At 37.1% G+C, this 47,088-nt stretch carries 48 protein-coding genes (1 of these 48 cut by a window edge); 22 read left to right on the top strand and 26 right to left on the bottom strand.

Annotation, left to right across the window (positions count from 1 at the left end; genetic code table 11):
• Positions 1 to 352 precede the first annotated feature (352 nt).
• A complete protein-coding gene (locus ISP73_03850) occupies positions 353 to 1,393 on the top strand; it encodes an Ig-like domain-containing protein (protein ID MBL6657721.1) in 1,041 nt (346 codons plus the stop codon).
• Here ISP73_03850 and ISP73_03845 read toward each other — a convergent pair.
• The 4 genes from ISP73_03845 to ISP73_03830 are packed head-to-tail and all read right to left on the bottom strand — an operon-like array spanning position 1,383 to position 5,619.
• A complete protein-coding gene (locus ISP73_03845) occupies positions 1,383 to 2,147 on the bottom strand; it encodes an amidohydrolase (GenBank protein MBL6657720.1) in 765 nt (254 codons plus the stop codon). The genes ISP73_03850 and ISP73_03845 overlap by 11 nt on opposite strands.
• 18 nt (positions 2,148 to 2,165) lie before the next feature.
• Positions 2,166 to 2,918 (bottom strand): succinate dehydrogenase/fumarate reductase iron-sulfur subunit, encoded by a 753-nt coding sequence (locus ISP73_03840; GenBank protein MBL6657719.1) that lies wholly within the window; start codon positions 2,916 to 2,918, stop codon positions 2,166 to 2,168.
• A gap of 6 nt (positions 2,919 to 2,924) precedes the next feature.
• Positions 2,925 to 4,928, bottom strand: a complete 2,004-nt coding sequence (locus ISP73_03835; protein MBL6657718.1) for a fumarate reductase/succinate dehydrogenase flavoprotein subunit — start codon at positions 4,926 to 4,928, stop codon at positions 2,925 to 2,927.
• A gap of 10 nt (positions 4,929 to 4,938) precedes the next feature.
• Positions 4,939 to 5,619: a succinate dehydrogenase cytochrome b subunit gene (locus ISP73_03830; GenBank protein ID MBL6657717.1), complete on the bottom strand. Its 681-nt coding sequence runs from the start codon at positions 5,617 to 5,619 to the stop codon at positions 4,939 to 4,941.
• Positions 5,620 to 5,744: 125 nt separating this feature from the next.
• On the opposite strand from ISP73_03830, the gene ISP73_03825 reads away from it, so the two are divergent.
• Complete coding sequence (locus tag ISP73_03825; GenBank protein MBL6657716.1) at positions 5,745 to 7,043, top strand: aminopeptidase P family protein; 1,299 nt, start codon at positions 5,745 to 5,747, stop codon at positions 7,041 to 7,043.
• On the opposite strand, the gene ISP73_03820 is transcribed toward ISP73_03825, so the two are convergent.
• A complete protein-coding gene (locus ISP73_03820; protein MBL6657715.1) occupies positions 7,030 to 7,296 on the bottom strand; it encodes a T9SS type A sorting domain-containing protein in 267 nt (88 codons plus the stop codon). The two genes, ISP73_03825 and ISP73_03820, sit on opposite strands and share 14 nt — an antisense overlap.
• 9 nt (positions 7,297 to 7,305) lie before the next feature.
• A complete protein-coding gene (locus tag ISP73_03815) occupies positions 7,306 to 7,758 on the bottom strand; it encodes a hypothetical protein (GenBank protein MBL6657714.1) in 453 nt (150 codons plus the stop codon).
• A gap of 100 nt (positions 7,759 to 7,858) precedes the next feature.
• Between ISP73_03815 and ISP73_03810 the strand changes: the two genes are divergently transcribed.
• Positions 7,859 to 9,322, top strand: a complete 1,464-nt coding sequence (locus ISP73_03810) for a hypothetical protein (GenBank protein ID MBL6657713.1) — start codon at positions 7,859 to 7,861, stop codon at positions 9,320 to 9,322.
• On the opposite strand, the gene thiL is transcribed toward ISP73_03810, so the two are convergent.
• Positions 9,311 to 10,360 (bottom strand): thiamine-phosphate kinase, encoded by a 1,050-nt coding sequence (gene thiL / locus ISP73_03805; protein MBL6657712.1) that lies wholly within the window; start codon positions 10,358 to 10,360, stop codon positions 9,311 to 9,313. The genes ISP73_03810 and thiL overlap by 12 nt on opposite strands.
• A 108-nt stretch (positions 10,361 to 10,468) precedes the next feature.
• Here thiL and ISP73_03800 point away from each other — a divergent pair, with 108 nt between their 5' ends.
• The 10 genes from ISP73_03800 (at position 10,469) to ISP73_03755 (ending at position 20,096) form a co-directional block, all read left to right on the top strand.
• Positions 10,469 to 10,798 carry an iron-sulfur cluster assembly accessory protein gene (locus ISP73_03800; GenBank protein ID MBL6657711.1) on the top strand — a complete coding sequence of 110 codons (330 nt, stop codon included), beginning with the start codon at positions 10,469 to 10,471 and terminating at the stop codon, positions 10,796 to 10,798.
• A gap of 18 nt (positions 10,799 to 10,816) precedes the next feature.
• Positions 10,817 to 12,259, top strand: coding sequence for a Fe-S cluster assembly protein SufB (sufB, locus tag ISP73_03795; GenBank protein ID MBL6657710.1), 1,443 nt, complete (start codon positions 10,817 to 10,819; stop codon positions 12,257 to 12,259).
• A gap of 10 nt (positions 12,260 to 12,269) precedes the next feature.
• A complete protein-coding gene (gene sufC / locus ISP73_03790) occupies positions 12,270 to 13,025 on the top strand; it encodes a Fe-S cluster assembly ATPase SufC (protein MBL6657709.1) in 756 nt (251 codons plus the stop codon).
• Positions 13,022 to 14,320: a Fe-S cluster assembly protein SufD gene (sufD, locus tag ISP73_03785; GenBank protein ID MBL6657708.1), complete on the top strand. Its 1,299-nt coding sequence runs from the start codon at positions 13,022 to 13,024 to the stop codon at positions 14,318 to 14,320. Before sufC ends, sufD begins: the two co-directional genes overlap by 4 nt.
• A 3-nt stretch (positions 14,321 to 14,323) precedes the next feature.
• Complete coding sequence (locus ISP73_03780; GenBank protein ID MBL6657707.1) at positions 14,324 to 15,538, top strand: cysteine desulfurase; 1,215 nt, start codon at positions 14,324 to 14,326, stop codon at positions 15,536 to 15,538.
• 2 nt (positions 15,539 to 15,540) lie between these two features.
• The gene (locus ISP73_03775; GenBank protein ID MBL6657706.1) at positions 15,541 to 15,963 is read left to right on the top strand and encodes a SufE family protein; all 423 of its coding nucleotides are present in this window, start codon (positions 15,541 to 15,543) and stop codon (positions 15,961 to 15,963) included.
• A gap of 5 nt (positions 15,964 to 15,968) precedes the next feature.
• Positions 15,969 to 16,292, top strand: a complete 324-nt coding sequence (locus ISP73_03770; GenBank protein ID MBL6657705.1) for an SUF system Fe-S cluster assembly protein — start codon at positions 15,969 to 15,971, stop codon at positions 16,290 to 16,292.
• Positions 16,293 to 16,799, top strand: a complete 507-nt coding sequence (locus tag ISP73_03765; GenBank protein ID MBL6657704.1) for a DUF2480 family protein — start codon at positions 16,293 to 16,295, stop codon at positions 16,797 to 16,799.
• Entirely contained in the window at positions 16,796 to 17,590 is a 795-nt protein-coding gene (locus ISP73_03760) for a DUF3050 domain-containing protein (protein ID MBL6657703.1), read from the top strand. Before ISP73_03765 ends, ISP73_03760 begins: the two co-directional genes overlap by 4 nt.
• 118 nt (positions 17,591 to 17,708) lie before the next feature.
• Positions 17,709 to 20,096: a S46 family peptidase gene (locus ISP73_03755; GenBank protein MBL6657702.1), complete on the top strand. Its 2,388-nt coding sequence runs from the start codon at positions 17,709 to 17,711 to the stop codon at positions 20,094 to 20,096.
• Positions 20,097 to 20,159: 63 nt separating this feature from the next.
• Here ISP73_03755 and ISP73_03750 read toward each other — a convergent pair whose 3' ends face one another.
• The gene (locus ISP73_03750; protein ID MBL6657701.1) at positions 20,160 to 20,636 is read right to left on the bottom strand and encodes a hypothetical protein; all 477 of its coding nucleotides are present in this window, start codon (positions 20,634 to 20,636) and stop codon (positions 20,160 to 20,162) included.
• Between the two features lie 97 nt (positions 20,637 to 20,733).
• Between ISP73_03750 and ISP73_03745 the strand changes: the two genes are divergently transcribed.
• Positions 20,734 to 21,711, top strand: a complete 978-nt coding sequence (locus tag ISP73_03745) for a methyltransferase domain-containing protein (protein MBL6657700.1) — start codon at positions 20,734 to 20,736, stop codon at positions 21,709 to 21,711.
• Here ISP73_03745 and ISP73_03740 read toward each other — a convergent pair.
• From ISP73_03740 to ISP73_03730, 3 genes are read right to left on the bottom strand one after another with little or no spacing between them, the layout of a single operon-like run.
• Positions 21,708 to 23,600 (bottom strand): amidophosphoribosyltransferase, encoded by a 1,893-nt coding sequence (locus ISP73_03740; protein MBL6657699.1) that lies wholly within the window; start codon positions 23,598 to 23,600, stop codon positions 21,708 to 21,710. The genes ISP73_03745 and ISP73_03740 overlap by 4 nt on opposite strands.
• 35 nt (positions 23,601 to 23,635) lie before the next feature.
• A complete protein-coding gene (locus tag ISP73_03735; GenBank protein MBL6657698.1) occupies positions 23,636 to 24,679 on the bottom strand; it encodes an amidohydrolase family protein in 1,044 nt (347 codons plus the stop codon).
• Between the two features lie 9 nt (positions 24,680 to 24,688).
• Complete coding sequence (locus tag ISP73_03730; protein ID MBL6657697.1) at positions 24,689 to 25,216, bottom strand: 3-hydroxyanthranilate 3,4-dioxygenase; 528 nt, start codon at positions 25,214 to 25,216, stop codon at positions 24,689 to 24,691.
• A 56-nt stretch (positions 25,217 to 25,272) separates the two neighbouring features.
• On the opposite strand from ISP73_03730, the gene ISP73_03725 reads away from it, so the two are divergent.
• The 3 genes from ISP73_03725 (at position 25,273) to ISP73_03715 (ending at position 28,043) form a co-directional block, all read left to right on the top strand.
• Positions 25,273 to 26,055 (top strand): SDR family oxidoreductase, encoded by a 783-nt coding sequence (locus tag ISP73_03725; GenBank protein ID MBL6657696.1) that lies wholly within the window; start codon positions 25,273 to 25,275, stop codon positions 26,053 to 26,055.
• A gap of 11 nt (positions 26,056 to 26,066) precedes the next feature.
• Positions 26,067 to 27,506 carry an aldehyde dehydrogenase gene (locus ISP73_03720; GenBank protein ID MBL6657695.1) on the top strand — a complete coding sequence of 480 codons (1,440 nt, stop codon included), beginning with the start codon at positions 26,067 to 26,069 and terminating at the stop codon, positions 27,504 to 27,506.
• Between the two features lie 123 nt (positions 27,507 to 27,629).
• Complete coding sequence (locus ISP73_03715; protein ID MBL6657694.1) at positions 27,630 to 28,043, top strand: CBS domain-containing protein; 414 nt, start codon at positions 27,630 to 27,632, stop codon at positions 28,041 to 28,043.
• Between the two features lie 5 nt (positions 28,044 to 28,048).
• On the opposite strand, the gene ISP73_03710 is transcribed toward ISP73_03715, so the two are convergent.
• From ISP73_03710 to ISP73_03680, 7 genes are all read right to left on the bottom strand, one after another.
• Positions 28,049 to 28,294 carry a hypothetical protein gene (locus ISP73_03710; protein MBL6657693.1) on the bottom strand — a complete coding sequence of 82 codons (246 nt, stop codon included), beginning with the start codon at positions 28,292 to 28,294 and terminating at the stop codon, positions 28,049 to 28,051.
• A gap of 74 nt (positions 28,295 to 28,368) precedes the next feature.
• Complete coding sequence (locus ISP73_03705; GenBank protein ID MBL6657692.1) at positions 28,369 to 31,242, bottom strand: GH92 family glycosyl hydrolase; 2,874 nt, start codon at positions 31,240 to 31,242, stop codon at positions 28,369 to 28,371.
• Between the two features lie 2 nt (positions 31,243 to 31,244).
• Positions 31,245 to 32,162 (bottom strand): ROK family protein, encoded by a 918-nt coding sequence (locus ISP73_03700; protein ID MBL6657691.1) that lies wholly within the window; start codon positions 32,160 to 32,162, stop codon positions 31,245 to 31,247.
• 4 nt (positions 32,163 to 32,166) lie between these two features.
• Positions 32,167 to 33,147, bottom strand: coding sequence for a N(4)-(beta-N-acetylglucosaminyl)-L-asparaginase (locus ISP73_03695; protein ID MBL6657690.1), 981 nt, complete (start codon positions 33,145 to 33,147; stop codon positions 32,167 to 32,169).
• A gap of 49 nt (positions 33,148 to 33,196) precedes the next feature.
• Positions 33,197 to 35,674, bottom strand: coding sequence for a TonB-dependent receptor (locus tag ISP73_03690; GenBank protein ID MBL6657689.1), 2,478 nt, complete (start codon positions 35,672 to 35,674; stop codon positions 33,197 to 33,199).
• A gap of 76 nt (positions 35,675 to 35,750) precedes the next feature.
• A complete protein-coding gene (locus tag ISP73_03685; protein ID MBL6657688.1) occupies positions 35,751 to 36,017 on the bottom strand; it encodes a hypothetical protein in 267 nt (88 codons plus the stop codon).
• Between the two features lie 11 nt (positions 36,018 to 36,028).
• A complete protein-coding gene (locus ISP73_03680; GenBank protein MBL6657687.1) occupies positions 36,029 to 38,209 on the bottom strand; it encodes a TonB-dependent receptor in 2,181 nt (726 codons plus the stop codon).
• 52 nt (positions 38,210 to 38,261) lie between these two features.
• On the opposite strand from ISP73_03680, the gene ISP73_03675 reads away from it, so the two are divergent.
• On the top strand, positions 38,262 to 38,642 hold the full coding sequence (locus ISP73_03675; protein ID MBL6657686.1) for a transcriptional repressor: 381 nt from the start codon (positions 38,262 to 38,264) through the stop codon (positions 38,640 to 38,642).
• A gap of 22 nt (positions 38,643 to 38,664) precedes the next feature.
• Here the strand turns inward: ISP73_03675 and ISP73_03670 are convergent, their stop codons facing one another.
• Both ISP73_03670 and ISP73_03665 read right to left on the bottom strand, forming a co-directional pair.
• On the bottom strand, positions 38,665 to 39,081 hold the full coding sequence (locus ISP73_03670) for a glyoxalase (protein ID MBL6657685.1): 417 nt from the start codon (positions 39,079 to 39,081) through the stop codon (positions 38,665 to 38,667).
• A 1-nt stretch (position 39,082) separates the two neighbouring features.
• Positions 39,083 to 39,517, bottom strand: coding sequence for a GNAT family N-acetyltransferase (locus ISP73_03665; protein ID MBL6657684.1), 435 nt, complete (start codon positions 39,515 to 39,517; stop codon positions 39,083 to 39,085).
• A 91-nt stretch (positions 39,518 to 39,608) separates the two neighbouring features.
• Here ISP73_03665 and ISP73_03660 point away from each other — a divergent pair, with 91 nt between their 5' ends.
• A complete protein-coding gene (locus ISP73_03660; protein MBL6657683.1) occupies positions 39,609 to 39,845 on the top strand; it encodes a hypothetical protein in 237 nt (78 codons plus the stop codon).
• Positions 39,846 to 39,848: 3 nt separating this feature from the next.
• Here ISP73_03660 and ISP73_03655 read toward each other — a convergent pair whose 3' ends face one another.
• Together ISP73_03655 and ISP73_03650 are read right to left on the bottom strand one after the other, a co-directional pair.
• Positions 39,849 to 40,745, bottom strand: coding sequence for a Brp/Blh family beta-carotene 15,15'-dioxygenase (locus tag ISP73_03655; protein ID MBL6657682.1), 897 nt, complete (start codon positions 40,743 to 40,745; stop codon positions 39,849 to 39,851).
• A gap of 75 nt (positions 40,746 to 40,820) precedes the next feature.
• Positions 40,821 to 41,543, bottom strand: a complete 723-nt coding sequence (locus tag ISP73_03650) for a bacteriorhodopsin (GenBank protein MBL6657681.1) — start codon at positions 41,541 to 41,543, stop codon at positions 40,821 to 40,823.
• 196 nt (positions 41,544 to 41,739) lie between these two features.
• Between ISP73_03650 and umuD the strand changes: the two genes are divergently transcribed.
• The 3 genes from umuD to ISP73_03635 are packed head-to-tail and all read left to right on the top strand — an operon-like array spanning position 41,740 to position 44,620.
• Complete coding sequence (umuD, locus tag ISP73_03645) at positions 41,740 to 42,210, top strand: translesion error-prone DNA polymerase V autoproteolytic subunit (GenBank protein MBL6657680.1); 471 nt, start codon at positions 41,740 to 41,742, stop codon at positions 42,208 to 42,210.
• Positions 42,188 to 43,441, top strand: a complete 1,254-nt coding sequence (locus tag ISP73_03640; protein ID MBL6657679.1) for a Y-family DNA polymerase — start codon at positions 42,188 to 42,190, stop codon at positions 43,439 to 43,441. The genes umuD and ISP73_03640 overlap by 23 nt, the downstream gene beginning before the upstream one ends.
• Positions 43,442 to 43,498: 57 nt before the next feature.
• Positions 43,499 to 44,620 carry a GNAT family N-acetyltransferase gene (locus tag ISP73_03635; protein MBL6657678.1) on the top strand — a complete coding sequence of 374 codons (1,122 nt, stop codon included), beginning with the start codon at positions 43,499 to 43,501 and terminating at the stop codon, positions 44,618 to 44,620.
• Here the strand turns inward: ISP73_03635 and ISP73_03630 are convergent.
• From ISP73_03630 to pheS, 4 genes are all read right to left on the bottom strand, one after another.
• Positions 44,617 to 45,621: a hypothetical protein gene (locus tag ISP73_03630; protein ID MBL6657677.1), complete on the bottom strand. Its 1,005-nt coding sequence runs from the start codon at positions 45,619 to 45,621 to the stop codon at positions 44,617 to 44,619. The two genes, ISP73_03635 and ISP73_03630, sit on opposite strands and share 4 nt — an antisense overlap.
• Positions 45,622 to 45,630: 9 nt before the next feature.
• Positions 45,631 to 46,374 (bottom strand): T9SS type A sorting domain-containing protein, encoded by a 744-nt coding sequence (locus tag ISP73_03625; protein MBL6657676.1) that lies wholly within the window; start codon positions 46,372 to 46,374, stop codon positions 45,631 to 45,633.
• A gap of 16 nt (positions 46,375 to 46,390) precedes the next feature.
• The gene (locus ISP73_03620) at positions 46,391 to 46,546 is read right to left on the bottom strand and encodes a hypothetical protein (protein ID MBL6657675.1); all 156 of its coding nucleotides are present in this window, start codon (positions 46,544 to 46,546) and stop codon (positions 46,391 to 46,393) included.
• A gap of 108 nt (positions 46,547 to 46,654) precedes the next feature.
• Positions 46,655 to 47,088 carry the 3' portion of a phenylalanine--tRNA ligase subunit alpha gene (pheS, locus tag ISP73_03615; protein MBL6657674.1) on the bottom strand. The gene runs 586 nt beyond the window's last position, so the window shows 434 of its 1,020 coding nt (coding positions 587–1,020); the start codon falls outside the window, past its right edge — the gene reads right to left on this strand; the stop codon is at positions 46,655 to 46,657.

Genomic DNA, 47,088 nt, shown 5'->3' with positions numbered 1-47,088 from the left:
TGAACTTCCCTCAGCATATTCTGAAAAGAATACCTGCGCGTTCAAATTGCCATACGAAAACGCAGACAATATAAAGGCTAACAAGAAACAACAATAAGCACGAAGATTTTGAGTAATTTTTAAACTCATAATACTTGTTTTTGGTTAATATTAAGTTAATTTCTAATTCTTAGCAGAAGTTACCAACAAAAATAAATACACGTAAGTGACTGATAGTCAAAGTATTAATAAGTGGTTAGCGTCTTCTCTAAAGATTTAGAGTTTATAAAGATAGAATTCTTTTTTTAAAAATCAAATACTTAGCCAAAAAAAATAAATATTGAAACAGCTTATAAACAGTATATTTGTTGCTATGAAAATAACATATTTAATTCCTATAATTTTCTTTTTTAGCTGCGCTAATGTTGCTCCATTAAGTGGTGGAGATGTTGATAAGGCACCCCCTCAACAAATCTCAACTTTTCCTGAAAATAACAATACTCTTTTCAATGAAGACAAAATAATAATGGTCTTTGACGAAACGATTCAAATTAATCAAACAGAAAAGTTATTTTTTGCTCCATCCATAAGCAAGAATGTAGAATTAAACACAAAAGGCAATGAACTGTTGATTTCCTTTAAAGAAGATTTAGATGAAAACACTACCTATACTATCATTCTAAATGACATTGTAAAGGATGTTACCGAAGGGAATGTATTGCCTTACTTAGAGTATGCCTTTTCTACAGGCCCTGAAATTGACACATTATATATACAGGGCAAGGTTTTTGACGCCTTAAGCAAAAGCCCTATTGAAAAAATATGTGTGGGTTTATATTCGGATGATGCGTCTTATGACAGTATATTGTATAAACAAGAACCTGAATATTTAGCAATTAGCAATAATGATGGTAATTTTAAATTTTCAAATCTTCCCGACAAGCCCTTTGTGATTTACGCCTTAGAAGATATCGATAACAATAATATATTCAGTCTGCCACATGAAAAGGTCGGCTTCGTTTCTAATACAATAAAACCAAACGCAAACGACTTAACTGTTTTTTTGTTTGACGAAACAGCAATAAATGACTCTGTAAAAAAAACACCTTCAATACAGGGCGATAGCTTCGGCAGGTTAATTATAGACTCTTTGCCAAATACCCCTTTAATTGTTGAGCTAATTTATAAAGAAAGTATTGTATTTCGCACAACTGATTCTGAATCGCTTGAGATTGATTCCTTAAGTCCCGGCACTTATTCTTTACGGATTATACTTGACGATAATAATAATGGCGAATGGGATTCTGGTAATTTATTGCAAAAACAACAGGCTGAAACCGTCGAGTACTATGCTAAAGAAATTACTATTCGATCCGACTGGGATGTAATTGTTGAATGGAATACTAATGAATAGTAAACTTATCGGCGTCTTGCAAAAAAGGAAATTTATTTCGCGCAGACTGTAAGCTGTCTTTGCTGACCACTACTGTTTTAAGGGCTTCTTTTTCACCCCCTATATATATAATGTGTCCGCTGGCGTCAATTACTGCACTTTGGCCGTTGTATTTTATTCCATTGACATCTTCGCCTACTCTATTCACACCAACAACATAAGATTGATTTTCTATGGCCCTTGCGATTAAAAGCTGATTCCAATGTTGAATTCTCGTGACAGGCCAATTAGCAACATAGACTAATATATCGTAAGCGTCTGTATTTCTACTGTACACTGGGAAACGTAAATCGTAACATATTAACGGGCATATTCGCCACCCCTTGTATTCAACGGTTAAACGCCTATCGCCTTTATGGATAAATGATTCCTCCTTCATTAGAGTAAACAAATGTCTTTTATCATAGTGCTGAACACTTCCATCTGGAAAGGCGCAAATTAATCGGTTGTATTTGTAGCCATTGTCTTCGATGAGTAAAGATCCTAAAATAAGGGCATTCTTTTCTTTGGATAAGTTCAGCATCCATTGTACACTTTCACCGTCCATAGATTCGGCTTTAGCACTCAAGGAAAAGGCTGTTGAAAATAATTCTGGTAAAATAATAACGTCTGTCTGCTTAACGGATTGGAGTAACTGTCCAAAATACGAGAGATTTGCTTTTGGCTGTTCCCATATTAGATGACTTTGTACTAATGTTAAGGAAAGTTCAGTCATCTAATCATTTGAAGCAAATTATTTTTTTGAGTTGACCGAAGCTGACAAGTACTCTCTGTTCATTCGAGCAATGTTTTCCAGAGAAATTTCTTTTGGACATTCTACTTCACATGCCCCAGTATTGGTACAGTTTCCAAATCCTTCTAAATCCATTTGATCAACCATATTTAACACACGGTCTTCTCTTTCCACTTGCCCTTGAGGTAATAGTGCAAGTTGAGAAACTTTTGCAGAAACGAATAACATTGCAGAAGAGTTTTTACATGTTGCAACGCAAGCTCCACAGCCTATACAGGTAGCTGCACTAAAGGCATCGTCAGCATCTTCTTTGGGAATTGGAATGGCGTTGGCATCAAGGGTATTTCCGGAAGTGTTTACAGAAACGTATCCTCCTGCTTGAATAACTCTATCAAAAGCAGAGCGGTTAACTACTAGATCTTTGATTACAGGGAAAGCTTTAGCTCTCCATGGTTCAATATAAATGGTTTCACCATCTTTAAACTCACGCATGTGCAACTGGCAAGTGGTAACAGCACGAGCAGGGCCATGTGCTTCTCCATTAATATACATTGAACAGCTACCACAGATACCTTCTCTACAGTCGTGATCAAAAGCGATTGGCTCTTCCCCTTTCTGTATGATATCATTATTCACTACATCCATCATCTCAAGGAAAGACATATCTGGACTTATATTAGTAGCTTTATATTCGACAATTTTGCCTTTTTCGTTGGCGTTTTTTTGTCGCCATACTCTTAACGTTAAATTCATATCGAATTATTTATAACTTCTTTGTTTTACCTCTATGTTCTCAAAAATCAGCTCTTCTTTGTGAAGGGTTGATTCTGAGGGTTTTTCATTGTATTCCCACGCAGAAACAAAAGTGAATTCTTTATCGTTTCGTAATGCTTCTCCTTCCTCTGTTTGCGATTCTTCTCTAAAGTGACCGCCACAAGACTCGGCACGCTCAAGCGCATCTTTACACATTAGCTCACCTAACTCTAAAAAATCAGCTACTCGACCAGCTTTTTCTAACTCCTGGTTAAGTTCATTAGATGAACCTGGGATATTTACTTCTTTCCAAAACTCTTCCCTAAGTGCCGATACTTCATCGATAGCTCTTAGAAGGTCCTCTTTGTTTCTTGACATTCCACACTCATTCCAAATAATCTTTCCGAGCTTTTTGTGGAAATAGTCAACCGTCTTAGTTCCTTTATTACTTACCAGTTTATCTATTCGTTCTTTGGCTTGTTTTTCGGCCTCATCAAATTCTGGTAAATCTGTTGGGATAGAACCCGTTCTAATATCATCAGCTAGGAAATCTCCAATAGTGTATGGTAATACAAAATAACCATCAGCCAACCCTTGCATAAGTGCAGAAGCGCCTAAACGGTTAGCGCCATGATCAGAAAAATTAGCTTCCCCACATGCATATAAGCCAGAAATATTGGTCATTAAATTATAATCAACCCATAGTCCTCCCATTGTGTAATGTACAGCTGGATAAATTTTCATTGGTGTTTCGTATGGGTTATCGTCAGTAATTTTTTCATACATCTGAAACAGGTTTCCATACTTTGCTTTGACAACCTCTTTTCCAAGTTTAGTTACTAATTTAGAGTCAGAATCATCTAGTCCCTTGATGTTTGCCTGCTCTTTACCATAACGCTCAATCGCCGATGCGAAATCTAAAAATACCGCTTCTCCAGTCTCGTTAACACCGTATCCGGCATCGCAACGCTCTTTGGCAGCTCTACTCGCTACATCTCGTGGCACTAGGTTTCCAAAGGCTGGGTATCTTCGTTCTAAGTAATAATCTCTTTCGTCTTCAGTTAATTCTGTTGGTTTCTTTTTGCCTGAACGGATAGCTTCTACGTCCTCAATATTTTTAGGTACCCATATTCTACCATCATTTCTTAAAGATTCAGACATCAATGTAAGTTTAGACTGATATTCTCCTGAAACAGGTATGCATGTTGGGTGTATCTGGGTAAAGCATGGATTAGCAAAGTAAGCCCCTTTCTTGTGGGCTTTCCATGCTGCAGTTACGTTACTTCCCATAGCATTAGTACTTAAGAAGAAAACATTTCCATATCCTCCTGAAGCCAATACTACTGCGTGAGCTGAATGACGTTCTATTTCGCCAGTAATTAAATTTCTTGCTATGATTCCTCTGGCTTTGCCATCAACAATTACAACATCAAGCATCTCATGACGGTTGTACATGCTGATTTTTCCTTTATTGATTTGGCGGGACATTGCTGAATAGGCTCCTAAAAGAAGTTGTTGCCCTGTTTGCCCTTTGGCATAAAATGTTCTTGATACCTGAACGCCACCGAAAGAACGGTTATCTAATAAGCCCCCATATTCTCTAGCAAATGGAACGCCTTGCGCAACACATTGGTCGATAATATTTGTGCTAACCTCAGCTAGTCGATAGACGTTTGCTTCCCTTGATCGGTAGTCTCCACCTTTTACTGTATCGTAAAATAGTCTGTAGACTGAATCGCCATCGTTTTGGTAGTTTTTGGCAGCATTTATTCCACCTTGAGCAGCAATCGAATGCGCACGTCTTGGCGAGTCTTGGAAGCAAAACGACTTAACGTTGTAGCCCATTTCTGCAAGAGATGCAGCCGCCGAGGCCCCTGCTAAACCAGTTCCTACAACAATCACGTCAATGGATCGCTTATTGGCAGGGTTTACTAAATTAATAGAGTTTTTATGCTTAGTCCATTTGTCTTTTAATGGACCTTCGGGAATTTTAGCGTCTAATTTGCTCATATACTTTTTATTATCTGAAATAAAGGGATAAAGGTATTATTGCAAATGCTAGGGGTATAAGTATCCCAAAAGCAAAGCCGATATTTTTAACCAACTGTTTGTACTTAGGGTGGTTGGCTCCTAAGGTCTGAAATGCACTAGAAAAACCATGTGTAAGGTGAAAGGCTATAGCAATCATACACACCACATAAAGGATTACATACCACAACTGCTCAAAAGCTTGGGTAGTAATAATGTACAAATCTTTTACTTCTTCTCCTCCAATTATTGTTTTTGGAACATCGCCAAAATGCATTTCGTACCAAAAACTTCTCATGTGAATGATAAGAAACAACAACAAAATAGTTCCTAAAAAACCCATGTTTCTGGAGGCCCAATTCGAGTTTGCGCTAGGCTTGTTGTAGGCGTAAGCAACTGGGCGGGCCTTCTTATTTTGGATAGTCAAAAGTATTCCGTCAAAAGCATGAAAAAGAATGCCAAAGTAGGTTAAGTAGGATAATATTTTCACTATCGGGTTGGTCGTCATGAAGCGAGCATACAGATTAAATGAATCTGATGCTGCATCAGCAGGTAATAATAATTGCAAATTTCCTAGTAAATGACCAACCAAAAACAGGCATAAAAATAGCCCTGTAATGGCCATCCAGTACTTTTTTACTAGAGAGGATTTAATCAAAATTGAGTTACTCATTGATAAACGATTTAGGAAAGTACAAATTTAACACCCAAAACATTCAAAAACAACTAATAAACCATTTAATATATGGAGTTTAGAATCATTCAAAATACTATATCTTTGAAAAAAATATTTACGTAATGAGATATAAAGCCATTTCTAAAGAATTATTTGAGGTAAATAGAAAGAATTTTTGCTCATCAATGACTGAAAATTCGATTGCTATTTTTTGCTCGAACGACCAAATGCCAACGAACTCTGACGGCACCATGCCCTTCAAACAAAACAGCGATTTGTTCTGGCTAAGCGGCGTAGACCAAGAGGAAAGCAAAGTCGTTTTATTTCCTAATTGTTCTAATCCAAATCATCGAGAGATATTATTTTTAAAAGAAACTAGTGAGCTTATTGCTATTTGGGAAGGGGCTAAATTAACCAAAGAACAAGCCTTCACCACTTCTGGCATAAAAACAGTGTATTGGAACAGCGAATTTGATAAGGTGTTTGAAAGCCTAATGACTGAGGCTGAAACTGTTTTTTACAACTCAAACGAACATTCCAGAGCTACTTCTGAGGTAGAAACTCAAACCGATAGGTTCAACAACTGGTGTAGACAAACCTACAGCGATAAAAATTATGTTAAATCAGCTCCCATTTTGCATGGGCTTCGATCAATAAAACACCCCATTGAAATTGACCTTTTACAAAACGCTTGCAATATCACCGAAAAAGGGTTTCGCAGGGTGTTAAACTTCGTTAAACCAGGCGTAATGGAATATGAAATTGAAGCGGAATTTATGCATGAATTTCTAATAAATCGTTCAAAAGGGTTTGCTTATGAACCTATCATCGCTTCTGGAAGAAATGCTTGTGTATTGCACTACATAGACAACAACAAAGAGTGTAAGGATGGTGACGTTATACTTATGGATGTAGGCGCTGAATATGCTAACTATGCTTCAGATATGACTAGGTGCATTCCTGTTAGTGGTCGTTTTACTAAACGACAAAAAGAGGTGTATAATGCTGTGTTAAAAGTAATGAAAGAGGCTACAAATATGTTAACTCCAGGTACATTACTAGGCGATTATCACAAAGAGGTTGGTAAAGTTATGCAATCGGAATTATTAGGCTTAGGGCTTTTGGACCAGCATGATATAGACAAACAAGACCCTAAAAACCCTGCTTTCCGAAAGTACTTTATGCACGGAACAAGTCATTATTTAGGCTTAGATGTTCATGATGTGGGTCATTGGGACACTCCAATCAAAGAAGGTATGGTGTTTACTTGTGAACCTGGCATCTATATTTTAGAAGAAAACCTCGGAATACGTATTGAGAATGACTTAGTTATTACAAAAGACAAACCGTTTGACTTAATGGCTAATATCCCTATTGAAGTCGATGAGATTGAAAGCCTTATGAAAATTAGTTTGGAATAAACACTTTTGTTGATTGTTTTTGTCCGTCTTTGAATCCGACTACTAATACGTAAATTCCTTTGGTAAAATGTCGGATGTTTACTTCTGTTTTGCTATTCTGCCTAGCTATTTTTTTGCCAGAAAGTTCGTACACTTCTAAACTTACAATTTGTTTTTCTTGCCCCTCTACAAATAGCCTAGAGTCAGAGGTCAAAAACACCTTAAAGTTAGGCTCTTCTATATGTGTTCTAATTCCCGAAACTTCATCAATCACATATACCTCTTATGTATATTGTTCAATTGTAACAATATCTACTTCTTCATTATCAAAAACTACTGGCCAAACTACTATTATATTGTCACCATCAACAAAACCATTCTGCGATTTAACATGAACATAACCACCAATAATTGACGAGCTTGCTGAATCAACTTCAGGCCATCCCAAATGAAAACTATCTCCAGGGGCAAGATAATAGTTCTCATCATCTGGAGACAATAATGGACCCTCACCTAAAACCGATACTTCAGAGTTTACGCCACACATCAACTGAATGGGCCAAAAAATAGTATCGCTTCCATTATTTACAACACTTAAACTAACGCCTAAGATACCCCCCATATAGGCAGTATCAGAGATAATAGGATTATAATGACCAAAAGATAAACTGTAATTTGACTGTGCTTTTCCATAAAAAGCACCCAACATAAGCAGTATGATTAATTTTTCTTTCATGACTCTGAAAATATAATACGAATATACACACTAAACATTTCAAAAAGTAGTTTAAATAATAATTATCTTACGCCTTCAAAATGAAAAAACTTATACTGCCATGAATATTGTATATGAACTTATTCATTCTATGAACAAAGAAGAGTTAAGAACATTCAAGCTCATCTCTAATAGAGTAAAAACACCCAACGTACGAAAAGAATTTCTTTTGCTCTCTTATTACAAGAGAAAAAATAAAACATACGATGAAGAGAAGATTTCAAAAAAACTCTACGGCGATAACAAAAACGCATTTTATAGGCTGAAAAATAGACTGCTATCTAACATAATAAATAGCTTAACCTTTCAGCACATTAATAAGGACAACGACTTATCAACTTTTAAGCTAATCTTAATAGGTAAAAAGCTAAAGGAAAAAGGGCTGTATGACCTTTGCTACACCATTCTTCAGTTAGCTGAAAAAAAAGCCGAGAAACTAGAACTGTTCGAGCTTCTTAATCTTGTTTACTTAGAACTCATCAAGCTTTCGTACGAAAAATCAGAAATTAATGTTGAGTCGTACTTGGCTAAACGAAAAAAGAACAACAAAAAACTACTTCAAATTAATGAAATTGATGATGTCTTGGCAATGGTAAATTTCAAAATGAAAAAACACCAAAACTACTCTGATGTTAATCAAAAAACAATTAACTTACTAGAAAACACAATAAGCGAATATTCATTAAATCCAGAAATAATAAAAAGCGCCACGCTTAAGGTTAAAATCATTCAAACAATAAGTAAACTACTGCTACAAAAGAGATTATATACAGAGCTTGAAGCATTCCTTAAACAGAGTTATAGAGACTGTATTGATTCCAATGTTTTTTCTAAAAAAAATCATGAGGTCAAACTTCAAGTGTTGACGTACTTAACAAACTGCTTGTTTAAAAATAAAAAATATGAAGAGTCTATTTCAAAGGCATTAGAACTGCGTAAATCTATAGATGAATACGATGGGATGTTGTTCAACAAATACATTTTTTATTATTACAATGGTTTGGTTATCAACTACTCCAGAACGGATAAAGAAAAAGCGATTGAAGTGTTGTTACAAGCTAAAAATGAAGAGCCCATTATAGCCTCCGACTATCACTACTTTTTTGTTTGCTCCAATCTAGCACTTCAATATTTTGACCAAAAAAAATATAAACCGGCAATCAAAAATTTAAGTCGAATTATACAGCATAAAAATTTCTTGAATTTTGATCTCTCATTTCAAATTAAAATTATTGCTGCAGAGTTAATAATAAGGTATGAAATCGGTGATTTTGATATGTTGGAAATGAGAATTAAAAGTGTGAGAAATAGATTTAAATCCTTGCTGTCAAAAGAAAGTTACAAGCGCGAAAAAATTCTCATAAAAATCATTAGTAAGTTAATCTATGTTCAACGAATCGACTTAAATGAAAGCCTACAGAACGACATAAGAATGCTGTTATCAATTTTAAGCATAGAAGAAGCTGACGAAAGCGATATAATTAATTATAACCGATGGATATCAGAAAATATTCTAGCTGATTGAGTTCCACCCTTGAGCTATTAAGGGCTGGTGATTATCGTTTTTAGATACAAATACTGTTCCACTACTTTGGTCGGTGATGTGTCCAATTACTGTTAAGTCAGGGTCGTTCTTAATTTTTTCATAATGCTCTTGACTTATAGTAAACAACAACTCGTAATCCTCACCACCACTTAATGCACAAGTAGCTGCATTAAGATTAAGCTCTTCGGCGGTAGTAATAGCAGAAAAATCTATTGGTAATTTGTCTTCATAAATAGCACATCCTGAGGAAGAGTTCTTGCACAAATGCAAAAGTTCGGACGATAAGCCATCAGAAATATCAATCATGGATGTGGGTACAATAGCTTGACTTTTTAACAGCTCGATAACATCTTTTCTTGCCTCAGGCTTGAGCTGTCTTTGTAGAACATAATCTTTATTTTGCAAGTCTGGCTGCATACTTGGATTTGCCTCAAAAACTTGTTTTTCTCTATTCAAAATCTGTAAACCCAGATAAGCAGAGCCTAAGTCACCAGAAACCACAATCAAATCATGCTCTTTAGCGCCGCTTCTGTACACTACATTCTCTTTTGACACTTCGCCAATAGCAGTTATACTAATACATAATCCAGAGGTAGAAGAAGTTGTGTCACCTCCAACAAGGTCAACGTTATAATTTTTACACGCCAAGTGGATTCCCTCATACAACTCTTCAACAGCCTCAAGAGGAAATCTATTTGATAATGCGATACTCACCGTAATATGCTTAGCATCGCCATTCATAGCGTAGATGTCCGATAGATTTACAACAACCGATTTGTAGCCTAAATGCTTCAACGGAGTGTAGCTTAAGTCAAAATGAACCCCTTCTACAAGCATATCTGTTGTAACCAAAGTGAATGAATTACCACTATCGATTACAGCACAATCATCACCAATCCCTTTGACAGTGGAGTCGTTTTGAATACTAATACTCTTGGTTAAATGTTCAATTAAACCGAATTCTCCAAGCTCAGAAATAGGTGTTCTTTTAGGTGTCTTATCTTCTAATAAACTCATCCTACAAATGTAAGGCGAAAATTAACATGAACGATACCGAAGAATAATATGATTTAAAGCATATAATTTTGTAATTTTGCACTCTAATATGAATACATTTTAAATAAGATGATTCAAGTAACACAAGAAGCAAAAACCAAATTAATATCCTTGATGAAGGAAGAAGGGCACGATGAGGCCTCAGCTTTTGTCAGAGTAGGCGTCAATAGTGGTGGCTGCTCAGGTTTGTCCTACGACTTAGGTTTTGATGATAAGGAAAATGAAGACGATAAGTCTTTTGAAGACAATGGCGTTAAAATCGTAGTTAATAAAAAAAGTTATTTGTACCTTATTGGTACCGTCTTAGAATATTCGGGTGGTTTGAATGGTAAAGGATTTGTTTTTAACAACCCTAATGCCTCCAGAACCTGTGGTTGCGGAGAGAGTTTTTCAGTTTAATTTATTACGTTAAATATCTTGTCAGAAGAAGAAAAAATATTAGAAGAGGTAACAGGTGCGGACTATAAATATGGTTTCACAACAGATATTGAAAGTGACACTATACCAAAAGGACTTAACGAGGATGTCATTAGGCTAATTTCTAGCAAAAAAGAAGAGCCAGAATGGTTGCTTAACTACAGGCTCAAAGCGTTCGAAACGTGGAAAAAAATGGAAGAGCCTAATTGGGCAAACATCAAATACGTTAAGCCAAACTATCAGGACATAATCTATTATGCAGCTCCAAAGCAAAAGAAGAAATTGAATAGCCTTGATGAGCTAGACCCTGAGATGAAAAAGACCTTTGACAAGCTCGGAATTTCAATTGACGAACAAAAGAAGTTAGCTGGTGTAGCAGTTGATTTTGTAATGGATAGTGTATCTGTAGCTACTAGTTTCAAAGACAAACTCGGTGAGCTAGGTATTATATTTTGCTCCATAAGTGAGGCAGTAAAAGAACATCCAGAACTAGTAAAAAAATACATTGGAACTGTTGTTCCTATATCTGATAATTTTTTCTCTGCACTAAACTCAGCGGTATTCACTGATGGCTCTTTCTGCTACATTCCAAAAGGCGTAAAATGCCCTATGGAGCTTTCCACCTATTTCAGAATAAACCAAGCAGGAACAGGACAATTCGAAAGAACCCTACTCATAGCCGATGAAGGAAGCTACGTGAGTTATCTAGAAGGTTGTACAGCGCCAATGAGAGATGAAAATCAACTTCATGCTGCAGTAGTAGAATTAATTGCAATGGACGATGCTGAAATAAAATATTCTACAGTTCAAAACTGGTACCCAGGTGACGCTAACGGCGTTGGTGGTGTATTCAACTTTGTAACCAAAAGAGGCATTTGCTACAATAGGTCTAAAATTTCATGGACTCAAGTAGAAACAGGTTCTGCAGTAACGTGGAAATACCCCTCTTGCATTTTAAAAGGAGACAACTCCATAGGTGAATTTTATTCCGTTGCAGTCACCAACAACTACCAACAGGCAGATACGGGAACTAAAATGGTACACCTCGGTAAAAACTCCAAGAGTACAATCATTTCAAAAGGAATCTGTGCTGGAAAAAGTGAAGGAAGTTATAGAGGTCTCGTAAAGATTCAAAAGAGTGCAGAAAACGCTAGGAATTTCTCTCAATGCGACTCTTTACTCATGGGTGACAAATGCGGCTCACATACCTTTCCTTACATTGAAGTTAAAAATAAATCTGCCAAAATTGAGCACGAGGCAACCACCTCAAAAATTGGAGAAGACCAAATTTTTTATTGCAACCAAAGAGGTATAGGAACAGAAGAAGCCATTGCGCTGATTGTAAACGGCTATTGCAAAGACGTTCTGAATCAATTACCAATGGAATTTGCAGTAGAAGCACAAAAACTATTGGCCATCAGCTTAGAAGGAAGCGTTGGATAAACAAAACTATATGTTAAAAATAAACAATTTAAAAGCCTCAATAGAAGGCAATAAAATACTAACCGGCATTAACCTTAACGTAAATCCAGGCGAAGTACATGCTATCATGGGTCCAAACGGCTCAGGAAAAAGCACATTGTCATCGGTTATTGCTGGACGTGAAGAATACGAAATTGAAGACGGAACTATCGACTTTGACGGAGAAAGCATCATGGACTTATCCCCTGAAGAAAGGGCTCACAAAGGAATCTTTCTATCTTTTCAATATCCCATTGAAATTCCTGGAGTATCCGTATCAAACTTTCTTAAAACATCCCTTAACGAAAGTAGAAAAGCGCAAGGACTTGAGCCTTTGCCTGCTGGTGATTTGCTAAAGATGATGCGTGAAAAAATGGAACTTCTTGAAATTAAAAAAGGATTCCTAAGCCGTTCTTTAAATCAAGGGTTTTCTGGAGGCGAAAAAAAGAGAAATGAAATCTTTCAGATGGCAATGCTAGAGCCAAAGCTCGCTATACTAGACGAAACCGATTCAGGACTTGATATCGACGCTTTACGTATCGTTGCTAATGGTGTAAACAAGCTTAAATCTAAAGAAAATGCAACCGTTTTAATTACCCATTACCAGCGTTTGTTAGACTATATCGTTCCTGACTTTGTACACGTACTTTACAACGGGCGAATAGTAAAATCAGGAACCAAAGAGTTAGCACTTGAACTAGAAGAAAAAGGCTACGATTGGATTATAAAAGAAGCTGAGCAACTGTGAATTTAAAAGATAAACTCATACAAGCATTTCAGGAAACTGAAAGCACCCTTTCCTTTCAAAAAGAAAGAAAAGACAGCATGCGTAGACTTGAAGAATTTGGCTTTCCAACCGTGAAGGACGAAGAATGGAAATACACCAATTTATTGCCAATCATCAAAAACGAATACGCTCTTTCAGCAGATGAAAGTATCATATCAAAAGATATACTCAACAAATATATTTTAACACAAACAGAAACAAACGTAATTGCATTTGTAAACGGTCAATTTAGTCAAGAGCTTTCCAATGTCGACACTGATAAAATTACACTTTGCCCACTATCTGTTGCAGAAAAAACGCACTCAACAGTAGTTGAAAACCATTGGGGGAAAGCACTTCCTGAGCACCCAGACAGTTTAGTTTCTTTAAACACAGCTCTTTCAAAAGAGGGTGTCTTTATACATGTTCCAAAAAATACTGTAGCAGAAAGACCTATTCAAATCGTTTACTTCACAACAAACATCTCAAGCGACTTGTTTTTACAAACGCGCAACCTGGTTGTTGTAGAAGAAAATGCTCAGATACAAATTACAGAAAGACACCAAAACATAGACCAAAAAGAGGTCTTCACAAATTCGGTGACAGAAATCTTTGCTCAAGACAATTCGCTTATCGATTTTTATAAAATACAAAACGACAAACGCAACTGTTCTCTCATAGATAATACTTGGGTAAAGCAAGGCAAAAACTGTATTTGTACAGTTGATACCTTCAGCTTTGGGGGCAAATTTATTCGAAACAACCTCAGTTTTTTACTACAAGGTCAACATTCAGAAAGTAATATGAGGGGCATCACTCTAATTGGGGAGAACCAATTAGTTGACCACCATACTCTAGTTGATCATGCAGTCCCTAACTGCCAAAGCAATGAGATGTATAAAGGAATATTTGACGATAATTCTAAAGGTATTTTCAATGGTAAGGTTATGGTTAGACCTGATTCGCAAAAAACCAATGCATTTCAGTCCAACAACAATTTACTCCTCACCGATTCAGCATCCATTGACACCAAGCCACAGCTCGAAATATATGCCGACGATGTAGCCTGTAGCCACGGCTGTACCGTAGGTCAGCTCGACGATGATGCTCTGTTTTATCTGCGTTCGCGAGGCATTCCATTCAAAGAAGCTCAAGCAATGCTAATGTATGCTTTTGCCAATGACGTTCTGAATAATGTTAAAATTCCTGAGCTTAAACAAAAGCTAAACCGAATTATTGCTGAAAAATTAGGAGTTCAAATTGATATTGAAGTCTAAATTATGCTAAATGTTTCCAAAATACGCCAACAATTTCCAATACTTCACCAAGAAGTAAACGGATATCCTCTTGTGTATTTAGACAATGGAGCAACTACACAAAAACCCAAAGTGGTTATTGATGCCATTCAGCGGTATTACGAAATGCAAAACTCAAACATACACAGAGGCGTTCATTACCTCAGCCAATTGGCAACTGATGAGTATGAAGCATCGAGAGAAACCGTTAGAAAACATTTAAATGCCGACCACCTTCACGAAATAATTTTCACAAAAGGAAATACAGAAGCCATTAATTTAGTAGCAAACGGCTTTCGAGCTCTACTAGCTTCAACAGATGAGGTTTTGGTCTCAGCTATGGAACACCACTCCAATATCGTTCCATGGCAAATGGCATGTGAAAGCTCTGGAGCAAGCCTTAAAGTGATTCCTATGAACAGTAAAGGCGAACTGGATATGAAAGCTTACGAAAGCTTGCTTTCAAATAACACTAAAGTTGTCGCTGTAAACCATATTTCTAACGCTTTAGGCACTATAAATCCTGTAAAAGAAATCATACAATTGGCACACCAAGCTAGTGCAGCAGTACTTGTTGACGGCGCTCAGTCAGGCCCCCATTCACACATTGACGTAAAGGATTTAGACGCTGATTTCTATTGTATTTCAGGGCACAAAATATACGGACCAACAGGAATAGGAGCCTTATACGGAAAAGAGGAATGGCTCAATAAACTACCTCCTTATCAAGGTGGTGGCGAAATGATTGCCACTGTAAGTTTTAAAGAAACGACCTACGCTACACTCCCTCATAAGTTTGAAGCCGGAACACCCAATATTGCTGGTGGAATAGCCCTTAAGACAGCTATTGATTGGCTCAACGACATTGGTCTTGATAATGTAATGGCTTATGAAAACGAACTACTAGAATATGCCACACAAGAATTAGCTAAAATTGAGGGTATGCGATTTATAGGTACAGCCTCTAACAAAGCGGCAGTAATATCCTTTTTAGTGGGCGACATTCACCCCTACGATATGGGAATGATATTAGACAAATTAGGCATAGCTGTACGAACTGGACACCATTGTGCTCAGCCTGTAATGGATGAGTTTTGCATCCCTGGTACTATTCGTGCATCATTTGCCGTTTACAACACAAAAGAAGAGGTTGACAGATTGGTAGAAGGCGTTAAAAAAGCACAACAAATGCTTTCATAACTATGGCAAGTATTAAAGAAATACAACAAGATATTATTGACGAGTTTGACATGTTCGACGAGTGGATGGAGAAGTACGAACACATCATTGATTTAGGCAAGTCTTTGCCACTAATTGAAGATGCTCATAAAACAGAAGACAACCTCATCAAAGGATGTCAGTCTAGAGTATGGTTACATGCCAACAAAGAAGATGATAAGGTGGTTTATACTGCTGATAGCGATGCCATTATGACTAAAGGTATCATTGCCCTTTTGGTGCGTACATTTTCAGGTCAAAAAGCTCAAGATATTGTGGAAGCAGACACCGATTTCATCAATCAAATTGGATTAAAAGAGCAACTTTCACCGACCAGAGCCAACGGATTAGTGTCTATGGTCAAACAAATGAAGCTGTACGCTTTAGCGTTTCAATCTCAAAACTAAGTACTATGAAAACAGAAGCAGAATTACAAGCCATTGGCGAAAAAGTAGTAGAACGAATTTGTCAAATTTATGACCCAGAAATCCCTGTAAATATTTACGAATTGGGACTGATATACGACATCCAAGTCAGTGAGGAATGTGATGTTGAAATTGAAATGACATTAACTTCACCAAACTGTCCTGTGGCTGAAACTTTGCCGGTAGAAGTGGAAGAAAAAGTGAAAGTGGTAGAGGAGGTTCGAAATGTAAAAGTAAACATCACCTTTGACCCCCCTTGGGACAAAGACATGATGAGTGAAGAAGCTAAACTTGAACTAGGAATGCTGTAAATGACAGAAGAAATTGTCAATAGAGTTGCCAATAGTGGCTTGATTACCTTTGACCTTGAGGAGTACTACCCTAAGGGAAAGCGACGCTGTATTGACCTTAAACACTGGCTATTTGAAGAGCTCATTCTCAAAGAAAAAGACTTTAGACAATCGGTAAAAGATTACAACTGGTCACAGCATAAAGATGAGTTTGTATGCATAGACTGCACCGCTGACGCCATTGTTCCCGTATGGGCGTATATGCTTATTACAAGTTCGCTTAACCCCTTTGCTAAAAAGATTGTTAGAGGCAATATGGAGCAGTTGGAGTCCGCACTATTTCAAGAATTAATTGATGAATTAAATATTAAACCTTTTGTTGACCAAAGGGTCATCATTAAGGGTTGTAGCAATCTACCTGTTCCAGAAAGTGCTTACATCGCCATTACCTCTAAACTTAACCCAATAGCAAAAAGCATTATGTACGGAGAAGCCTGCTCCTCTGTCCCTATTTACAAGAAGAAATGAATCCAAAAATCGTTGATATAAAAGAAGGCATTTTGCCTTTAAGGAAGCTATTATTGCAGCACCCAGTTTACCAGCAATTACGCCATATAGATGACCTCAAAATTTTGATGGAGCAACATGTCTTTGCCGTTTGGGATTTTATGGCATTACTTAAAGCTCTACAATTTGGATTAACCAGTACCAATGCCCCTTGGGTGCCCATAGGCAATCCTAAAACTCGCCGACTCATAAACGAGATTGTATTGGAAGAAGAAAGCGATATGGACATAGAGGGCAATCCATCTAGCCATTACGAAATGTACCTGCAATCTATGAAGCAGTGTAGTGCAAACACCGAACAAGTAGAACGCTTTATTTCACGTTTACTTTCAGGCTATTCCCATAAAGAATTGCTAAAATTCAATGTAGAACAACTCAAAGACTACACCCTTGAATTTGTCAATACTACTTTCGAAATTATACACCGCGGGAAATTGCACGAGATAGCTGCCGCCTTCACTTTTGGTAGAGAAGACCTCATTCCAGATATGTTCCGTTCTATCGTCAACGATTTGGACAAGAACTTCCCGGGCAAACTAGATACTTTCCGCTACTACCTCGATCGACACATTGAGTTGGACGAAGAAGTCCATACCCCTCTAGCCTTACAAATGATTGAAGAACTCTGCGGAGATGATGATAGCAAATGGCAAGAAGCCAAAGAAGTGGCTACTAACTGCCTAAAAGCACGAATAAAACTATGGGATGGTATAGAGCAAAGCATTAAAACAGACAAATGGAAAAGGCTGTAAAAGCCTAAAGGTTTTTCTACATTCCATTGTTCATTAGTTTATCATAAAATCACATCCCTTCTTGTGCTTTTTTTATTTCTTTGCACGAAACCCAATTATTCAAAAATCTATTACAACTATGTTAAAAAGATTCATTACCCTATCCCTGGCACTATGTTTCGGCTTTCTTACGGTAAAAGCTGATGAAGGAATGTGGCTGCCTTTATTGTTATCTGATAACGAAGCAGATATGCAAGCCGTTGGCTTTAGACTTACTGCCAGCGATATTTACGATATAAATAACTCTTCATTGAAAGATGCAGTAGTTTCATTAGGTGGTTTTTGTACTGCCGAAATGATTTCTGACCAAGGGTTATTACTCACCAACCACCACTGTGGATTTGGTCAAATTCAATCTCACTCCTCTGTTGGTAACGACTACTTGACAGATGGTTTTTGGGCAATGGATAAAAGTGAAGAATTAGAGAACGAAGGTCTATTCGTTTCTTTCCTCGTTAAAATGGAAGACGTAACAGAACGTATAAATACTGCTTTAGACTCAGTTTCTGACGAAGAAAGATCAGGTGTAATTCGTAAGTTATCCGCTGAAATTGTAGCTGAAGCTACCGATAGCACACACTACAATGCACGTGTAAAATCTTTCTTTGGTGGTAACGATTTCTACCTTATGGTTTACGAAACATTTAACGATGTAAGACTAGTAGGTGCGCCTCCATCGTCAATAGGTAAATACGGTGGCGATACAGACAACTGGATGTGGCCAAGACATACAGGTGACTTTGCTCTATTTAGAGTTTACAGTGGTCCTGACGGAAAACCTGCTGAGTACTCAGAAGATAACATTCCTTACAAACCAAAGCACCACTTCCCAATCTCATTGGATGGTGTAGAAGATGGCGACTATTCTATGATTATGGGTTTCCCAGGTTCAACCGACAGATACCTCTCTTCATGGGGTGTAAAACAAGCCATTGAGCAATACAACCCTACTATTGTTAAGATTAGAGAGCGTAAATTAGGCGTAATGCGTTCACATATGGATGCGCGTGAAAAAGTACGAATCCAATACGCTTCAAAATATGCTAGTACAGCAAACTACTGGAAATACTACATCGGTCAGACCAAAGGGCTTAAGCGCATGAATGTATACGAGCAAAAACAAGCCCTTGAGGAGCAGTTTGATGCTTGGGTAGACGCTGATGAAGCAAGAACAGAAAAGTACGGAGAGGCTTTAGATTTATTAGCTGACGGTTACTACGATAATGAAAAAATCAACGAAGTAAGAATCTTTTTAAACGAAGCCATTTTCCAAGGGGCAGAAGTATTCTACTTTATCTATCAAGTACAAGACGCTATTAAGAACTTGCCTGAAGACCCTAAGGCCAGACGACTAGCGATAAACGATTTAAAAGATATAGCTCGAGAACATTTCAAAGATTACAACAAAGATTTAGATCAAGATTTGTTTGCTGAATTATTAGAGTTATACAACGACAATGTACCGTACAGCAAGCAGCCAGATGCTTTCGAAAAGGTAAGAAACCACAACTACACCAAGGGTGACTGGCACAAATTTGCTGCCTATGTGTACAAGACTTCTCCATTTGTAAGTCAGACTAAATTCTTTGCTTTCCTAGAAAGACCGTCGGTGTACAAATTGGAAAAAGACTATGCTGTGCGTATGTTCAATTCTATTATGGACCACTATACGGAAAAGGTACGAAGCAAGCGAATGGATGTGCGTGAGAAATTAGCAAAAGGCGAGAGGTTATACATAGCTGGTTTGAGAGAGATGATGCCTAACAAGAAGTTCTACCCAAACGCTAACTCAACTATGCGTTTGACTTACGGGCAAGTGGGCGACTATACCCCTGGGGATGCAATGCACTACGATTATGTAACTACTTTCGATGGGCTAATCGCTAAGAAGGACAATTCAGACGATGAGTTTATGGTGCCTGAGCGATTAGAGGAGCTTTACAATGCTAAAGACTATGGAAGGTATGCCGATAAGAACGGAGACCTTATCATCAATTTCATTAGTGGAAACGATATTACGGGTGGTAACTCTGGTAGCCCAGTGTTAAATGCTTACGGTGACCTTATTGGTACTGCCTTTGACGGTAACTGGGAAGCTATGAGTGGCGATATTGCTTTTGAGAACGATATTCAGCGTACCATTTCTGTAGATGCACGTTACATCTTGTTTATCATTGATAAGTTTGCCGGAGCGACTCACCTTATTGATGAGATGACTATTGCGCCTAACAGACCACGTCCGTTGAGCCCAGAAGAGCAAGCGGCCAAAGATGCCGAAGACGCTATGAACGACCCTCTAACGATAGTACAAAAGTTAACTACTATAAACTATTTGGGAGAAGAAATTCCAGTATTGGATATGCATTCGTTTGGCTCTGCATTTGACACAGCAGTAGAGCAATTTGGCAGCAGCAACACCACTAAATTCTACTGGAGAGGAACTGTTTATACTACTGAAAAGAGATAAATAAACGCCTCCAAAAAAATTAAAAGCCCTAGCAATTTTGCTGGGGCTTTTTTTGTAATGACATTAAATTCTGAATTTAATACGTGGTGTGAAAACTAAAAAACTACACCATCTTTGTCCTTGAAATTGATTAAGCTTCCAAATGTCATAGTCGTCTAAATGTGCTGCTCCAAGATTAAAGCCAATGGAAATTTTGTTTCCATAATAAATTCCTATATAGCTTACAAAACCCCCAAAACTACTGTCTATTAATGTGCTTAGTCCTAAATCAAATTGCAGCTTTTGTTTAAATACAATCGTGAATGAAAAATATGGTCCCATTTCAATTTGTTTGGAAGAGTTAGAGGTGTCGTTTAAGTAAAATAATTCGCTTTTATAGTTAATTCCAATGCTCCAGTAATTGCCATTGAAACTTTTAAACTTAGCGCCCACCGAAGGCAAGCCTATACCCTGTTTAATTTCAAAAAATAGCTTTCTCGGTTTTTCTTCTTGCCCCAACACATATACTGGTAACAGTAATAATAGAAGTAGGTTTTTCATTAGTTTGTTTATTATGAGTTACATTAAACAAACTTGAAAGGAATACAACAAATTTAATAAAATTGATTTTTACCTTTGTATTTACTAAAACGATAAAATGAAGCTAATTACTATTGACGATTTTATTGACTTGTACTCTAAAATTAAACAAAGAGGGTTAAACTATTTTTTTTCTAAGCTGACTTTGAGCAAATTATCGAGAACTAAAAGTGCGTTTAATCAAGAAGAAATTATTCATTCTAATTGGTGGATAATTCCTCTAGTCAGAAAACGTTGGAACAAATTAATTAGTGGAAACGAAAATACCATTTATGAAGAATTTCTAATGAATGAAGTTCTTTCAAACGATAAAGAAATTAGGATGTTATCCGTTGGAAGTGGTGTTTGTAGTCATGAATTGGTTTTAGCGGAATACCCACAGTTTAAAGAAATCACATGTGTCGACTTAGCTCAAAACAGATTAAATGAAGCTAAAAAAATTGCCGATAAAAAAGGGCTAAAAAATATTCGATTTGAATGTGCTAATATTTTTGAATTTATAGAAAAAGGGAATGAATACGATATCGTATTTTTTCACCAATCTCTACATCATTTTTCAAACATGAATACATTCATTACAGATTACATTTGTAAGTCCTTAACAAACAATGGAAAACTAATAATTAATGAGTTTGTAGGTTCGAGTCGTTTACAATTTCCTAAAGCTCAAATTAAGGGCGTTAATGACGCTTTAAAAATCATTCCTAAAACTTTTAGAAAACGATTTAAAACAGAGCTCAATAAAAATAAATTTTATGGCTCAGGAATAATTAGAATGATTCAGGCAGACCCTTCTGAGTGCATTGATTCAATTAATATTTTACCAAGTATTTACCGTCATTTTAAACCCATTGTAGAAAAACCATATGGCGGAAATATTCTAATGAACGTATTGAAAGATATTTCTCATCACTTTGTCGAAACCAACAGTGAGAAAGAAATTGTTTTAAATAACTTATTTGAGTTTGAAGATAATTACTTGAAATCTAACACTTCTGATTTCATCTTTGGCGTGTATCAAAAAAAGAAAATCTAATACGCCCTTTCGTTTCTACCTTCTACGTAATAGATAAATGATTTATTCACCACCCTGTTTCCACCGGCTGTGGGGTAATCGCCCGTAAAGTACCAATCTCCTTTATTATTGGGGCAAGAGTCGTGCAAGTCCTCAATGGTTTGGTATATAATATTTACCTCAGCATTAATCTCTTTGGGGCGAAGCAATTGAGCAATTTTGCTTGAAATTTCGTCGGCACTAAAAGGTTTATAAATAGCCTGAACGTAATTGACTGAAGGGCTGTTAATGTCTTCTATATCTGCCAAACACTTTTGGTAAACCTCATCAATAATGTGTTCTTGTCCGCTTTCTTTCAAAAGGGCAATGGCCGCCTGAAAGGCAATAAAGTCTCCCAGTTTTGCCATATCAATACCATAGCAATCGGGGTAACGAATTTGTGGGGCAGAAGACACAATTACTATCTTCTTGGGGTTGAGCCTATCTAAAATACGAAGTATACTTTGTTTTAAGGTTGTTCCCCTTACAATACTATCGTCAATCATCACCAGATTGTCAGTGGACTTAACGGTGCCGTAGGTTACGTCATAAACGTGGGCGACCAAATCGTCTCTACTATCGTCTTGGGTAATGAAGGTGCGCAATTTAGCGTCTTTAATGGCAATCTTTTCGGCACGTATGTTTTCCGACATAATGGATTTTATAGCCTCTTCATTAGGGTTTTTTAATGCCAGAATGGCTTTGGTCTTTTCTTCATTCAAAGCATCGTTCATGCCTTTCATCATGCCGTAAAAGGATACTTCGGCGGTATTAGGAATAAAGGAAAAGACTGTGTTTTTTAAATCGTAATCTATATTGTCGAGTATGGTTGGACATAGCTTAATTCCCAACTTCATACGTTCTTTGTAAATGTCTTGGTCGTTGCCTCTCGAAAAGTAAATGCGTTCAAAGGAACAGGCTTTTCTTTCCAATTCGGGTATAATAGACACCTCTTCAAAAGTACCGTCTTTCTTTATAATTAAGGCATGGCCGGGCTTTAGCTCCTTAATGCTATCGGCAGGCACATTGAATGCTGTTTGTATTACAGGGCGCTCGGAAGCGGCTACCACGACCTCATCATCGGTGTAGTAGTAGGCAGGACGAATTCCAGCAGGGTCACGAAGCACAAAAGCGTCTCCATGTCCAACAATACCACTCATCACATAACCGCCGTCCCAATGCTTTGAAGAATTGATAAGGACTTCTTTCATATCCATTTCATCAGCTATCACGCCAGAAATTTCTCTTTTGCTATACTGTTCCCTTTGGTCGTAGTATATGCGGTCGTTTTCTACATCTAAGAAATGTCCTATTCTCTCAAGAATGGTTACCGTATCGGCCTTCTCCTTAGGGTGTTGCCCCAATTCTACCAACTGATTGAACAACTCGTCTACATTGGTCATATTGAAGTTTCCAGCCAAGACTAAGCTACGTGTACGCCAATTGTTTTGTCTCAAAAACGGATGACAATGCTCAATGCTATTGCCGCCATATGTTCCGTAGCGCAAATGTCCTAAAAGCACCTCGCCCGTAAAGGCTAAGTTTTCTTGTAACCACTTAATCTCTTTGAATTTTTCGGGGTCATTTTGCTGCAAATCCACAAAACGCTGATTGACATAATCAAACAAATCTTGTATGGGCTTGCTGGCATTTGAACGGTGACGACTGATGTATCGGCTGCCCACAGGAACGTCTAATTTAATGGTTGCCAAACCAGCACCATCTTGCCCTCTGTTGTGTTGCTTTTCCATTAGCAAGCACATTTTATTTACTCCGTAAAGGGGGGATCCGTATTTTTCGGCATAAAACTCCAGGGGTTTGCGTAATCTTAAAAAAGCTATTCCGCACTCGTGTTTTATGGCGTCACTCATAGTAGTCTAATATTGAGTCAGCAAATGTAATTTATTTATAACAAAAAATCGGACTTTTTTATGCCCAACCAGTCCAACACATTTTTGTGCCAAATATCTTTTCTTTGCTGTTCTGTTAAAACGTCAATTTCTACTGCATAATCCAAAACTCTGCCAGGATATGATGTTCCTATACCTTCCATTTCTCCTAATGGATAAGGGTCATCTAAACCCATCAGTATTTGACTTGCTCCCACCCGCTTTTTAAGTAGTTCTAGGGTGTGAGAATCGTGTACCAAAGTATCAAAATACAAGTTTTTGTGTCCTAATGTTTTTCTAGGGTCTTCGAGTTCTTTGAAGATATCCGGACGCCCGTCAAAGCCTTGTATTCTTCTGCCATAATTGGCAATGCCTAACATTCCGCCGTGAGCAAAACTCGTACGTATATTGGGGTATTTATTTGGTAAATCTCTAAGGGTAAAAAGGTGAAGGGTGTCCGCACATTGTGCCATCATCCAAATTAAATGAAACCGCCAGTATTGATTTTTTAAGGCAATCATTTTCTCACCGTCGTAAGGGTGGATTTGAACAGCCAATCCATATTTATTAGCTAATTCGAATATTGGGTCTACATCAGACTCTGCAGTAGAAAGCCATTCACCATTCGCATTTAAAAAATGGGTAGGCAAACAAAGCACCTTTAAGCCTAGTTCGTTTACACAGCGGTCAATCTCTTTAAGCGCATGGTCCATGTATAAAGGTTGAACTACAAAGCCACATGTAAACTTTTCTGGATATTCACTTTGTAAAGAAGCATTAAAATCATTTTGAAAATGGATAGCGTCAACACAATCTTGTTTTTTCCAACCATTGCAGTACAGCTGAGATAAACACAACATTACGCCGTGGTCAATTTTATTTTGATCCATCCATTCTATTTTTTCTTTAAGGAAAAAACTAGGACCACTGATTGGTCTAGACCAATCTCCTTGTCGCATAAACTTTTTGTCATCATCAATCCAAAAAAGCTTCTTTTCCTTCAGAAATTTGGGAATCTGTGAAGGTTCAGGTAATATATGTCCATGTCCGTTTATTCGCATGCTATAAAATTAAATATACCTTTCGTCAGCTTCCATTTCGTGTCCACAATTATCGCAAGTTCTAAGCTCCTTAGACGAATAAAAATCTTTAAATCGACCTAGGAAGTCCTTTTCAATATTTATTAATGGAAAACGGTATTCGTGCAGCTTGTGGTTACATTTATCACAAAACCACATTAGACCGTCCGACATATTATCTTTTCTGACCATCTCAATAACTAAACCTACGGTATTTTCACCTCTCATAGGCGAGTGGGGAACGTTTGAAGGCAATAAAAACATCTCCCCTTCTTTGATAGGGATATCAACAGCCTTCCCTTCATCTTGGATGCGCACATTGATATCTCCTTGAATCTGATAAAATAATTCTTCACTTTCATTGAAGTGATAATCTTTTCTAGCATTAGGCCCTCCTACAATCATGACTATAAAGTCTCCTGCTTCAACGTAAAGGTTTTTATTGCCGACTGGTGGCTTGAGTAAATCTCTATTCTCCTCAATCCACTGGTGTAAGTTAAACGGTTGCTTGAATGACATAGGTATTGAATTTGATTCGTCAAGCAATTTACACAAATTTGGCTATTTTTGGCTTTATGAATTTAGACTTATCTAATAAAAATGCTCTTGTTTGTGGTAGTACCAAAGGTATTGGCAAAGCCACAGCCTTAGCCCTAGCTAAGATGGGAGCCTCCGTTTTTCTTTTGGCAAGAAATGCTTCCACTCTTCAAGATGTTCTGAGTGAACTGGACACTTCAAAGGGACAAAAACACGCTTATTTCTGTGCTGACTTTTCAGATGTTGAAAGCGTTAAATCGGTTGCTAAAGAATTGGAAAGCCATTCCATCCATATCCTCATCAATAATACTGGAGGGCCTGCTGGAGGACCTATTTCTGAGGCAAGGACAGATGACTTTGAAGCTGCATTTAGAATGCACTTGGTGTGTAATCAAATTCTAAGTCAAGCAGTCTTGCCAAACATGAAAGCCGCTAACTATGGAAGAATCGTCAATGTTATATCCACTTCTGTAAAAGTACCTATCAATGGTTTGGGCGTTTCTAATACCATTCGAGGTGCAGTGGCCAGTTGGGCAAAAACTATGGCAAACGAAGTTGGACAGTTTGGTGTTACAGTCAACAATGTATTGCCTGGCTTTACCAATACCAATAGGCTCAAAACTTTAATCACAAAAAAGGCAAGTGCTCAAAATACTTCCGAAGACTCAATAGCAAATGGCATGTTGGCATCTGTACCCGCTAACCGCTTTGGTGAAGCTGAAGAAGTCGCAAATGCTATCGCCTTTTTATGTTCCCCATCAGCAAGCTATATTAACGGAATTAATGTGCCTGTAGACGGCGGAAGAACTGGAACGCTTTAAACTAAAACGCAATGAAAAAATTACTGAACTACATTAACGGAGAACTTATTGAGCCTCATTCTAGAGAATACATAGAAAATGAAAGCCCTGTTAATGGTCACGTATTTTCATTGGTTCCCGATAGCGACAAAGAAGATGTTGAAAGGGCTGTAGTTGCTGCCAAAAAAGCCTTTCCATTATGGAGTGGACTGAGCAAGAAAGAGAGACACGATCACCTCATGAGATTAGCCGACGGCATACAATCACGTTTTGACGAAATGGTAGAGGCTGAAAGTAAAGATAATGGTAAACCTGAATGGCTTGCCAAGCAAGTAGATATCCCAAGAGCATCAGAAAACTTACGTTTTTTCGCAACAGCTTCGCTACACTTTGCTTCCCAAATGCACGATATGGACGGTGAAGCTATAAACTACACCTTGCGTGAACCTATTGGCGTAGTGGGTTGTATTTCGCCATGGAACTTGCCCATTTATCTATTTACATGGAAAATAGCACCTGCTCTAGCGGCAGGAAATACGGTAGTAGCAAAACCTTCTGAAGTAACGCCATACACTGCTTATTTACTCTCTGAAATTTGTCAAGAAGTTGGCTTTCCAAAAGGAGTGCTAAATATTGTTCATGGTTACGGACACAAGGTAGGTGCAGCTATCACTAGTCATCCAGATACGCCAGTCATATCCTTCACAGGCGGAACAGTCACCGGGGCAAAAATTGCCGAAGTGGCAGCTCCTATGTTCAAGAAACTGTCTTTAGAATTAGGTGGAAAAAACCCTAATATCATTTTTGCAGATGCCAATTTTGAAGATGCTCTAGAAATGTCTCTAAAAGCCTCTTTTAGAAATCAAGGACAGATTTGTCTTTGCGGCTCTAGACTGTTTATTGAAGACCGTATTTATGAAAAATTTAAAGCTGCTTTTGTTGAAAAAACCAAACAACTAAAAGTTGGCAATCCTAAAGAAAATAATGATCTAGGTGCAGTTGTATCTAAAGATCACATGTTCAAAATCCTTGAAAAAATTGAAGTCGCCAAAAATGAGGGGGGACATATTTTGTGTGGTGGAAATCGACTTATTCTTGATGGTGAATTAAATGAAGGCTATTATATAGAGCCAACTATTATTGAAGGCTTAGACCATCTGTGCCGTACCAATCAAGAAGAAATTTTTGGTCCAGTTGTTAGTATTATGCCCTTCAAGAATGAGGAAGAAGTCATTGAAATGGCGAATAGTACCCGCTACGGTTTAGCAGCAAGTATTTTCACTAAAGACATTAGTAAAGGACACAGAGTAGCGGCAAAAATAGACTCCGGAATAGTTTGGATAAACACGTGGATGATGCGCGATTTGCGTATTCCCTTTGGTGGCATGAAAGATTCAGGTGTTGGTCGTGAAGGCGGCTTCAAGTCTCTAGAGTTTTTTACTGAACCTAAAAACGTCTGCTTAAAAATATAGTATGATTTAAATCATGTTTCTATTGGGGTCATTTCGTATTTTAGTGTATGAAATAAGCTTGTTCTTAACCTTTCAATTTTATTTGTGATTAATGTATTTATTAACTCATAAAAAATTAAACTAATGAAAAAAAGAACACCTATTTCAAAGATTATGTCAAGCGATATAATTACCATCAACAAAACCCAATCAATTCGTGAGGTTAGCGATATCATTAAGAATAAAAACATTCACCATGTCCCAGTTGTGTCAGGAGATAAGGTAATTGGTATGCTTAGTAAAGTTGATTTACAGAAAATTTCATTTGTCAATACCGTTGATGGAGATGAGCTTACTACAGCGCTTTATGATGGGCTGAACATAGAGCAAGTCATGACAAAAGATGTAAAAGTGGTACAAAAAGACGATACCATTTATGATGTTGCTACCATTTTATCAAAAAATGAATTTCATTCTCTACCTGTTTTAGAAAAAGATAAATTGGTAGGCATCGTTACCACTACTGATTTAATTAAATATTTAGTAGATCAGTTTTAGATTTTCTATTTCAAAAAAGGATCTATATACTTAATATCGTGGTGTTTCAATAACACTGTGGTATTAGGTGTTTTTATTTCAAATTTGAGATGCATCTCTCCATCATTATCAGTGACTTCGAGTATAGTCCCTACTTGTCTAAGGTTATTTTTTAATAATAATTCGACTTGGTTGCCTACTAGTTCTTTCCAAAGCCGCTTCCCGTATTTGTTCTTCTGATACAGGGCATCGAGTTCATCTTTCCAATACATAGTTTAATTTTTACAGTTCAAATCTGCTGCATTATTATTAATAGAATGTATGAAGAAGATTAAATAAAGGTTAACTAATTAATAATAAGCTCGTCAGCAAAAAGCCAAGTGACCCCTCCTGCTCCTAAATGCCAATCAGGACAAATGCCATAGTTTTTCGCTTTTACTTTAACATATCGTGCTGAGGCTGATAGTGTTGTTGAAAAATCTTGATGAAAGGAACCGTATTCTTTATCAGAAAAAGTGTTTTTAATGGTCGCAACTGAGGTGTAATTAATGCCATCATTTGAAATTAGAAACTCTACTTCAGGCGGATAGAATATCCAGGACTTTATATCTTGTAAACAACCCAAAGCTAATCGGTTTATTGAGCTAACTTTTCCTAAATCAACAGTAGCTTCTAAATCTTCACGGTAGCCTTGCCAATCACCGGTTCGGTAACTGCCTGTTCCTCTTAAGTAGTCAATTAGGGTTTTTTCTCCTGAACCAGCATACTGGTTGGCATACTCGCTTTGAATGGTAATACTTCTGCTACCATCAATCTTAAAGAATGAGGTGGAAATATCTTTACTTATTCCGTTTTCTGAATAAGCCTTTGCCTTAACTGTTGCATTGTCAAACAAAATAATGGGCTCTGTATATATCTCTGATTGTTGAGAAGGTATACTTCCATCTAGGGTATAATGTATTGCCGCTTCTTGCACACTAGCTATTTTAACTTGGATGCTGTCTGTAAATGTTTGGCTTTCGGCTTCGAAATAAGGTATAGCCGTTAATTGTGGCTGACGTATTGAAGAAATAGGAGGGTATTTCGCGCCCCAATCACTAGGCTCATCGCCCATAATAAACAGTAATTCGCCTCCATTAATAATATCAGCATGACGGATAAAGGAGGTATTCAATAGCTTTCCATTTAATACGGCCGACTGTATGTACTTATTTGAATCGCTTAATTTTTCTGCTCTTATGATAAAGGTTTTACCGTTCTCTATTTTAATGTGTGATTGGGAAAACATAGGGGTACCTATGGTGTAATAATCCAGGCCAGGAGTAACGCTATAAAATCCCAAAGCACTCAAGACGTACCAAGATGACATTTGCCCACAATCCTCGTTGCCAGAAAGTCCGTCAGGATGAATAGTATATTGCTCTTCCATAATTTGTCGGACACGCTCTTGTGTTTTATGTGGCTTTCCGACATAGTTGTACAAATACGCCATATGGTGACTCGGCTCGTTACCGTGAGCGTACTGACCAATAAGTCCTGTGATATCGACTTGATGTCTTCCGCTAGTTTTACTGTTGGTTGAAAACAGACTGTCTAAGTGTCGCTCTAGAGCCTTCTCTCCTCCCATTAACTCAATAAGTCCGTTTACATCTTGTGGCACAAATGTAGAGTACTGCCAAGCATTGGCTTCGGTGTAGTTAAAATTGACTTCTTCTGGAAGAAAAGGTCCAAACCAATTGTATGGTACTTTAGCTCTGAAAAAACTCGATGATGGATCAAATAGGTTTTTGTAGTATTGAGCCCGTAAGTAAAATTCATCTGCTACTTTTTGCCTATTCAGAGAGTCCGCCATCATGGCAATACACCAGTCGTCATAAGCATACTCTAAGGTCTTAGACACCGATTCAGGCTCATCACTTGCCGAAATAAAACCTTTGTTTTTGTAAAACTTAAGTCCGTCACTGTCCAAATTTGCACTATGTAACATCGCCTCAAATGCTGCATTGACATCATATTCTCTTAAACCCTTAGCATAAGCATCTGCAATAACTGGAATGGCATGATAGCCAATCATGCAATTGGTATAGTTTGCCGCCAACTCCCAAATGGGTAGTTTGCCGCCCTCCTTAAAATGTCTTAAAAAGGTTCTGATAAATTCGTTTGTTCTTTTCTGCTCAATGATTGTAAACAAAGGGTGCGTGGCTCTAAAAGTATCCCAAAGCGAAAAAATAGTGTAATGGTTATCGGTCGTATCTCGGTGAATATTCATATCCATCCCTCTGTACCTGCCGTCAACATCAATGTATAAATTGGGATTGAGCATGGAATGGTAAAGGGCGGTATAAAAGATTGTTTTATCGTCTTCTTTTCTATCAAATACTTGAATTTTTGAAAGTGCTTTTTCCCATTTACTTTGGGATTGGTGTTTTGTTTTTTCAAAATCCCAATGGTTTATTTCATACTCTACGTTTTTCTTTGCCCCTAGCATGTCAACAGCAGAAATGCCCACTTTTACAAGTAAGGGCTTGTCAAGTTTTCCAAAGTCTAAGCCTACAACTAAACTGTCTTCTCTGAAGGTATTATTGAGAATGGGTGATGAAAACTGAGCGTGAAAAAAAAGCCGTTGGTCATTTGCCCATTCAGTTGAATGGCGATAACCCTTAATGGTAAGACTATCTACCAATTCTAAATGAACATCTATTAGCTTATCTCTATGGTCTAAATCCAAGACTACTTGTGCGTTTTCATTTTTGGGGAAAGTATAGCGGTGAAAACCTGCTCTTGGGCTCGCTGTAAGCTCAACATCAATAGCAAAATCTTCTAGAAAAACCTGATAATAGGCCGGCTGTGCTTTTTCTCTATCGTGAGAAAATAATGAGCCATACCCTTGATTCCCATCGGCTCCGTTTACTAATCGTAAATCGCCAGTGGTAGGCATCAGCAAAACATCGGCATAATCTGAAATACCGGTGCCGCTGAGATGCGTATGAGAAAATCCATATATAACGCTATCCGTGTAATGATAAGCACCACAGCCGTCCCAGCCTGTCAGTCTTGAATCAGGACTTAACTGCACCATTCCAAAGGGAGTAGCTGCACCTGGATATGTATGTCCATGACCCCCAGTTCCTATAAATGGATCAACATAATCTATTAAACGTTTTTCTGTTGTCTGACACGACAATACGAATACTGATAATAACCAAATGTATTTTTTCATACTTAACTTATTTCTTTCCATGCTAGAGCACTAGCGCCTAGAATTGCAGCGTCTACCCCTTCTAAAGCGGAAGGTAATAGTTCAATTTTTCCTTTGTATATGGCTAATAAATTGTCTTCCATATACTGTTTAGTAGGCTTGAATAATAGGTCTCCGGCTTGAGCTAGTCCGCCGAATAAATATATTTTCCTTGGACTAGTTATGGCTACGGCATTTGCTAATGCTAAACCTAATTTTCTGGCTGTAAAATCAAAAACTTCTAAAGCCCATTTAGTCCCCTTTTTGGCTTCTTCAAAGACTTGTGCTGAGGTGTAGTTTTGATCCGTCATTTCCAAAGCTGTTCTGCTAATTGCCGTAGCTGATGCATAGGTTTCTAAACAGCCTTTTCTTCCGCATCCGCACTGACGTCCGTTCTCCTCAACAATCACATGCCCTAATTCTCCAGCGAAAGCATCGTGACCATAAACCAATTGACCGCTAGATACAAAACCACTGCCCAATCCTGTTCCTAATGTAACCATCAAAAAATTATTGACTCCTTTGGCACTACCATACACCATTTCGCCTAATGCTGTAGCGTTTGCGTCATTTGTCACTAACACTGGCATATCAAAAAATTCATGGAAATAGTCTTTTAAAGGGACGAAATCGGGCCAATTAAGGTTTGGAGCAAACTCTACAGTTCCATTATAGTAATTACCGTTTGGAGCCCCTATACCCACTGCAACGGCTTCATTTTCTTTAAGGTTGCTTAAAAGTTGATGGCAAACGACATTTACCAATTCTTTTGGGGTATCAAAATCTTGAGTTTTTACACTGCCTTTGTATATAAATTCTCCACTGGATTCGACCCATCCAAAGACAGTATTCGTTCCGCCAATATCTACTCCTGCACACACTTTTTTCATGTTTTTTTTAATGGGGTTATAAATGAGATGGTGAATCTAACAATTGATTGCTTCCGTTTTGATGTAATGCGTAATTAAAATGAGGGTGTACGGCATATGCTCCGTGTTCACCTTTTTTGTTAATTGCTAAATAGCCAATTTGCATTTCTTTATAGTTTTGATTTTTAACAATTCTGGCTATGGCCTCTTCACATGCTTCTTGCGGTGATCCTCCTTGGCGCATAAGCTCCACAACAAGAAATGAACCTAAGGTTTTCATGACGGCTTCGCCCATTCCAGTGGCACAACAACCGCCAACTTCATTGTCTACAAACATCCCTGCTCCGATAATTGGTGAATCGCCTACACGACCGTGCATTTTCCATGAAAGACCAGATGTCGTACAGGCACCAGAAATATCTCCATTTTTATCAAGAGCCAATAGTCCTATGGTGTCGTGATTTTCAACATTCACAATGGGTTTGTATTTGGCATCTTTTTTCCACTCTTCCCAACGCTGACGAGACTTTTCTGTGAGTAAATCTTCCTTTGGAAAGCCTTGTTGTATGGCAAAGTCTAATGCTCCTTTTCCTGAAAGCATTACGTGAGGTGTCTCGTCCATTACTTTTCTGGCAACTGAAATAGGGTGCTTTATGTGTTCTAAAAAAGACACTGCTCCACAATTTCCATTATGGTCCATAATACAAGCGTCTAAGGTGACATGCCCATCCCTATCGGGCAATCCGCCATAACCAACACTAGTTGATTCTGGATCTGCTTCAGGGACTTTAACGCCTTCTTCTACAGCATCTATTGCTTTTCCTCCTTTATTCAAAAGTTGCATAGCTGCCTCATTGGATGCCAAACCATGATTCCATGTAGAAATTACCATAGGAAACCCTTCTCGTGAATTTGGATTAGATTTTTCCTGTGAATTAAATGGAAGTGTTCTAGGTAGTAGTAGAGCTCCAACAGCTCCGAGCAAAGTTCCTTTTAAGAAGTGGCGTCTATCTTTCATTTTACGGAAGGTAATAATACCTAACAAATTTAAGACTCTTTTTTAAAGTCTAAAATTCTCCGCTCTCGCCGCCTTGCTTAATGTCGTCATTACGGATGTTCGTTCTGTTTTTAATGGCATCAAACCTCAACTCACCAAAGGTATACTTGAAGCTAATTCCAATAGAACGGAAGACCGTATTTCGATTGCTATACAGGTAAAAGTCATCACCTTGAAGTTCTGTTTCAAAGGATTTGTATTTTTTGAATGGTTCAACAAACCTCAAACCAATAGAGCCTTTTTTGTTGCTAAACTCTTTCTTGAAGCCAAATGAAAACATTGAAAATCCTGGTACATATCCCTGAGCCGTTTGATTAGGCTGACGGAAAAAACCAAAGGTCTCGGCTTTGTAGCCTTTTCCAATGTCATAATTCCCTCCCATATTCCAATTGAACAGTATTCGCCCCAAATCATCTGAAGTGGTTTGATAGGTGTAAAGGTTAAAGCCTGCCCGTAAATTGGCTGCTCCTAAAGTAATAGAGCCGTAATAATTGACCCCTATTGACAAGTTTTCTCCTAAGTTTTGGTAAGAGGTAATGGCTGTATCGCCATTTAAACTAACATTGGATTCTATTAAGTCATAAGTTTGTTTGGCAAAAAGGTAATAGCTGCCTTTATATTTTTTAGCAAAGCTGTTGTAGCCTACCTCTATTTGGTGCGTTAATTCTGGCTTCAAATAAGGATTTCCTTCGTCCTGTGAAAATGCGTCTGTGTAAGAAGTGTTTGGATTTATATACCTCATTCCAGGTCTTGAAATACGCTTACTGTAACTGGCTTTGATGGATTTCGTCATGTCTATCTTTCTTGACAAAATAAAGCTAGGCAATAGTGTAGTGTATTCATTTTCAAACTGCCCTTTACTATTTCTCACCCAAGAGTCGTCAATTTTAGAATTCCATTGTCCAGTTATTAGAGTGTTTTCAGCTCTTAAGCCCACTACTGCACCCCATTTTTTTGTGAGTTCCCATTTGGTAGACAGATAGAGTGAAGCTACATTTTGAGTATAGTCAAACTGCTCTAAGGGCTGTAAGTAAGATGATCCTTGTAAAGTAGAATAATCGTTAACTAAATTTCTGTTGATATACTTTGCTCCTACTTCAATAGTGTGCTTGTCTTTTAGTGGATGAGTATAGTCTAACTGATAGGTGTAAGACAGTGGGCTTCCATCGTTTTTATTTATGATGCTATCTGTTGGGCTTCCATCAAAATAATCTTGATATACTAAGTTATCTTGGTCAGAAACGTCCCCGCCTAACTGAAAAGCTAACCTCAACTCACGGTCTTCGTGGTCACTAAATTTTTTAACATAATCTGTCGTCCATTCATAACCTAACATGAGGTTTTTTGAATCGGTATAGCGGCTTGTATCACTAATTTGATAGGCTAAATTGTCTAAAAACTCATTATCTAAGATAGTGGTGTAAAGACTATCGTTTGCCCATTCAGTATTTGTTTGTCTATTTCCTTTAAACTGCACGCTCGTTACTAAGCTATTGTAAGGGTTAATGTCGTAATACATCTCCGATGTTCCGCCAAAACCAATCCACTGCCCTTTAGTTTGAGCATTTTTAGTCAGTGTGGTTGCATCCGCAAAATTAAATCTATGATAGGTTTGTTCACCACTAAGTGGCCATCCGTAACGAATTCGTGCTCGAGCAGAAAAGCCAAATTTCCCTTTTCCATAGTTTATGTCGAGGGACTGTTTGTTGACACGTGTTCCAACAGATCCATTAATCGTACTTTTAAAACCTGAAATTTGCTTTTGCTGAGTAATAATATTGATAATTCCCGCTCCTCCTTCGCCATCGTATTTTGCGGTTGGACTGGTAATTACCTCAACACTTTTGACTTGTTCGGCAGGTATCATTTGTAAGGCGTCTGCTGATGATCCTGAAAAGAAAGTAGACTCTTTTCCATTAACTAAAAACTTGATGTTTGATGAGCCTCTTAAATTAACGTTACCTTCTAAATCTACTGAAAGCAATGGGGTTTTGCGCAATACATCTGTAGCGTCATCTAAGCCTTCGTTAAGATCGTTTTCTGCATTGTAAACAATCTTTTCCATTTTACTTTCGTAGACGGGTCTATCTTCATTAATGGATACTTCTTTGAGGTTTACTACACCAGGCTCAACTTTAACTTTCTTGAGATAGATAAAGGTTTTATTTTTATTTAAGGATACTTCTACACGCTTCTCCTCATAGCCTATATAGTTAACTAAAAAATAGTAATCAGCTAATCCTAGTTTATTGAATTGGAAAGAGCCCTTTTCGTCCGTGATGGTACCTTCCATCAGTATATCGTTTTTACGGAACAATCGAACATTGGCAAAAGGGAGTTCTTCGCCTGACTTGGCATCGACAAGTTTACCGCTAATTTGACCGTTATGAAGTGCGGCGTTTTTGCCTCCAAAGCTACCCATATCTGGACGTTGGGCAAATACCAAAGAGGCTATAAATAAAAGTAAGATTGTTAGGTTAGTTCGCATGGTACAAAAATAACCTTTTTGTACACAAGTTTAATAGGCTCAAAATAATTTGAGCCTATTAAACATAATAAACTAACTATTGGTGATCGTGCTCTTCGCAGTGGATATCTGCACCTGGGTAGCTCCCTGCCGGTACAGTATCGTTTCCAACAACAACTGGCTCATCTAGTGTATAGCCATTGCTTTCTACGTCAGCTAAGTCTCCTTCACAGAATTCACCGATTTCTACCTCAACTTCTTGGCCTTGAGCATTTTCCCACGCAATGTGACACTCATGACATTCGTCATGGTCTGTACAAGCAAAGAAAAAACCTAAAGCCATAATAATTGCTACTTTTTTCATTTTTGTAATTTTTAAAATGTTGAACATAATTTAATAAAATATGACCTTCCTTCATGTGGAATTTCATAACTCTTTAGCCTTGACAAATGAGAAATATAACTCTTGTTTGTTACATTTTTCACGCCAATTGTTAATTCAAAATTTGGAAGCTTATCAATTGAAATATTCATTCCTAAATTAAATAGACCGTAGGCTTTGCTAGGCGTTTCATTTTCGACTACCTTTTCCTGAGCAGCCGTATATACATATTCAAAAAAGGTGTTGTGTAATTGAACCTTCTTTTGTGTTTTGTCAAAATAATAACGGACTAATGTCTGTGATTTATGAGCAGGCATTAATGCTAAAAAAGAATTGCCTTCTTTTCCTTCCATTATGGTTAAACTTTCTTCAAAATGTAGATGATGAGCAAAATGTGGGTGATAATGTACATTCATTTCTATTCCTTTAATTGATACATTATCCACTTGTTCATATGTATAAACTGGCGTATAATCGATGATACTATCTTTAGGTATGAGTGCAATAAAATCGTTTATAAGGTGGAAATATGGATTTATAATTAGTCCTAAATGTTCACTTGTCCACTCGTAAGCAATATCCAATTGGTGCCCTTTTTCTGCAATTAAATTTCTATCTCCTATTTCAAAACGTTTTGTTCCGTGATGTACGCCATATGCTAACAATTCTGAAAAGTGTGGAGTTCTAAAAGCCGAGGAGTAAGTTGCTCTAAAGTGATGCTTTTGTGCTTTTTTAGAAAGTCCTATTGTAGCACTAAAAGCATCAAAACCTTTAGAAAACGTATTGTCTTCTAGTTGTATTTCTCTTTTATCGAAACGTAATCCTAATTGAGAAGAAACCGAATTTTTAGCATATTCTAATAAGGAATAGGCTCCAAAATCAGTTGTTTTACCATCTGGAATGAGTAGGGTGCGTGCTTCTTTATTAGTGTTTTGTTGCTGTCCCAATTGTGTTCCTAATGTCCAATTAAATCCCTTGCCAAACGGAACAGAATAGCTCCCATTTAATTGAGTTGAGGCTAATGTAACATCAAGCTCCGGAACATTCCAAGCTTCGTATTCTTCAAGCCTGTTAACGAATTGTGATAAATTGATGTTCAAAATATTATCTGCAATGAAAAAGGTGTTTTCTAAATTTAAAATTTGTTGAGTATTAAACTGTGTTGGACGCGTGGGGTATCTATCTTGTGAAGATGAGCTTAGTTGCTCAAGTGTCGGCTCTGCAGCATGAGAATGTGCTGGTATTCCGAGTATGCTGTAATTATACTGATATCGTAAATTGACAATCCATTTATCAGTATTGTATCCTAATGAAGTCTTAAAAGCTTGATTGGAATATCGAGAGTTGAATAAGTAAAGACCGTTGGGTAATTGATAATCTGCTGCAGATCCGTATCCAATTAAAGTGTTTGTTTTGAAGCCTTTAGTTGTCCATTTAACTCCAAGCTGATTATTAATTCTCATGTTGGACGATTCGAATGTCGAAATTATTTTTGAGCGTGGTTTTCCTCCGCTAATGTAATTTTCATCGGAGAAATACAAAGCTCCTCCAAGGGCGTCTGCACCAAAAATAATGGATGCTGGACCTTTTACTAACTCGACCTTACCAAACCCCAAGTCTGTGAAGCCAATACCATGGTCACCTCCCCACTGCTGATTTTCTATTCGAACACCATTGACTAAAGTTACAACTCGCATGCCTGACAATCCTCTAACAACAATTTTTTTGATTCCTGCACCTGTTGAAGTTTGGTCAACACCGCTTAACTTTGAAATGCTCTCCCCTAAATCAAATGAGCTTTCATTTAATTGACTCATTTTTTTTGATTGAATATTAACAGTCTGATTGGAAGATAATTTTTGATTTATAGATGATACTACAACCTCATCGATATCCACATGCAATTTGTTCAGCTGAATACTGATTTCCTTTTCTGAAGAATATTGTATAGTCTTACTTTCATATGTTTCTTTACTAAAAAAGATAAGTGTATTTTTGGGGATGTCAAGGCTTAGTGAAAACTGCCCTTCGCTATCTGTTTGGGCCAAAACCATAGTAGACGAAACTAACACATCTACACCTGCTAAAGGCTGATTTTCACTATCCTTAACGGTTCCGCTAAACTGGGAAAAGCAGTAAAATGGTAAAAAAAGTAAGAAAATTTGTTTAATCATATTTTTTCGCAACACTGTTGCAAATGTAGTCATTTTTAAATAATTTTGATGTATGAGTAGTAGAAATATTAGGTTAACTCCATTTAGACAAAAAGTGTTGGATTTATTCGAGCCTTCTAAATCCGCCCTAAAGGTTAGAGATATTGAAAATAAGCTGGTAAAATTTGATAGGATAACGCTATATAGAACTCTAAAATTATTTACTGAACATGGCATTCTTCATGAAATAATTCTACCTAATGAAAAGAAATACGCTGCCTGCCACGAGCAATGTAATGAGCATGGACACCAACATGACCATTTACATTTTCATTGCTCTAATTGCGAAAATACATTCTGTTTAAATACGACCGTCGTTCCTATTGAATTAGATGGCTTCAAAGTCCAAAATACGGAGTTAAATGTTTTTGGCTTGTGCAAGTATTGTAACTAAGAAAAATATACCGTTTAGAGTTCTAAGATTCAAACTCATTAATTAAATCATCTAATTGTTCCGACTGATCTTGTAATCGTTGAATAGACATATTGATAATACGCTTATTCAATGCTGATAAATTCTGACTATAATACACATACTCTTCTGTTGTAAATAAACCAAGAACAATCCCAATAAGCTTACTTTTAAAACTTTGATTAGTATTCAAGGATTTGTGAATATAATCTAACCTCTGCTGGCTAGTTAATTTAAAAAACACCCCTTTATATTGTCTAGCATAGTGAACAAACATTTGCAGCAATAAATGATTTTGAAATTTTAATATAGGGCGTAATACTGCATTTTGAAAAGCCTCTAAATCTTTGGTGTTCAGATAAACCTTAATAGAATCTATATTTGGGCGAAGTGCTATAAGAATTTGTTTTCTATCTTTCATTTTATAATTTTTTATACATAGTAAAATGCGGTCCAATACCATCAATTTCATACATGGGTCCAATTTTAACAAAACCCAAAGAAGCGTAAAATTCTACAGCTACGAGTCTAGCCTTACACCATATTAAATCACACCTCTTATTTCTTAGCTCAGTAATGACTATATGCATTAAATTTGATGCTAATCCAATCCTCCTAAATTCTGGGTGAGTTGCCATACCTCTAAGTCTGTAAGCTCTATGCGAATTGACTTCTTGCAAAGGTTCAGGGTAAAAAGTTGCAATACAGGAGGCTATACCGTTTTTCATTACGGCATAATGTAAAGTAGTTGCCTCATTATCTCTATGGTAATCTGTAGATTCTATAGGCTGCCCAGGACGAAGGACATGACTTCTTAAAGGTCTGATTTTTTCTACATCAACTTGTTGAACGGTCATAAAGCGAATTTAAAAAATTACAGCAAATTTGCTTATTTTTGTACCCTATAAATAAGTTAACCTTTTTAAACAACAATCTATGGAAATTGTAATGATAAAAAAATTAGGTTGTGGACCTTGCAAGACGTTTGAACCCATTGTAAAAGCTGAAGCTGAAAAACGCAATTTAGGCTTTAGACACATCATGCAGGAAGATATGCCTGAAGAAATTAGGCCGCCATATTTTCCTTATTTCTACCTATACAATGAGGGTGAGGTTATTGAACATTGGGGTGGAACAAGTGATCGAAAACTTGAGAAAGTTTTAAAGCGTCATCTCGATAAATAAAACCTATTTATTATAGAAGATATTCATCACAATAGCATGAGGTAAGGTGATGACCGAGATAATGATTAATGCTAAAAATGGAACGGAAATATTTATAGTTCCATTATAGGACAATAGCACTAATGCCGTGGTGAAAATTATACTCAAAGATGAATAAGGCAAGAGTAGCTTCATGAAATCCATAACGCTAAAATCAGTGCGTTCAGACTTGAAAAACTGATACTCTTGATTCATTACCATTATAGAATGAAGTATTACAAAATACAAGGTAAAGCCAATTATAAATGGAAAAAGATAAAAGGTAAGGTGAACCAATACTATCACAAAAATCTCTGACGAAAAGCGTTTAAAAGAAATATTATCGGATAAAAATAGATAGCCTAAAGCCAAAACCGTTAATGCATTTGTAATAGCATAAAACCAAAAAAACATCCCTTCATTATACACCACCGAGAAGCCTTGAGTATCTTGAAATAAAGCTGTAATACCAGCTAATTCATTGATGTTGTAATACACCAAGCTAGCAAGTAAGGCTAAGCCCCAACTAAAGAATAATATTGGTCGCCATTTCTGACTTAACTTAATGTCAACCAATTGCGATTCTCCAAAATGAAAAGCCGATAAGAGTAAGAATATTACAAAACTGACAACAGGTTGCCAAAACCAAAGTAATACAAAGGCTACAATAAGACCTAAGTAGATGGCGTAAAACTTGAACTGGGACATTTTTCGTTTTCTAAAAAACAAAACATGGTCAATAGCTCCGTGCGGAATACCAAACAATAAAATTAAAACGGATGCCCCAATAAGTTGGTTGTTAAGTGGTATTTCTACAAAGGCCTGATAAATCAGAAATAATGCGTAAATACAAACTACAAATATGAATGTAAATCGATTCATAATCCTCTGTAAATATTAAAGGCAGACTAAATAATATATCTAGTCTGCCTTTAAATTAACCAAAAACGATGATTGTTATTTTGATTCTGTTACGGCAATGTTATAAACTACCAAACCGAATCCGATTTTGTTAATAGCATCTGCAATGTTGTACCATAAGTCTACATCACTTGGACTCATAACACTACTTAACCATCCACCTTCCATACACATGTATCCTATTGGATAGATTGCCCATCCTACTAATACGAACCATGCTAGTGTACGAACACCTTTCTTGACTACTTCAGAATTACTCTTCTCGGCTAATTGTGCCACTTCACCAAACCATGCAGTGTATAAAATGTATATGTAACCTATTGTAGATATTACACCCCATTTTACTGAATGTGCTGTATCGCCACCTTCTGGGTTAAATGATTCACCGATATACCCGGCAACCAACATCCATACTGATGCAATAATTAGTTTCCACAATAAACTTTTTGTAGCTCCGGCAGCCCTAGTCAGTAGATAAAACTCTACACACATTAGCGGCACTGTTAATGTCCAGTCTACATACCTAAAGAAGGTTGGATTATCTCCTGTTGCCATGTAATAATCACGCATGTAGAAGTAGTGTACTGCTGCAATACCTGTGATTAATCCTGAAATTAAAAGAGATAATTTCCATTTATCGTCTACACTGCCTCTTTCAAAGAAAAAGAATACAGATGCGGCAAACATTGCCATGTATCCGATAAAAAACGTGAAGCCTACATAATCGTCTGGCCTCATTACTTGAATGTCTAATAGCATAACTTGTTAATTTAATAGTTAGTGGTACAAACATATATAATTTTGTATAACTTTTTAATATTTTAACTAGACATTTTCATTTTTAACATCATTTTTTTTATGTTTAATCTAGTAAGTGACTTATCAAAAAAAATCGTTTAAAATTGTTTTTTTTAGTGTTTTTGAGCTAATTTTATGCTCCAATTGACCCTAACAAGTGAAATTTAAATACCTAAATACAAGCAAAAAGCTTCAATTTTATGCAATTGAAGAAGCTTCATTTGACGATATTCCGCTGTATGGAGATAGCGTTCCGGCAGGTTTCCCCTCACCGGCAGATGACTATTTGGATATGGACTTAAATCTGCACGATTACCTAGTTCAACACCCTTCTGCTACTTTCTGTGTGCGCGCTATTGGCGATTCAATGGTAGATGCGGGTATCAAAAGCTCCGATGTCATGGTTATAGACAGAGCCTTAACGCCTAAAAACAACGATATTATATTAGCTGTAGTCAATGGTGAGTTTACCGTAAAGAGGATAAAAAAGAACGAAGATGAGCTCTACCTCATGCCGGCAAACGACAACTACAAACCCATGAAAATTACCGAAGAAATGAACTTTCAGGTATGGGGAGTAGTAACGTTTATCATCCACAAAGCCAATGCTAGCACTAGCGGATTGTAATAACTTTTACGCGTCATGTGAACGCGTGTTTCAGCCCAAATTAGAAGGAAAGCCCATTTTGGTACTCTCTAATAATGACGGTTGTGTTATAGCACGAAGTAATGAAAGTAAGGCTTTGGGAATAAAAATGGGTGTGCCTGTTTTTCAAGTCAAACATCTAATAAGACAGCACAACATCCATGTTTTCTCCTCCAACTTTACGCTATATGGCGATTTATCTAAAAGGGTAATGTCCACCATGCGGCAAGAAGTAAAGGCAATGGAAGTCTATTCTATTGACGAGGCGTTTATGGATTTTACAGGCGAAGGAGACCCTCTTTCTAAGGGTATCGCTTTAAAGAAAAAGGTAATCCAACACACGGGCATCCCTATATCTATTGGTATTGCCCCTACTAAAACCTTGTGCAAGGTAGCTGGCCTTATCGCTAAAAAACACACTAAGTCTGGCGTTTTTGTGTTAGACAAGCCCGAACTCATTAATAGAGCCCTCAAATGGTTGGCCGTAGAGGACCTATGGGGCATAGGAAGAAGACATGCTCGCACGCTACAAAATATGGGTGTAAAAACAGCATATGACCTTTGCAGAGCCGAAGAAAGCTGGGTAAAACGTCGACTATCTGTTGTTGGACTAAGAATGGTAAAGGAACTGAAAGGCATTCCTTGTTTTCCTCTAGAAGAACATGCCAGTAGAAAAAAGAACATTTGCACCTCGCGTTCGTTTGGCAAAACGGTAACACATATAGCAGAGTTAAAAGAAAGTGTGAGTAATTACGCCTCTAGCTGCGCCTACAAACTTCGCAAACAAAAAAGCTGTACCACAAGAGTAAGCGTATTTATACATACCAATCCTTTCAAGCCAACGGACAAACAATACAAAGGCTTTAGCTCCTTTGTTTTGGATTCTCCAACTAACGACTCTATGGAAATTATCCGCTTTGCACTAAAAGCCCTGGATAAAATATACCGCCCTGGCTATACTTATAAAAAAGCCGGAGTTATTGTTGGCGATATTGTTCCTCAACAGCAACAGCAACTCAGTTTGTTCGATGCTATAAACCGTCAAAAACAACAATCTGTGATGTCTGCACTAGATAAAATTAACGATAGAATGGGGCGCGATAAGGTGCGTTTAGCTATACAAGGTCAGGCACAGCAGTGGAAAATGAAAAGAGAAAAACTCTCCCCTTCCTACTCCACACGTATAGAAGAATCTTTGATAGTGTATTTGTAAAGCGAAGACTACAGACTTATTTAAATTGTATTTTTGCCCTCACTAATTGACTAACACTTGAATATAGAATTACATACTTCTTCAAATTCTGTTGATTCCAAGCAGTGGAAAAGTCTAGAAAAAGAACTTACTCCTTTTTTGTCTTTACCGTTCAAGCAAGCTCTGGAAAAAAACCATGCTGAGAATATAAAACACCTGTATTACATATTAAACGATAAGGATAATAGGGTTGTTGGCTATGCTCAACAATTCAATTTAGGTGGTGGTAAAATTAGCTCCTATCAAAAAAGAAATCAGGTAAATAAGGGTTTTGTTAGTTTTTTGTTGGGCTTGTTAAGGTTAAATGTAGTGGTAATCGGAAATGGTCTAATCACCAACGTAAATAACATTAGTGTAGATAGAATAGAAAACAAAAACGAATTTGTAACGAGTCTACTCAAGAAAATTCGACTAACATTATGTGTCAATAAATTTATTATCCCTGACCACTTCTTCACACACTTGGGCATTGTAGATCCTGTAGATGAACTTCCGAAACTTATAAAAATAGAGGTCGAAGAAGATATGCAATTGCCTCTATCAAGCGAATGGAAAAGCTTTGAAGACTACACCAACAGCCTGAAGAAAAAATACCGTAGCCGACTACGTGGAGTGATGAAAAAAAGTGAAGACGTTAACATTATCCAATTAACAAAAGAAGACTTAATACAATACGAAGATGAAATTCAAGCACTTTTTGAAAACGTAAAGAAAAACTCTTCTTTTGGAGCGGTTACCTTTAACTCTAGAGTATTCAAAGACCTCGTGCCACTGGACCGCCCAAAGAGTAAGGTATACGGCCTATTTTTAGACAAAAAACTTATTGGCTTTTCTTCCGAACTAATGGCGAATAATAATTTATACTCTTACTTTATCGGCTTAGATTATAAATACAACCAAGAGTACGGACTCTACGAACGTATACTTAACGAAAGTATTAAGCATGCTATTCAAAACCGTGTCAATAGGGTCATATTTGGCAGAACTGCAGCTGAGTTTAAAAGCAATGTAGGTGCTGTTCCGATGAAATCATACATCTATATCTACATACACAACCCTCTACTTAGATGGGTATTGAGACCTCTACTAAATGCTATAAAGCCAAAAAAATGGACTCAACGACATCCGTTTAAAGACTAGTGTAAAACCCCACCCACTTCAGGCTCTTTCGCTAAAAAACGATACGATACTCCTACTGTAAATTGAGTTTGAGTAGCAAACTGAGAACCATTTAAATCCTCATACATAGGGATGTCTGCTGTAGCAAAATAGGTGAAGCCTTTATCGGAGTAGCTAATTTGTGGAACAAATAAGAATTTTTTAAGCCCTGTCGAATGCTCCTCTACATTATAATTAATTAAGTCTACCCCATTAGCCGCCTCTATCTTTCCAACTTGCTCATATTTTAACTGACCAGTAACACCAAAGTTTTTAGGAAGACTTTTACCGACAAACAAACTCACACTTGAGTAATCTCCAAACTTTTGGCCCAAAGAATTAAATGCTTTTTTAATGTACAAGGTATTAGCAAACACTCTGAATTTCTTCTTAGGGTATGTTCTGTAAAAAAAGGAATAAAACATAGCGTCCTGTGAACCATTAGTCAACTGTGCAATGGGCGGGTTATAAGCGTATATATCACCAATTATAGGATTAGAAAACAATAAACTAGAATCCTTATGGCTACCTATTGGGAATTTTAAGCCAAGTCCAACTGTTATTTCAGTTCTATGGTTATCTCTTTTCCAATTGAAAATGTTGTAACGTGGGAAAAGAATTAAATCAGAAACCCCTGAAGTGGAGTACGATTCATTTTTATTATCAATAGATTTATCTAAAAAATACCCCAGTGCAACAGACATAGTTAGTTTTTCACTCAGACCATAGTCTGTTCTAAAAAAAAGATAATCCGAACTGAGTGTGTCATTCAATATTGATACCGTATCCTTATTATTGTTTGTTTTGAAAAGGTGAGAGCTGATATATTGATAACTGGTGGAAATTTCCATCTGATTTTCTAACAATACTCCAGAAGCTGCGCCACCTGAAATTGGACTGCCAGAACCTCCAGAACAACACCCTTGAGAGAAAAGATATTTACTGCCTATTAACAAACAGATTACTATTATGATTTTTTTCATGCTTAAGTTCTATTTATTAACGATAAACGATTTGGAATGATTCAAATATTCAAGAAAGTAAAGTCCTTCTGTAAAAGCTGAAACATCAACGGATATAGTAGAGTGAAAATTCTCTTCTTTAAAAACGAGCTTTCCTAAAGAGTTAAAAATCTTAATCGTAAAAGCGTCTTGATATTGACTATTAATAGTCAATCTTTCTTGTGTTGGGTTTGGAAATATAGATAATTTTAAATCTTCAGCCTGATTAGTAACATTATCAATAATGGAAGTATTTGAACACTTTTCTATCGCTTGGTCGATAGCTTCCTTTATTCCTTCCGATGAACTGTTTTCATTGTAGAATATTTTATGACTGTTACATCCCAACACAACGATTTTTGGCATTCCATCAACGCCATAATCACTCATACTTATTGCTGAATTAGAAAACTTGGTCACATCACCCATCTGATAATTTTCGGACCATGTTTGAATCACAGAGCATTCGTGGTCAGCATAATCATCTACCATTAGATACTTCACTTTGTCTGGATTGTATTCTTTAACAACAGAATATGCCGAAACAGGATCGGCAATGCAAGACACACAGGGCATCACCCATGCAATCACAACAACATTTCCAGCATCAAGGTCTTGAAATAAATTATAAGATTCTCCATCACAATTGTCAACTGTAAAGTCGGTAGCTGTACTTTGACCGTTTGATAACATACAGCAAGAGATAGCCGCTACGGCTAATATTAGTTTTTTCATATGTTTAAGTAAAATGTTATTTTTTATCTCTGTCATATTTACAACAGTGGTGTAAATTTTCATAGACTTCGTCATCTGCTTTGTGCTTCTCAGTGTCATAACCGACTGACGCTATCTTTTTTTGAATTTCATCAAGATTAGTTTTTTCAGAGTGAAACTTAACTACCATCATTTCCGTCTCAGAGCTCCATTTAGCAGAAATAACTCCATCTACAGATTTAGCAGCTACGGTCTGTGCATCATGGGGAATGGAAAATTGTACTATGGGTTGTGCTGCTAACTAAAGGCTGGATTTAAACTGTCTCAAGAAACGTACGTCATTTTCAAAAAACAACCTAAGGTCATTGACTTGGTATTTTAGCATAGCTATTCTTTCAATACCCATGCCAAAAGCAAAACCACTGTATTTGTTTGGGTCAATGTTGCAATTTCTTAGTACGTTAGGATCTACCATACCGCAACCAAGAATTTCAAGGTAACCGGTATACTTGCAGACGTTACATCCCTTGCCTGAGCAAATGTTACAAGACACATCTACTTCAGCGCTTGGCTCTGTGAATGGAAAGTAAGAGGGTCTAAGTCTTATCTCTGTTTTGTCTCCAAACATTTCTTTAGCGAAATACAGTAAGACTTGTTTTAAATCAGCAAAGGATACGTTTTCGTCAATATATAAGCCCTCCACTTGGTGGAATATACAATGAGCACGAGCAGATA

This window comes from Flavobacteriales bacterium (assembly GCA_016779935.1).
In the GTDB taxonomy this organism is placed as follows: Bacteria; Bacteroidota; Bacteroidia; order Flavobacteriales; family UBA7312.
This window is presented reverse-complemented; position numbering and strand designations above follow the sequence as displayed.

What these genes read in the sequence shown, in the direction of transcription:
- ISP73_03850 (MBL6657721.1), top strand. Translation starts at nt 353, where the DNA reads ATGAAAATAACATATTTAATTCCTATAATTTTCTTTTTTAGCTGCGCT.
- ISP73_03845 (MBL6657720.1), bottom strand. Translation starts at nt 2,147, where the DNA reads ATGACTGAACTTTCCTTAACATTAGTACAAAGTCATCTAATATGGGAA.
- ISP73_03840 (MBL6657719.1), bottom strand. Translation starts at nt 2,918, where the DNA reads ATGAATTTAACGTTAAGAGTATGGCGACAAAAAAACGCCAACGAAAAA.
- ISP73_03835 (MBL6657718.1), bottom strand. Translation starts at nt 4,928, where the DNA reads ATGAGCAAATTAGACGCTAAAATTCCCGAAGGTCCATTAAAAGACAAA.
- ISP73_03830 (MBL6657717.1), bottom strand. Translation starts at nt 5,619, where the DNA reads ATGAGTAACTCAATTTTGATTAAATCCTCTCTAGTAAAAAAGTACTGG.
- ISP73_03825 (MBL6657716.1), top strand. Translation starts at nt 5,745, where the DNA reads ATGAGATATAAAGCCATTTCTAAAGAATTATTTGAGGTAAATAGAAAG.
- ISP73_03815 (MBL6657714.1), bottom strand. Translation starts at nt 7,758, where the DNA reads ATGAAAGAAAAATTAATCATACTGCTTATGTTGGGTGCTTTTTATGGA.
- ISP73_03810 (MBL6657713.1), top strand. Translation starts at nt 7,859, where the DNA reads ATGAATATTGTATATGAACTTATTCATTCTATGAACAAAGAAGAGTTA.
- thiL (MBL6657712.1), bottom strand. Translation starts at nt 10,360, where the DNA reads ATGAGTTTATTAGAAGATAAGACACCTAAAAGAACACCTATTTCTGAG.
- ISP73_03800 (MBL6657711.1), top strand. Translation starts at nt 10,469, where the DNA reads ATGATTCAAGTAACACAAGAAGCAAAAACCAAATTAATATCCTTGATG.
- sufC (MBL6657709.1), top strand. Translation starts at nt 12,270, where the DNA reads ATGTTAAAAATAAACAATTTAAAAGCCTCAATAGAAGGCAATAAAATA.
- ISP73_03780 (MBL6657707.1), top strand. Translation starts at nt 14,324, where the DNA reads ATGCTAAATGTTTCCAAAATACGCCAACAATTTCCAATACTTCACCAA.
- ISP73_03775 (MBL6657706.1), top strand. Translation starts at nt 15,541, where the DNA reads ATGGCAAGTATTAAAGAAATACAACAAGATATTATTGACGAGTTTGAC.
- ISP73_03770 (MBL6657705.1), top strand. Translation starts at nt 15,969, where the DNA reads ATGAAAACAGAAGCAGAATTACAAGCCATTGGCGAAAAAGTAGTAGAA.
- ISP73_03765 (MBL6657704.1), top strand. Translation starts at nt 16,293, where the DNA reads ATGACAGAAGAAATTGTCAATAGAGTTGCCAATAGTGGCTTGATTACC.
- ISP73_03760 (MBL6657703.1), top strand. Translation starts at nt 16,796, where the DNA reads ATGAATCCAAAAATCGTTGATATAAAAGAAGGCATTTTGCCTTTAAGG.
- ISP73_03755 (MBL6657702.1), top strand. Translation starts at nt 17,709, where the DNA reads ATGTTAAAAAGATTCATTACCCTATCCCTGGCACTATGTTTCGGCTTT.
- ISP73_03750 (MBL6657701.1), bottom strand. Translation starts at nt 20,636, where the DNA reads ATGAAAAACCTACTTCTATTATTACTGTTACCAGTATATGTGTTGGGG.
- ISP73_03745 (MBL6657700.1), top strand. Translation starts at nt 20,734, where the DNA reads ATGAAGCTAATTACTATTGACGATTTTATTGACTTGTACTCTAAAATT.
- ISP73_03740 (MBL6657699.1), bottom strand. Translation starts at nt 23,600, where the DNA reads ATGAGTGACGCCATAAAACACGAGTGCGGAATAGCTTTTTTAAGATTA.
- ISP73_03735 (MBL6657698.1), bottom strand. Translation starts at nt 24,679, where the DNA reads ATGCGAATAAACGGACATGGACATATATTACCTGAACCTTCACAGATT.
- ISP73_03730 (MBL6657697.1), bottom strand. Translation starts at nt 25,216, where the DNA reads ATGTCATTCAAGCAACCGTTTAACTTACACCAGTGGATTGAGGAGAAT.
- ISP73_03725 (MBL6657696.1), top strand. Translation starts at nt 25,273, where the DNA reads ATGAATTTAGACTTATCTAATAAAAATGCTCTTGTTTGTGGTAGTACC.
- ISP73_03720 (MBL6657695.1), top strand. Translation starts at nt 26,067, where the DNA reads ATGAAAAAATTACTGAACTACATTAACGGAGAACTTATTGAGCCTCAT.
- ISP73_03715 (MBL6657694.1), top strand. Translation starts at nt 27,630, where the DNA reads ATGAAAAAAAGAACACCTATTTCAAAGATTATGTCAAGCGATATAATT.
- ISP73_03710 (MBL6657693.1), bottom strand. Translation starts at nt 28,294, where the DNA reads ATGTATTGGAAAGATGAACTCGATGCCCTGTATCAGAAGAACAAATAC.
- ISP73_03705 (MBL6657692.1), bottom strand. Translation starts at nt 31,242, where the DNA reads ATGAAAAAATACATTTGGTTATTATCAGTATTCGTATTGTCGTGTCAG.
- ISP73_03695 (MBL6657690.1), bottom strand. Translation starts at nt 33,147, where the DNA reads ATGAAAGATAGACGCCACTTCTTAAAAGGAACTTTGCTCGGAGCTGTT.
- ISP73_03690 (MBL6657689.1), bottom strand. Translation starts at nt 35,674, where the DNA reads ATGCGAACTAACCTAACAATCTTACTTTTATTTATAGCCTCTTTGGTA.
- ISP73_03685 (MBL6657688.1), bottom strand. Translation starts at nt 36,017, where the DNA reads ATGAAAAAAGTAGCAATTATTATGGCTTTAGGTTTTTTCTTTGCTTGT.
- ISP73_03680 (MBL6657687.1), bottom strand. Translation starts at nt 38,209, where the DNA reads ATGATTAAACAAATTTTCTTACTTTTTTTACCATTTTACTGCTTTTCC.
- ISP73_03675 (MBL6657686.1), top strand. Translation starts at nt 38,262, where the DNA reads ATGAGTAGTAGAAATATTAGGTTAACTCCATTTAGACAAAAAGTGTTG.
- ISP73_03670 (MBL6657685.1), bottom strand. Translation starts at nt 39,081, where the DNA reads ATGAAAGATAGAAAACAAATTCTTATAGCACTTCGCCCAAATATAGAT.
- ISP73_03665 (MBL6657684.1), bottom strand. Translation starts at nt 39,517, where the DNA reads ATGACCGTTCAACAAGTTGATGTAGAAAAAATCAGACCTTTAAGAAGT.
- ISP73_03660 (MBL6657683.1), top strand. Translation starts at nt 39,609, where the DNA reads ATGATAAAAAAATTAGGTTGTGGACCTTGCAAGACGTTTGAACCCATT.
- ISP73_03655 (MBL6657682.1), bottom strand. Translation starts at nt 40,745, where the DNA reads ATGAATCGATTTACATTCATATTTGTAGTTTGTATTTACGCATTATTT.
- ISP73_03650 (MBL6657681.1), bottom strand. Translation starts at nt 41,543, where the DNA reads ATGCTATTAGACATTCAAGTAATGAGGCCAGACGATTATGTAGGCTTC.
- ISP73_03640 (MBL6657679.1), top strand. Translation starts at nt 42,188, where the DNA reads ATGCTAGCACTAGCGGATTGTAATAACTTTTACGCGTCATGTGAACGC.
- ISP73_03630 (MBL6657677.1), bottom strand. Translation starts at nt 45,621, where the DNA reads ATGAAAAAAATCATAATAGTAATCTGTTTGTTAATAGGCAGTAAATAT.
- ISP73_03625 (MBL6657676.1), bottom strand. Translation starts at nt 46,374, where the DNA reads ATGAAAAAACTAATATTAGCCGTAGCGGCTATCTCTTGCTGTATGTTA.
- ISP73_03620 (MBL6657675.1), bottom strand. Translation starts at nt 46,546, where the DNA reads ATGATGGTAGTTAAGTTTCACTCTGAAAAAACTAATCTTGATGAAATT.